The organism is Streptomyces sp. NPDC037288 (assembly GCF_055603265.1).
This window is the reverse complement of the sequence record NZ_JBVJVY010000049.1, coordinates 1-48,709: the sequence shown is the minus strand read 5'-3', so window position 1 is coordinate 48,709 and position 48,709 is coordinate 1. Positions and strand designations below refer to the sequence as shown.

The 48,709-nt window shown below is 69.0% G+C and carries 50 protein-coding genes and 4 pseudogenes; 33 read left to right on the top strand and 21 right to left on the bottom strand.

What is annotated here, in order from left to right; genetic code table 11:
* Positions 1-1,064: 1,064 nt before the first annotated feature.
* On the top strand, positions 1,065-1,469 hold the full coding sequence (locus ACZ7GZ_RS35980; RefSeq protein WP_471030941.1) for a hypothetical protein: 405 nt from the start codon (positions 1,065-1,067) through the stop codon (positions 1,467-1,469).
* 315 nt (positions 1,470-1,784) lie between these two features.
* On the opposite strand, the gene ACZ7GZ_RS35975 is transcribed toward ACZ7GZ_RS35980, so the two are convergent.
* Together ACZ7GZ_RS35975 and ACZ7GZ_RS35970 are read right to left on the bottom strand one after the other, a co-directional pair.
* On the bottom strand, positions 1,785-2,903 hold the full coding sequence (locus ACZ7GZ_RS35975; RefSeq protein WP_471030938.1) for a fatty acid desaturase family protein: 1,119 nt from the start codon (positions 2,901-2,903) through the stop codon (positions 1,785-1,787).
* A gap of 7 nt (positions 2,904-2,910) precedes the next feature.
* Positions 2,911-3,966 carry a ferredoxin reductase gene (locus ACZ7GZ_RS35970; RefSeq protein ID WP_471030936.1) on the bottom strand — a complete coding sequence of 352 codons (1,056 nt, stop codon included), beginning with the start codon at positions 3,964-3,966 and terminating at the stop codon, positions 2,911-2,913.
* An 87-nt stretch (positions 3,967-4,053) separates the two neighbouring features.
* On the opposite strand from ACZ7GZ_RS35970, the gene ACZ7GZ_RS35965 reads away from it, so the two are divergent.
* The gene (locus ACZ7GZ_RS35965; RefSeq protein ID WP_471030933.1) at positions 4,054-5,193 is read left to right on the top strand and encodes a PucR family transcriptional regulator; all 1,140 of its coding nucleotides are present in this window, start codon (positions 4,054-4,056) and stop codon (positions 5,191-5,193) included.
* Positions 5,194-5,688: 495 nt separating this feature from the next.
* Here ACZ7GZ_RS35965 and ACZ7GZ_RS35960 read toward each other — a convergent pair whose 3' ends face one another.
* On the bottom strand, positions 5,689-6,504 hold the full coding sequence (locus ACZ7GZ_RS35960; protein WP_471030931.1) for a hypothetical protein: 816 nt from the start codon (positions 6,502-6,504) through the stop codon (positions 5,689-5,691).
* 956 nt (positions 6,505-7,460) lie between these two features.
* Here ACZ7GZ_RS35960 and ACZ7GZ_RS35955 point away from each other — a divergent pair.
* Together ACZ7GZ_RS35955 and ACZ7GZ_RS35950 are read left to right on the top strand one after the other, a co-directional pair.
* Positions 7,461-8,548: pseudogene (locus ACZ7GZ_RS35955) on the top strand (IS110 family RNA-guided transposase).
* A gap of 249 nt (positions 8,549-8,797) precedes the next feature.
* Positions 8,798-9,748 (top strand): phosphotransferase family protein, encoded by a 951-nt coding sequence (locus ACZ7GZ_RS35950; RefSeq protein WP_471030929.1) that lies wholly within the window; start codon positions 8,798-8,800, stop codon positions 9,746-9,748.
* Here the strand turns inward: ACZ7GZ_RS35950 and ACZ7GZ_RS35945 are convergent.
* The 4 genes and pseudogenes from ACZ7GZ_RS35945 to ACZ7GZ_RS35930 all read right to left on the bottom strand — a co-directional run bounded on the left by ACZ7GZ_RS35945 (position 9,710) and on the right by ACZ7GZ_RS35930 (position 11,994).
* On the bottom strand, positions 9,710-10,003 hold the full coding sequence (locus ACZ7GZ_RS35945; protein ID WP_471030927.1) for a Dyp-type peroxidase domain-containing protein: 294 nt from the start codon (positions 10,001-10,003) through the stop codon (positions 9,710-9,712). The two genes, ACZ7GZ_RS35950 and ACZ7GZ_RS35945, sit on opposite strands and share 39 nt — an antisense overlap.
* 247 nt (positions 10,004-10,250) lie before the next feature.
* Positions 10,251-10,799 (bottom strand): annotated as a pseudogene (locus ACZ7GZ_RS35940) (EfeM/EfeO family lipoprotein); the annotation flags it as partial.
* A gap of 405 nt (positions 10,800-11,204) precedes the next feature.
* Positions 11,205-11,429 carry a hypothetical protein gene (locus ACZ7GZ_RS35935; protein ID WP_471030924.1) on the bottom strand — a complete coding sequence of 75 codons (225 nt, stop codon included), beginning with the start codon at positions 11,427-11,429 and terminating at the stop codon, positions 11,205-11,207.
* A 4-nt stretch (positions 11,430-11,433) separates the two neighbouring features.
* The gene (locus tag ACZ7GZ_RS35930; RefSeq protein ID WP_471030922.1) at positions 11,434-11,994 is read right to left on the bottom strand and encodes a DUF5994 family protein; all 561 of its coding nucleotides are present in this window, start codon (positions 11,992-11,994) and stop codon (positions 11,434-11,436) included.
* Between the two features lie 276 nt (positions 11,995-12,270).
* Between ACZ7GZ_RS35930 and ACZ7GZ_RS35925 the strand changes: the two genes are divergently transcribed.
* Together ACZ7GZ_RS35925 and ACZ7GZ_RS35920 are read left to right on the top strand one after the other, a co-directional pair.
* The gene (locus ACZ7GZ_RS35925) at positions 12,271-12,801 is read left to right on the top strand and encodes a DUF5994 family protein (RefSeq protein WP_471030921.1); all 531 of its coding nucleotides are present in this window, start codon (positions 12,271-12,273) and stop codon (positions 12,799-12,801) included.
* Between the two features lie 139 nt (positions 12,802-12,940).
* Complete coding sequence (locus ACZ7GZ_RS35920; protein ID WP_471030919.1) at positions 12,941-13,915, top strand: magnesium transporter CorA family protein; 975 nt, start codon at positions 12,941-12,943, stop codon at positions 13,913-13,915.
* Between the two features lie 254 nt (positions 13,916-14,169).
* Here ACZ7GZ_RS35920 and ACZ7GZ_RS35915 read toward each other — a convergent pair whose 3' ends face one another.
* Entirely contained in the window at positions 14,170-14,754 is a 585-nt protein-coding gene (locus ACZ7GZ_RS35915) for a DUF5994 family protein (RefSeq protein WP_471030917.1), read from the bottom strand.
* Between the two features lie 444 nt (positions 14,755-15,198).
* Between ACZ7GZ_RS35915 and ACZ7GZ_RS35910 the strand changes: the two genes are divergently transcribed.
* The 5 genes from ACZ7GZ_RS35910 to ACZ7GZ_RS35890 all read left to right on the top strand — a co-directional run bounded on the left by ACZ7GZ_RS35910 (position 15,199) and on the right by ACZ7GZ_RS35890 (position 18,590).
* The gene (locus ACZ7GZ_RS35910) at positions 15,199-15,495 is read left to right on the top strand and encodes a hypothetical protein (protein WP_471030915.1); all 297 of its coding nucleotides are present in this window, start codon (positions 15,199-15,201) and stop codon (positions 15,493-15,495) included.
* 208 nt (positions 15,496-15,703) lie between these two features.
* Positions 15,704-16,246 (top strand): fatty acid desaturase, encoded by a 543-nt coding sequence (locus tag ACZ7GZ_RS35905; protein WP_471030913.1) that lies wholly within the window; start codon positions 15,704-15,706, stop codon positions 16,244-16,246.
* A gap of 33 nt (positions 16,247-16,279) precedes the next feature.
* On the top strand, positions 16,280-16,717 hold the full coding sequence (locus tag ACZ7GZ_RS35900; protein ID WP_471030911.1) for a DUF5994 family protein: 438 nt from the start codon (positions 16,280-16,282) through the stop codon (positions 16,715-16,717).
* Between the two features lie 353 nt (positions 16,718-17,070).
* Positions 17,071-17,388 carry a hypothetical protein gene (locus tag ACZ7GZ_RS35895; RefSeq protein WP_471030909.1) on the top strand — a complete coding sequence of 106 codons (318 nt, stop codon included), beginning with the start codon at positions 17,071-17,073 and terminating at the stop codon, positions 17,386-17,388.
* Positions 17,389-17,609: 221 nt separating this feature from the next.
* On the top strand, positions 17,610-18,590 hold the full coding sequence (locus ACZ7GZ_RS35890) for a slipin family protein (RefSeq protein ID WP_471030908.1): 981 nt from the start codon (positions 17,610-17,612) through the stop codon (positions 18,588-18,590).
* A gap of 74 nt (positions 18,591-18,664) precedes the next feature.
* Here the strand turns inward: ACZ7GZ_RS35890 and ACZ7GZ_RS35885 are convergent, their stop codons facing one another.
* Positions 18,665-18,982, bottom strand: a complete 318-nt coding sequence (locus ACZ7GZ_RS35885) for a hypothetical protein (protein ID WP_471030905.1) — start codon at positions 18,980-18,982, stop codon at positions 18,665-18,667.
* Positions 18,983-19,547: 565 nt separating this feature from the next.
* Here ACZ7GZ_RS35885 and ACZ7GZ_RS35880 point away from each other — a divergent pair.
* From ACZ7GZ_RS35880 to ACZ7GZ_RS35865, 4 genes are all read left to right on the top strand, one after another.
* Positions 19,548-19,751, top strand: a complete 204-nt coding sequence (locus ACZ7GZ_RS35880) for a cold-shock protein (RefSeq protein ID WP_003973099.1) — start codon at positions 19,548-19,550, stop codon at positions 19,749-19,751.
* Between the two features lie 346 nt (positions 19,752-20,097).
* Complete coding sequence (locus ACZ7GZ_RS35875) at positions 20,098-21,591, top strand: DEAD/DEAH box helicase (protein ID WP_471030901.1); 1,494 nt, start codon at positions 20,098-20,100, stop codon at positions 21,589-21,591.
* 46 nt (positions 21,592-21,637) lie between these two features.
* Positions 21,638-22,042: a CBS domain-containing protein gene (locus tag ACZ7GZ_RS35870; protein WP_471030898.1), complete on the top strand. Its 405-nt coding sequence runs from the start codon at positions 21,638-21,640 to the stop codon at positions 22,040-22,042.
* Positions 22,043-22,092: 50 nt separating this feature from the next.
* On the top strand, positions 22,093-22,401 hold the full coding sequence (locus tag ACZ7GZ_RS35865) for an SCO5918 family protein (protein WP_471030896.1): 309 nt from the start codon (positions 22,093-22,095) through the stop codon (positions 22,399-22,401).
* A 98-nt stretch (positions 22,402-22,499) separates the two neighbouring features.
* Here ACZ7GZ_RS35865 and ACZ7GZ_RS35860 read toward each other — a convergent pair.
* A pseudogene (locus tag ACZ7GZ_RS35860) lies at positions 22,500-22,860 on the bottom strand (hypothetical protein).
* A gap of 949 nt (positions 22,861-23,809) precedes the next feature.
* On the opposite strand from ACZ7GZ_RS35860, the gene ACZ7GZ_RS35855 reads away from it, so the two are divergent.
* The 3 genes from ACZ7GZ_RS35855 to ACZ7GZ_RS35845 all read left to right on the top strand — a co-directional run bounded on the left by ACZ7GZ_RS35855 (position 23,810) and on the right by ACZ7GZ_RS35845 (position 25,627).
* Positions 23,810-24,148 (top strand): MerR family transcriptional regulator, encoded by a 339-nt coding sequence (locus tag ACZ7GZ_RS35855; protein WP_361994512.1) that lies wholly within the window; start codon positions 23,810-23,812, stop codon positions 24,146-24,148.
* A gap of 245 nt (positions 24,149-24,393) precedes the next feature.
* On the top strand, positions 24,394-24,597 hold the full coding sequence (locus ACZ7GZ_RS35850; RefSeq protein ID WP_030052720.1) for a cold-shock protein: 204 nt from the start codon (positions 24,394-24,396) through the stop codon (positions 24,595-24,597).
* 670 nt (positions 24,598-25,267) lie between these two features.
* Complete coding sequence (locus ACZ7GZ_RS35845) at positions 25,268-25,627, top strand: hypothetical protein (protein ID WP_471030893.1); 360 nt, start codon at positions 25,268-25,270, stop codon at positions 25,625-25,627.
* A gap of 5 nt (positions 25,628-25,632) precedes the next feature.
* Here ACZ7GZ_RS35845 and ACZ7GZ_RS35840 read toward each other — a convergent pair whose 3' ends face one another.
* Positions 25,633-26,826: a PP2C family protein-serine/threonine phosphatase gene (locus tag ACZ7GZ_RS35840; RefSeq protein ID WP_471030890.1), complete on the bottom strand. Its 1,194-nt coding sequence runs from the start codon at positions 26,824-26,826 to the stop codon at positions 25,633-25,635.
* A 295-nt stretch (positions 26,827-27,121) separates the two neighbouring features.
* On the opposite strand from ACZ7GZ_RS35840, the gene ACZ7GZ_RS35835 reads away from it, so the two are divergent.
* Positions 27,122-27,439: a hypothetical protein gene (locus ACZ7GZ_RS35835; RefSeq protein WP_471030888.1), complete on the top strand. Its 318-nt coding sequence runs from the start codon at positions 27,122-27,124 to the stop codon at positions 27,437-27,439.
* Between the two features lie 170 nt (positions 27,440-27,609).
* Here ACZ7GZ_RS35835 and ACZ7GZ_RS35830 read toward each other — a convergent pair whose 3' ends face one another.
* Positions 27,610-27,903, bottom strand: coding sequence for an ATP-binding protein (locus tag ACZ7GZ_RS35830; protein ID WP_471030887.1), 294 nt, complete (start codon positions 27,901-27,903; stop codon positions 27,610-27,612).
* Between the two features lie 267 nt (positions 27,904-28,170).
* Between ACZ7GZ_RS35830 and ACZ7GZ_RS35825 the strand changes: the two genes are divergently transcribed.
* Complete coding sequence (locus ACZ7GZ_RS35825) at positions 28,171-28,536, top strand: STAS domain-containing protein (RefSeq protein ID WP_471030885.1); 366 nt, start codon at positions 28,171-28,173, stop codon at positions 28,534-28,536.
* A 26-nt stretch (positions 28,537-28,562) separates the two neighbouring features.
* Here ACZ7GZ_RS35825 and ACZ7GZ_RS35820 read toward each other — a convergent pair whose 3' ends face one another.
* The 6 genes from ACZ7GZ_RS35820 to ACZ7GZ_RS35795 all read right to left on the bottom strand — a co-directional run bounded on the left by ACZ7GZ_RS35820 (position 28,563) and on the right by ACZ7GZ_RS35795 (position 33,679).
* Entirely contained in the window at positions 28,563-28,721 is a 159-nt protein-coding gene (locus ACZ7GZ_RS35820) for a hypothetical protein (RefSeq protein ID WP_471030883.1), read from the bottom strand.
* 482 nt (positions 28,722-29,203) lie between these two features.
* The gene (locus ACZ7GZ_RS35815) at positions 29,204-29,497 is read right to left on the bottom strand and encodes a transposase (RefSeq protein ID WP_471030881.1); all 294 of its coding nucleotides are present in this window, start codon (positions 29,495-29,497) and stop codon (positions 29,204-29,206) included.
* A gap of 110 nt (positions 29,498-29,607) precedes the next feature.
* Entirely contained in the window at positions 29,608-29,946 is a 339-nt protein-coding gene (locus tag ACZ7GZ_RS35810; RefSeq protein ID WP_471030878.1) for a DDE-type integrase/transposase/recombinase, read from the bottom strand.
* 174 nt (positions 29,947-30,120) lie between these two features.
* Positions 30,121-32,469, bottom strand: coding sequence for an ABC transporter permease (locus ACZ7GZ_RS35805; protein WP_471030875.1), 2,349 nt, complete (start codon positions 32,467-32,469; stop codon positions 30,121-30,123).
* Positions 32,466-33,158: an ABC transporter ATP-binding protein gene (locus ACZ7GZ_RS35800; RefSeq protein ID WP_453411022.1), complete on the bottom strand. Its 693-nt coding sequence runs from the start codon at positions 33,156-33,158 to the stop codon at positions 32,466-32,468. Before ACZ7GZ_RS35800 ends, ACZ7GZ_RS35805 begins: the two co-directional genes overlap by 4 nt.
* A complete protein-coding gene (locus tag ACZ7GZ_RS35795) occupies positions 33,155-33,679 on the bottom strand; it encodes a PadR family transcriptional regulator (RefSeq protein ID WP_471030874.1) in 525 nt (174 codons plus the stop codon). The genes ACZ7GZ_RS35800 and ACZ7GZ_RS35795 overlap by 4 nt, the downstream gene beginning before the upstream one ends.
* Positions 33,680-34,257: 578 nt before the next feature.
* On the opposite strand from ACZ7GZ_RS35795, the gene ACZ7GZ_RS35790 reads away from it, so the two are divergent.
* A complete protein-coding gene (locus ACZ7GZ_RS35790) occupies positions 34,258-34,470 on the top strand; it encodes a cold-shock protein (protein ID WP_453411026.1) in 213 nt (70 codons plus the stop codon).
* Positions 34,471-34,872: 402 nt separating this feature from the next.
* Positions 34,873-35,439: pseudogene (locus ACZ7GZ_RS35785) on the top strand (transposase); the annotation flags it as partial.
* 320 nt (positions 35,440-35,759) lie between these two features.
* On the opposite strand, the gene ACZ7GZ_RS35780 reads toward ACZ7GZ_RS35785, so the two are convergent.
* From ACZ7GZ_RS35780 to ACZ7GZ_RS35770, 3 genes are all read right to left on the bottom strand, one after another.
* Positions 35,760-36,029 carry a hypothetical protein gene (locus tag ACZ7GZ_RS35780; protein ID WP_471030871.1) on the bottom strand — a complete coding sequence of 90 codons (270 nt, stop codon included), beginning with the start codon at positions 36,027-36,029 and terminating at the stop codon, positions 35,760-35,762.
* Entirely contained in the window at positions 36,026-39,136 is a 3,111-nt protein-coding gene (locus ACZ7GZ_RS35775) for a type ISP restriction/modification enzyme (RefSeq protein ID WP_471030869.1), read from the bottom strand. The genes ACZ7GZ_RS35780 and ACZ7GZ_RS35775 overlap by 4 nt, the downstream gene beginning before the upstream one ends.
* A gap of 465 nt (positions 39,137-39,601) precedes the next feature.
* A complete protein-coding gene (locus ACZ7GZ_RS35770; protein WP_471030867.1) occupies positions 39,602-39,901 on the bottom strand; it encodes a hypothetical protein in 300 nt (99 codons plus the stop codon).
* An 834-nt stretch (positions 39,902-40,735) separates the two neighbouring features.
* On the opposite strand from ACZ7GZ_RS35770, the gene ACZ7GZ_RS35765 reads away from it, so the two are divergent.
* The 11 genes from ACZ7GZ_RS35765 to ACZ7GZ_RS35715 all read left to right on the top strand — a co-directional run bounded on the left by ACZ7GZ_RS35765 (position 40,736) and on the right by ACZ7GZ_RS35715 (position 48,586).
* Positions 40,736-41,101, top strand: coding sequence for a 6-pyruvoyl trahydropterin synthase family protein (locus ACZ7GZ_RS35765; protein WP_450802389.1), 366 nt, complete (start codon positions 40,736-40,738; stop codon positions 41,099-41,101).
* A gap of 99 nt (positions 41,102-41,200) precedes the next feature.
* Positions 41,201-41,872 (top strand): 7-carboxy-7-deazaguanine synthase QueE, encoded by a 672-nt coding sequence (locus ACZ7GZ_RS35760; protein ID WP_471030865.1) that lies wholly within the window; start codon positions 41,201-41,203, stop codon positions 41,870-41,872.
* 1 nt (position 41,873) lies between these two features.
* A complete protein-coding gene (gene folE, locus ACZ7GZ_RS35755; RefSeq protein ID WP_471030863.1) occupies positions 41,874-42,485 on the top strand; it encodes a GTP cyclohydrolase I in 612 nt (203 codons plus the stop codon).
* 75 nt (positions 42,486-42,560) lie between these two features.
* Positions 42,561-43,730 carry an IMP dehydrogenase gene (gene guaB, locus ACZ7GZ_RS35750; protein ID WP_471030860.1) on the top strand — a complete coding sequence of 390 codons (1,170 nt, stop codon included), beginning with the start codon at positions 42,561-42,563 and terminating at the stop codon, positions 43,728-43,730.
* Positions 43,727-45,106 carry an adenylosuccinate lyase gene (gene purB / locus ACZ7GZ_RS35745; RefSeq protein WP_471030859.1) on the top strand — a complete coding sequence of 460 codons (1,380 nt, stop codon included), beginning with the start codon at positions 43,727-43,729 and terminating at the stop codon, positions 45,104-45,106. The genes guaB and purB overlap by 4 nt, the downstream gene beginning before the upstream one ends.
* Complete coding sequence (locus ACZ7GZ_RS35740) at positions 45,103-46,158, top strand: adenylosuccinate synthetase (RefSeq protein ID WP_471030858.1); 1,056 nt, start codon at positions 45,103-45,105, stop codon at positions 46,156-46,158. The genes purB and ACZ7GZ_RS35740 overlap by 4 nt, the downstream gene beginning before the upstream one ends.
* Positions 46,155-46,682, top strand: coding sequence for a phosphoribosyltransferase (locus ACZ7GZ_RS35735; protein WP_471030856.1), 528 nt, complete (start codon positions 46,155-46,157; stop codon positions 46,680-46,682). The genes ACZ7GZ_RS35740 and ACZ7GZ_RS35735 overlap by 4 nt, the downstream gene beginning before the upstream one ends.
* Positions 46,679-47,356, top strand: a complete 678-nt coding sequence (locus ACZ7GZ_RS35730) for an HAD family hydrolase (protein ID WP_471030854.1) — start codon at positions 46,679-46,681, stop codon at positions 47,354-47,356. Before ACZ7GZ_RS35735 ends, ACZ7GZ_RS35730 begins: the two co-directional genes overlap by 4 nt.
* A complete protein-coding gene (locus ACZ7GZ_RS35725; protein WP_471030851.1) occupies positions 47,353-47,661 on the top strand; it encodes a hypothetical protein in 309 nt (102 codons plus the stop codon). The genes ACZ7GZ_RS35730 and ACZ7GZ_RS35725 overlap by 4 nt, the downstream gene beginning before the upstream one ends.
* On the top strand, positions 47,658-48,002 hold the full coding sequence (locus ACZ7GZ_RS35720; protein ID WP_471030849.1) for an SH3-like domain-containing protein: 345 nt from the start codon (positions 47,658-47,660) through the stop codon (positions 48,000-48,002). Before ACZ7GZ_RS35725 ends, ACZ7GZ_RS35720 begins: the two co-directional genes overlap by 4 nt.
* A complete protein-coding gene (locus tag ACZ7GZ_RS35715; RefSeq protein WP_471030847.1) occupies positions 47,999-48,586 on the top strand; it encodes a nitrile hydratase subunit alpha in 588 nt (195 codons plus the stop codon). Before ACZ7GZ_RS35720 ends, ACZ7GZ_RS35715 begins: the two co-directional genes overlap by 4 nt.
* Positions 48,587-48,709 lie beyond the last annotated feature (123 nt).

Genomic DNA, 48,709 nt, shown 5'->3' with positions numbered 1-48,709 from the left:
TCCGAATAGTCCTTCATCGCCATCGGCGGTCTTCTCGCTTCCTCCGGATCAAGCAGATCCAGTATCAGCGTGTCCACCACTCAGGGGGAGGCCCCGTACGCCTACGACAGCGGATCGACCTTGAGCCGCAAGCCCGATGGCTACTGGACTGCCACCTACGACCATGCCCACAGCCGTGTCAGCGGCGTGCTCGTCGTGAACAACCCAGCACCCCGGACCTGGACGAAAAACACTCCCGTTCTCTGGCAAAGCCCGGATCCTGCCTCGCTTCCTGCCCCCATCTCTTTCCTACCTGGGCCACGACGCAACTGGCTGGGATCGCAGGTCGAGCGCCAGCCCGCGATTCGCTCCGTCCACACCGCACTCGGTCTGCCGGAACGCTGGCCGACCGGCGACGCCTTCCCCCGGAGTGACCCGAGATGACGGCAGCGGCACCGTCCGTCTCGACAGCGGCACCCGGTGAGATCACCTCATACACACGGCAGCGTTCGTTGAGGGCCTCTGCGTGGACCGGGGAGGCCGCTCGACCGAGTTCCCGGAGCATCCGTCGTGCACCGGGTGGACGCCCTGATCGGCCGGCCGACGCCGTGCCGCATCCGAACGAAGTGGCCTGCGGCGCGGGCCGAAGGCTGGGAGACGGATGTGGCTAGCCTGAAAACGCGCGACCGAGGCGCCGCGGCGCCTCGCCCTGGCGGTTCGTTGCCGCCGGATCGGAGACGCCGACGACTCCCGCGCGGCCATCATCCCCCTCGATGGGACCGCCCAAGCCCTTCCAGGGTTTCGACGTCGCCGAGCTGCAACATTGCCTTCCTCACCCCCTACTGAAGGCATGCGCGGCCGCACAGACGACGGTTCGCCGACCCGCTGAGTTCACCCTCGTCGCAGTCCCACGACCGGTGGTCCTCGGCCCTTCCCGCTGAGCCGGCTGACAACGGCAACGTCTCACACTTCCGGCGCGAACGTACCGTTCCGCGAAGAAGGAGCGTTCACATTTCGCTCGAACTCCCCCGAGCTGTCATCAGCGCGCCTATCCTGCTGTCCCACCAAGGCATCACGGGGGGATCGTGTCCGACACGTTCAGGCCCAAGCCCGCGCTCAAGCGCTGTGCGGTATGCCGCCTGCCGGTGGCCAGGAAGAAGCTCGTCTTCGCCGCGGACGCACAGCCGGTGCACCGCGCCTGCCAGTCGGCCACGGACCGCTCGCCGACCCGTTCGGCGGCTCCGCCCGGTCTCACCCGGGCGCCGAAAGACATCAGCCGCGCCGAACTCCTCAAAAAGATCGAAGCGTTGCGGAAGCGCGACGCGAAAATGAAGCCGGGGGCCGCGAAGGTGCAGCCCGCCGACCGCCCCGAGCAGCCGACAGCGCCACACCGCGGCAAGCGGCCGGTCCCCCCGCCCCAGCCGTTCTACGGTGTGGAGGTGAAGTTCATCAACGGCCGGTGGGTGCAGATGCACCCTGACTCCGAATAGTGGCTGCTCGTCATGTCGGCCCGGTCCCAGGCACGGCCTGCGTCCGGGTGTCACGCGCGAACGTGAGCGTTTGAGACCAGCCATTCGTGCAGGTGGCCTGTCGGGTCTGCCCCCGGAGAAGCCTGCCGCGTTGTGACGCTCCAGCACCTCGCTGGCCGCCCCGAACACCGCAAGAGCGCTCTGACCTTTACTTTTTCCTCTCTCCGTGCCTCCTGACGTGTTTTCGATGACACATCACGTGGAGTGCGTGGCGATTCTGGAGCCTGCGGACAAGGGCGCCTGACCTCGGGTTCGTGAGCCAGGCGCTTGTACCCATCAGGCGGCGACGAGCTCCTGCTGACGGTCCGGCGTATTGACCTCGGGCTTCTTGTTCGGCAGCGAGAGCCGGAAGACCTTGCGCCACGCGGAGAACACCTGCTTGGGCAGCGATCCGGTGACGTACTCCAGCTCGTACTTCTCGAACAGCGCGCGCACCTTCACCGCGACCTCGGCGTACCGGTTGCTCGGCAGGTCCGGGAACAGGTGGTGCTCGATCTGATGCGACAGGTTGCCGGTCATGAAGTGCATGGCCCTGCTGCCGCTGATGTTCGCCGAGCCCATCATCTGGCGAAGGTACCACTGGCCGCGCGTCTCTCCCTTGATCGACCGGCGCTCGAAGACCTGTACGCCCTCGGGGAAGTGCCCGCACATGATCACGGAGTGGGACCAGATGTTGCGGACCAGGTTCGCGGTGAACGTGGCGGCGAGCGTGGGGATGAACGACGGGCCCGACAGCAGCGGGTGGATCACGTAGTCCTTGAGCACCTGCTTGCGGATCTTGCGGCCCACGGCCTTGGCCCGCGCGCGGAACTCCGGGTTCTTGCGGCGCCGCTTGTGCAGGTTCTTGCCGAGCTCCAGGTCGTACGCCGCGATGCCGTACTCGAAGAAGCAGGCGTTGATGAAGTTCCACAGCGGCTGACCGAGGTGGAACGGGTGCCACTCCTGGTCCTCGTCGACGCGCATGATGCCGTACCCGAGGTCGTTGTCCTTGCCGATCACGTTGGTGTATGTGTGGTGCAACTCGTTGTGCGAGTGCTTCCACTGGTCGGCCGGTGAGACGTGATCCCACTCCCAGGTGGTGGAGTGGATCTTCGGGTCCCGCATCCAGTCCCACTGGCCGTGCAGGACGTTGTGGCCGATCTCCATGTTGTCCATGATCTTCGCCACGGACAGACCAGCGGTGCCGAGCAGCCACGCCGGCGGGAAGATCGAGAACAGCAGCACGCCCCTGCTGACCAACTCGAGCTTGCGCTGCGCCGAGATGACCCTACGGATGTAGGCGGCGTCTTTCTCCCCGCGGCCGGCGAGCACCTTGTCGCGGATCGCGTCCAGCTCGCGGCCGAGCTCCTCGATCTGCTCCGCCGTCAGGTGGGCGGTGGGGTCGATGGCGGTCAAAGTGCTCCTACCGTTCGATGTCGCAAGGGCCCGCCGCGGCGGACACACAGGTCTGGATGAGGACGCCCGGCTCGGCCTCGGTGATCTCGCCGGTGCGCAGGTCGCGGACGGCGCCCGCCTTGAGCGGCGTGACGCAGCCGAAGCAGATGCCCATACGGCACCCGGACGGCATGAGCACGCCGACCTCCTCGCCGACGTCCAGCAACGGCGTGGCGCCGTCCGCGTCGACGGTCTTGCCGGTGGCGCTGAACGTGACCTCGCCGCCGTCGCCGGCGACGACGATTCTGGGGCGGAAGCGTTCGGTGTGCAGGCGCTCTTGGACGCCGTGCCCGCTCCAGTGCTCTTCGGCGGCGTCGAGCAGGCCCGCCGGCCCGCAAGCCCAGGTCTCGCGCTCGGCCCAGTCGGGCACGAGTTCGTCGAGACGGGCGATGTCGAGCATGCCGTCTGTGTCGGTGTGCACCTCGATGAGCCGCAGCTTCTCGGCCGCGACCAGATCGTGCAGTTCGCTGCGGAAGATCACGTCCTGCGGCCGTGGCGCGCAGTGGACCATGACGACGTCGTCGAACTCGATGTCGCGCAGCATGCCCATCACGGGCGTGATGCCGCTGCCGGCCGTCAGGTAGAGCACCTTGGCGGGCTTGGCCTGCGGCAGCACGAAGTCACCGGTCGCCTGGTCGAGCTGGATCAACGTGCCCGATTTCGCCCTGCGGACCAGGTGGTTGCTGACCTTGCCGTCCGGGATCGCCTTCACGGTGATCGTGACGCGGCCGTCCTGGCGGTTCGTCGGCGAGGTGATGGAGTAGGCACGCCACAGGCGCACCCCGTCGACGTCGACCCCGATCCGCACGTACTGACCGGCTGTGTGGCCGCGCCAGCCCCGTCCCGGCCTGATCACGACAGTCGCGGCGTCATCCGTCTCGGGGTGCACGGCCTCGATGCGCCCCCGCAGGTCAGCGCCCGCACGCAGTGGGCTGACCAGGTCTAGGTAGTCCGACGGCAGCAGCGGCGTCGTGACCATCTCCAACAGTTTCCACGCCCTGCTGCGAAGGGCTGCACTCGTCATGACTCCAGCTTGCTGCGTCTCAGGGCGTAAAGTCCTGACCGTAGGACGTGAATCTGGTGGGTGGAATTGTTCGCAGGGAATAAAAACGTGAGTCGTGTAACCCAGAGGGCCAGCGAACTGGCCCTGGATGAGACGACGGTCACCGCACTTCGGGCCGCGCTGAAGACCACCGCCGACGAGGTCGTCCAGGCGATCATCGACGAGGTCCCTCCCTACGCCAACGCCCTTTCGGGCAGCATGGGCGGCACCATCCGCCGAGCCGTTCGCACCGCCCTCGGGCACTACCTGGACCTCGCGAGCGGGAACGCCACGGGCGGCGACGGCGGTGACGCGGCCTACGAGCTGGGCCGCGGCGAGGTGCGCGACGGCCGTTCGATGGACGCCCTGCTCAGCGCCTACCGCGTCGGCGCCCGCGTGGCCTGGCGATGCCTGGCAGCGGGCGCCGTGTCCGCAGGTCTGCCCGCTGCCGAGGTCGCCAAGTTCGCCGAGCTGACCTTCGCCTACATCGACGAGCTCTCCGCCGCGAGCGCCGCGGGCCACGCCGACGAACTGGCCGCCCGGGGCAGGGCCCACGAGCGCCACCTGGAACACCTGGCCCGCGACCTCCTCGCCGGCGCGAGCCCGGACGTGCTGCTGGCCTCTGCTCAACGGGCCGGATGGCAGCCTCCGGTTACGCTGACGGCGGTCCTGCTGCCCGCCGCCCAGGCCCGGCCTGCCTACCGCGCGCTCGACCCGAGCACCCTCGTCCTCGACGATCTGCCGGACGCCACCGGTGTGCTGCTCGTCCCCGATTCCGACCGATCACATCTCTTGCGGCAGCTGACCGACCGCACCGCCGTGGTCGGCCCGGCCCGGCCATGGACTCGTGCGTCCGCCTCGTACACACGAGCCGTACGCGCGCGCTCCCTCTCCTCTGATATCCGCGACACCGAGGACCACCTGCCCGAGCTGGTGCTGAGCGCCGACGTGGACGCGTTCGCAGACCTGCGTGCCCGAGCCCTCGCACCGTTGCGCACCTTGCCTGTCGCGACCGCACGGCGGCTGGAGGAGACGTTGCGGGCGTGGCTGCTGCACCAGGGCAGGCGGGACGAGGTGGCGGCGGCGTTGTTCGTCCATCCCCAGACAGTCCGGTACCGGATGTCGCAGCTGCGGGAGCTGTTTCCGGATCTCGCATCGCCACACCGGGTCCTTGAACTGACGCTGGCGGTCGGTCTTCGGGCCAGTTGACGCGTACTTCGCCGTCCACGAACTCCCGGCGGATCCCGGCATCGTGCTCGGTGTCTACCTGGACGTCCTTGCAGCCGGGACGGTTCGGGTGAGCGACGCGATCAAGGTGCAGCAGGTCGGCTGACAGGGAGCGTTCCACCACGAGTCGCCCACCTGCCGATCCGTCAGGCCCGCGTCTCGCACGACCAGCCACACCTGGTCGCGACTGAGCGGGAGTTGGCCGAGGAGGACGCCGGTCGCGTCGAGCAGGGTGTTGGCGAAGGCTGGAGCGACCGGGTTGAAAGGGCGGACTGTCGGCCGTGACGCCCCGTTTGACTCCCTGGGCACCCACATGCATGGCGATGGGCCAGGAAATGGGATCTGACCTCGGGTTTTCCGAAGATCGCTCAGGTCGACATCTTTCCGATGACCCACCAGGTCGGTGTGCCGCGATTGAACCGGTCGCGAAGAGCCCCTGAACTGCGGTTGTGGGCGCACAATGTGCGGTGCGGGCGTTCAGTAGGTGGGACCGTAAGGGCTCCAGTGCCCGAGGAAGGGTTTCAGGTCGTCGGCTTGTGGCTTGGGAATGTCGGGCAGCCGGGGCGGTGCGTTCAATGGGTCGAGGCGTTCAACGGTGGCCGCTGCCCAGCTGATCCATTCCTCGGCTTCGGTTCTGGCCTGGCCCGGAGGCATGTCCTCGACTCGCGTGCGTACGGTGCTCACGTATTGGGTCAGTCGGGTGGCGTGTCGCCATGCCGCTTCCTGAGCTTCTAGGTGCCTGACGCGGTACGCCTCCGCGTACCGGATGCGCGCGTCTTCCATGGCGGCTTCCCAGCGGATGCGCTTCTGGCGTGCCGCTTCGGCCTCGTCCTGGCGTCTGCGTTCGGCGGCTTCGCCGCGAAGTGTGACCTCCTGTGCGATCTCGGCGAGCTGCTCTTCGAGGGCGCGGCCGGGAACGTCGGCCCATTCGCTCGCCCGGTGTGGCTGGCCGCCGCTGAGGATGATGCGGAGGCGTTCGGACGGGGTGTAGTCGAAGCGGGGGATTCTGACCCAGGAGTGCTTCTTGGCGTCGGCGAGTTCCTTCTCGGTGGCGACGTGCTCGGCCCGGTCCTGCTCCTGGAGGACGACAAACCCCACTGTCTGGCCCTGTGCGGTGATGGTGAAGTGGGGATTTGCCCTGCGGCGGCGATGAGGTGGGGGTGCGAAGCCGGTTTGCCCGGCCGAGCAGGTGTGTCCGTCGGCCTCGGCGGCGGTGATCAGGGCCTGGATGAGCCGGAGAGCGCGTCCTTGGACGGGCTTGGTCAGGCCCAGCGGCTGGCGTTCGTTCTGCATGGCCCGCACCACGGTGTGCGGCCGAGTGAGTCGGGCGGGCACGGGGACGGGGTCGAGGACGGCAAGGCGCCAGGCGGGGATGTCGACGAGCTTGATCTCGTACCCGTCGCGGCACCAGTTTCCGTACAGCTCCTTCGTCTCGGGAACCCTTCCGGACCTGCGTGCGGCGGCGACGCGGGACGGCCACTTCTCCAAGCCGGGACCGCTGCCGCTCTTGTCGATTCGGCCGCTGGCCTCCGCGAGCTCCTGTAACAGCTGCTCCGTGAGCGTCACACGAGGATGTGAGGGAGGGCTTGGCTTCCGCTCGGTGGCCGGAGTTTCCTGCGCTCTGGTGGACTTAGGTCGTGGACCGGCGGCCTGGGTCTTCCGCGGGCGTGATCCGCGGGGAGGGTACGTGCCGTGCGCCAGGTAGTGCCGACCGGCGCTTGTCAGGGCGACGCTCCACTGCCCGGCCTTCCGGGAGACCGTCACCAGGCCACGGTTCTGGAGTGCCTGGCAGGTGGTCTTGTAGGAGCTTGTGTTCCATACGCCTGCAGGGCACCCGGCTCCCACCCACTGCAACACCGACAACTGCCGCTCATTGACCCGCCGTTCCAATGGTCCGCCTTCGACTCGAAGTGACGTACGACGGCGGCATGGTGCCAGTTCCGGTGGTAGGCGACCGGTGCTTCGAGTCAATTCGCTCGAACTGGCGGGCTGACGTGGCTGGAAGCCGGTTGGGCCGAGAACCGTAGGTGGGTGCCTGTCCTACGGCGGGGTCTGACTCCTGAGATCTCTGACCGAGGTGTCCTGATCACACTGTGTCGACCGCCGGCCAGGGGACTGCGCACTGTTGGTCTCGGGCTGATGGACGTGTCTCGATAGGGGCTTGCCGGACAGGCGTCATCACGATTCTGACCGTCCGCACGGCCCGCTGCCGGCTACGGGACAAGCCGTCGGCCTGAAAGGGAACGAGCATGACCGGCACGTCCACCGCTTCGCGTCCTCGTCGGCGTCGGCCGGCGAGGGAGGTGGTCCTGGGAGTGGACACGCACCGGGATGCCCATGTGGCCGCCGTGCTCTCCCTGGTGGGGGAGGTGATCGGCACCAAGGAGTTCCCGGCCAGCGCGGCCGGCTACCGCAACCTGCTGGGGTGGGCCAGGGCGTCGGGTACGGTGCGGCGGGCCGGAGTGGAAGGGACCGGTTCCTTCGGGGCGGCCCTGTCCCGCTACCTGCTGGCCCAGGGCGTGGACGTCTTCGATGTGAACCGGTTCGACCGGGCCGACCGCCGACGGCGAGGCAAGTCCGACCCACTCGATGCTGAGAACGCGGCCCGGGCGGTGCTGAGCGGGCGGGCGCGCGCCCAGGCCAAGGCGGGCGACGGGCCGGTGGAGATCGCCCGGATGTACAAGCTGGCCAAGGACTCGGCGGTCAAGGCCCGCACCCAGGCGATCAACCAGCTCAAAGTCGTCCTCATCCGTGCCGATCCCCAGCTGAGAGAGCAACTGGCCGGGCTGGGCAATGCAGAGCTTTTCCGCACGTGCGCAGGGCTCGTCGACGACAGCCTGAACCATGAGGCCGGCGAGGGATCGGTGCTCCACGCCACCCACGTCACCCTGGGTCTCCTGGCCCGGCGCATCAGGCAGCTCAGCGAAGAGATCCAGGACCTGGAAGGCCGCCTGACCCGGCTGGTGGAATGCCACGCTCCCCAGCTGCTCGAGGCAGTGGGCATCGGTCCGGACACGGCCGTCACTTTGCTGATCACGGTGGGGGACAACCCGGAACGCCTGGGCAGTGGGCGTCCTTCGCGGCGCTGTGCGGTGTCAGCCCGGTCGAGCGTTCTTCGGGCAGTCGGCAGTACCATCGCCTCAACCGCGGCGGCGACCGGCAAGCGAACGCGGCCCTGCACCGGATCGTGCAGACCCGCCTGCGCGTCGACCCACGTACCCAGGAGTACTACGAACGCCGCAGCAAGGAGGGCAAGACGCGGCGCGAGATAGTCCGAAGCCTCAAGCGCTACGCGGCCCGGGAGGTCTTCCACCTGGTCAGACCTGTGCAGTCGTAACCCTCGTTATAGGGGCAGTCGTGGCCAGGAGACGTGTGGGGACATGCTGCTGCGGGGGTGGAGCCCCGCTTGGGTAGCCTGCGGGACCCACTCCGGATGCGAGGGCGGATTTCGGACAGCAGGCAAGGACGGCTCGCTGGCCTGGTCGCCGACATGCTGGCGTGTGCGTAACCATCCTGCTGCGCTCGTGATCGGCCCGGACAGGCTATGGAGGTGCGTCGGACAAGGGCCGCAGGATGTAGTACGCCCATGGCCGAATACCTCCAACGGCACACTGACTACTGGCTCGCGTACTTCACCAGGCGAGGTCACTCCGCCCCGCAGCCGCTGGCCGCGGGCGTCGAAGGCGCGGTCTACCGGCTCGGCGAGGGCTTGGTCGCCAAGGTGTGGAGCGGGCGGCCGCCGATCGCCCTCGACCTGATCCGCCAGGTCTACGCCGACATCGCCTGGTACTCCATGCCCTTCGCCACCCCACAGATCCTCGCCACCGAGGAACAAAACGGCGTGCTTGTCACCTACGAACGCGAGCTGCCCGGGGCGCCGCTGCGCGACGACGCCGGGAGCCCGCCCCCGGCGCGGAACTTGCCCGCGCGCGAGACTGACGCCCTGCTCACCGTGCTGCGCGGCCTGGCGTCCGTGCCGGGCTCGCCCGCGATGCAGCAGCTGACTGTCCAGGGCGACGACCGCCCGCTGTGGGACGGCCATACCCGCTTCCCCGACGCGCTCGCCGCCCTGGTCGAGCGTGCCGCCCGCCGCCACGGAGACGTTCTCGCCGCGGCGGTGCCTGGGCTGGCCACGGCGGTCGAGCGGACCGCCAAGACGTTGCGGGCCCTGCCAGCCACGCCCGTCACCGCTATCCACGGCGACCTGGTCCCGTCCAACGTCCACGTCGACGATACCGGGCTCCCAGTGGCACTCCTGGACTTCGGTTTCTTCACCACAGCTGGTGACCCAGCGTTCGAAGCGGCGGTTACGGCGGCCATCTGGGACATGTACGGCACCGACGCAGAGCACCACACGGCCGAACTCACCAGCGTGTTCGCGGCGGCACTGGGCTACGACGCAAAGGTGCTGGCCCTGTACCAAGCGGCATACGCCCTGACCACCTATGACCTGTTCAGCCCGGACCGCAGCGACGGCCACTTCCAGTGGTGCGCGGCACTACTGAACCGCAACCCAGTCACCGACTTGAGCGCCTGACCGGTCGATTACGACGGGCCTTGCGCTGTACGGAGGCAGGGTCGGGCCGAGGATGCCGTTGTCGGAGGGCGGGGCGCCGACGCCGAGATCGGCGGGGATGCCGCCGGAGGTCAGGAAGCGGGCCCGGCTGGTGAGCGTCTTCAGCAACTCCACCAACTGCGCGCGGGCTTCGGCGCTGACGGTGAAGGAGACGAAGGTCGCGGCGGCCGGCGCGGGGTTGGTGATGCCGGCCTGGTGGAGGCCGCGGAAGGGCACTTCGGCGGCGTTCTCCGTCTGCGCGGCGGCCTGTGCGATGCCACCGCCGCTCTTGCGCGAGTCCGCCGCCGGCCAGGACCGCGCCGGCTGCTCCGGCGCCGAGGGCCGTCTTCACGAAGGAGCGGCGGTCGGCGCCGGCCGGGCAGCCACCCTGCGGGGCGGGGGTTTCGGCGGACGGCATGGTTGCGTTCCCTTCGCTGCGGGCGGGGTCGTCGATGCGGTGGTGTGCGGTGGTCATCAGGCGGACTTCCCGGATCTCCAGCAGGTCCGGGACGGGGGAGAGGTCCTCCAGCAGCTGCCCGGTGGCCCCGTTGACGCGGGCGCGGGCGGTGGCGTCGAGCTGTCCGACGGGGGTCCAGTAGCTGCCATGGTGGGCGGAGTCGAGGACCTTCTGCAGCCGTGCGACGTCCGCGTCGACGGTGGCGAGGTTGGTGCCGCTGCCCTCGCCCGTGTCGCCGTTCAGCTCGAACTGCAGTGTGTTCTCGAGGACCTCGTGGGCGCGCAGCGGCAGGTCGGACGGGTCGAAGTCCTGGTGCGGGAAGGCTTTCCGCAGGCCGGCGGCGTCGGCGGCCAGTCGCTGGGCCGGCGCGGTGAGCGAGGTGGCGGGCTCGCCGTGCCACAGGCCGTACTCGATGCGGTGGAAGCCGGTGAAGTCCTTGTCGTGCACGCCGTCCGGCAGTCCGTCGGCCCTTCCGTCGATCTTCTGGTCGAAGTCCTCGAAGGTGCCGTAGGCGGTGCCGAGGGCGGCAAAGGTGCGGTGCGCGGTGAGCCAGTCGGTGCGGGTCTTGCCGAGGTGATTGCGCCCTCGTGGGGGAGCGGGGAGCCGAACTCTCGGGCGGCCGGCGCCAGCGCGTCGTTCTCGTCAGGGCCATCCTGCGCGACGCCCCGATCCTGCTGTTCGCGACCCTGCGGGTCGACGACGCCGCAGCTGCGTCATTCGTGGAGATCGGCCGAGTGGATCACTACCTTCTCCCCGTGGCATGTGCCGGTGACGCAACGGCCCCGGCGTATACACACCGGGGCCGCCCTTCCGGGTCGTTGCACGTGAGAGTGCACCGGCCCACTCACCAGGGCATGCCCAGGATCCCATTTCGGTCATATGGCAGGACATGGCCGTCATGCGGCCAGCCGCAGCCCTGAGCCGGTGGGTGTGACGGCCGCCGCCCCACACCCACCCCTGGCTGGAAGCAGGTCTGCGTCATCAGCGGCTCCCCTCTCGAGGCTCACGGCGTGTGGCGTCGGCAGGAGGGCCCTTCGGCACGGCGGCACGTGGGCTCTTACGAGTCCGCCGACGGATTCCCGGTAGGGCATCGCTGTAGCGGAACGCCCCGATCCTTTCGGCGTGCTGCGCGTTGAGCCGGTGGATCAGGAACATGCCCGCGATGATCACGAAGAGGATCACGGCGACGGTGACGGCCGTCTCCACGTCTTCACCTCCTCAGGGCGGAGGTGAAGATCCCGATCGCGGCTCCTGCCCTCGAAGCGGCTCCGCCGTCGGTCTCCCATTCCTCTTCCCGGCTCTGAGCATCTGTCGAGTCGTGGCTGATGGCCTCATCGGCCATCAGACCGCTGGCGGTGCGGACACCTCTCGGGACGGTTGCCGCTGCCATCAGCCGGGCGGCGGCGGCCGGGTCCGTCTCCGGAGGGATCACCAGCAGGTCCAGGCGGCCCACCGTGTAGGACAGGAGGATCACCTTGTTCGGGTCCTGCTCGGCGGCGAACCAGCCGACACGCACCGTGTGCCCCGTGACGGGGACCTTGCGCGGGATGACGGGCCAGTGGGTCGGGTTCACGGTGACGTGGGTGATCCGGCCCCAGCACGCGTCCAGCGCGTCTGTCAGCGTGGGGATCTCGCGCAGAAGATCACGGGAGCGGGGCCACCAGGCACCGTCCAGGAGACCTGGAGCCGAGCCGGTCGGGGCCAGAGACAGCCGGGCCGGCACCGACAGCAGGCGCTCTTGAACGATCGTGGGTTCGATGGTCGCGGTCATGACGCGGACCTGTCCCCGAGCCTCCTCTCGGAGGCCGGCGTTGTTGCTCGCCGAGAACAACACCGACATGGCGGCCGGTGTGCGAAGTACTCCCGGTGCTTTCACTCTACGCCGCTGCGGAGGTCCCGGGACGTGCGCGTGAGCAGGCATTTCACCGATAGGCAACGAGGCCCGGAACCGTCGGCGCAGCTGCTGCGGCGGGTCACGGCTTACGGTGAGAGGACGAGGTCCCGCGTTCGGCGGCGGCACCGTTTCCCGCAGACAGGCGGACACACCATGAACGAATCCGATACCCCTCGCGCTCCCGGTCTTCTGCCGGACGCGATCCATCGGGCCGCGAAACCCGGGACGGTCCTCCTGCGGCTGGAGACGACACGATCCCGGGAAGGCAACCTCGACGGTGCGTGGTGGCCGCGTTCCCGCGACATCGGTGCTGAGCTGCCCGACCTCGTCCACGCGCTGACCGTGCACCTCGGCCCCATCACGCGCGTCGGCCTGGACGCCACCGCTTGGGATGAACTTCCCACGCGCCTGGTGATCGGCGACCAGGTCGTCCGCATCGACTCCTTTCCGGTGGGTGACGACACGGTCCTGATCACTCGGGGCGACCAGGACCACTTCTCCCTTCTCGTGGTCCCGCCGCACGCGACAGTCGAGGCCGCCCGTGCCGCGATGGCCAGGGCTGTCCGGGCCGCCAACGTCACCGAGGCCGCACAGATCCTCATCGACACCGGCACCCATCAGGCATACACGGTCCCCGTGGAGGGCCCTCGGAGCGCCGAGGAACGCCACGTGCCCAAGGAATGACTTCTGGAGCTCCGGGCGCCCGTAGGGCTGTACGTGCCGGGCGGTGCCTTCAAGGCGATCGAGGCGGTGCCGCCCGTCGGAGTGGATGCCCGGCAGTGGTGTCCGCCGAAGCTCCGCCGATGCCGTTAGGGTGCGCGACATGGCCCGTACCCGGCTGTACCGCGACGGTTCCCTGGTTGAGGAGGACTTCCCGGTCCGGGACATCTCCCGGCATCTGGCGGACCCTTCTGCGACCGTCTGGTTGGACCTGTACCGCCCGGACCGCGCCGAGTTCACGGCGGTCGGCGAGGAACTCGGTCTGCACGAGCTGGCCCTCGAGGACGCGCTGCACGAGGGGCAGCGGGCGAAACTCGACAACTACCGCACCCATCACTTCCTCAGCGTCTACGCGGTCGCCGTCGACCCGGACAGTGCGGGACTGACGATGAGCGAGCTCGCGGTCATCCTCACGCCGCAAGCGCTGATCACGGTCCGCAAGGACGCCGCGTTCGCCCTCGACGAGCTGGTCGCCCGCTGGGACCGCACCCCGGCTCTGACAGCGCACGGGGTGGCCTTTCTGCTCCACGGTCTGCTCGACCATGTCGTCGACGGGCACTTCGCCGCGGTACGGCAACTCGACGAACGTATCGAGGAACTGGACGCTCTGCTCTTCGCCGAAGGCGGCCGGCAGATCCAGACCGTACAGCGTCAGTCGTACGTCCTGCGGAAATCACTGGTCCGGCTCCGCCGCGTGGTCCTGCCCATGCGGGAGGTCGTCAACGCCCTCATGCGCCCGGACCTCGACATCGTCGATGATTCCTTGCTGCCGTACTACCGAGATGTGTACGACCACGTGCTGCGTGCCGGCGAGTGGACGGAGTCGCTGCGGGATCTGGTGGCCTCGGTGATGGAGACCAACTTGTCCGTGCAGGCGAACCGGGTGAATCTGATCATGAAGAAGGTGACGAGCTGGGCCGCGATCATCGCCGTGCCCACGGCGATCACTGGCTTCTACGGACAGAACCTTCCCTACCCCGGCTTCGCACACCAGTCGGGTTTCATCGTTTCCAGCGCCGTCATCGTCGTCGTCTCACTGACTCTGTACTTCGCTTTCAAGCACTGGGACTGGCTCTGACCACACGCTCCTGCGCGCCCGTCGGCAGACGGGCCTTGGGAGCCGGTTCCAGAAACCGGCTCCAAAACAGCTCCCAGGACTTCGGGCTGTGTGCCAGTGACGCAGGACACCCCGCCACGGGTGCCGACGAACAAGGCGCCACCATGCCGGCCCAGTTCCTCGGAGCGGCCCAACGGGTAGCGGCTGCGGCCCCGTCGCTCTCTTCGTCGTTCACGTGCAGCGGCCGACCGTCGTGAAGAAGGCGTTCATGACGGCTATCTCACATGCCGGCTGACGTCACCGGCCTTTGCCGGTACCGCTGCGGGCGTCACGCAGGTACCGCCCTCGTACCCCCAAGCCTCGTCCGGATCGAGTGGTCGGTCGGCCGGGGAGACTGCGCGCCCGGCTCGATCCGCGGCGATGAGTGCGCTCGCGGTCAGCGGCGGGCCGTCGTAGTCGGATGCGGCCGCCATCAGGCGGGCCGCCGACTGCGCCCCGGTCTCGGGTGGGATGACGAGCAGATCCCAGCGTCCGGTGCCGTAGGAGAGCAGCAGCAGCTTGTGCGGGTCGATCTCCGGCGTGAACCAGCCGACCTTCACGACATGGCCGTTGACGGGCACCTTGCGCGGGATGACCGGCCAGTGCTCGGGGTTGACGGCGATACGGGTGATGCGGCCCCAGACGGGGTCCAGCGCGTCGGTCAGTGCGGGTAGTTCGCGCAGCAGGTCGCGCGAGCGCGGCCACCAGGCGCCGTCCAGGAGTCCACGGGAGGGGCCGTCCGTCTTCAGTACGAGGCGGGCGGGAGGGGGGTCTGCGACGGGTGCGGTCCGCGGCAGGGTTGCTTCGAAGGTTGCGGTCATGATGCGGGCCCGTCTCCGGGCCGCCCCTGGGGTTACGGCCCGGGTTTCATCTCTCGCCGAGAACGCTCCGGCGTGGAAGCCAGCGTGCGAAATGCCCTCGGTGTCTCCACCCTACTCCTTCCGCCGCCCACCTCCGTCGTCGCAGCCGGTCTGTCAGCGGGACTCCCCGGGCTGCCATACGGCAGACGGCCAACGGTGCGGCTGGCTTCGGAGTCACGTCGTCGTCCCGGGAGCTGTTCATGATCGACCGACCCGTCATCCCGTCATCGGGCGCCGGCCGGTGGCTTCGGTGGTCATCGCGCCACTTCGGAAGTGCCGGAGCGGCTGTCCCGAGCAGGAGTAGGCTGAAAACGTCGAGGGCACGTCGTATGCCGGTGTCCGGACCGGTCTCGTCCTCGTCGCAAGAGAGTTGTTGGCCGCTCAGGTCGGGCCAGGTTCCGCCCTATGACATCCGAAGCCCCGCACCGCCCACCCCGTCCCGAGGCCGAGCACGAGCCGAGCGGGCAGGGCCGGGTGGAGGTCCGCCTGGTCTCCGCGGACCCCGAAGCGGCCCGACGCGTCGCGGACGCGCTCCGGCTGCTGTTCGCCGGCGATGAACAGCGCAGCTATCCCGGCCCCTCGGGAACCGGGACGCGGCTGCACCTCACAGTGGACGCCTCGCGTGCCGCCGGTCCGCTCGGCTCCTGGCTCGACTCGAGCAGACCGGCCGCCGATCGCACCCACCAGGGCGAGACCGCCTGACGGCCCCGCCGCCCACTCTCCACGTCCTCACCAGCCCAAGCCCCTGTAGCTCCCGTATCCACCGTCCGTGCGACTCGCATCCGCTCAGCGATGCCGTTACGCACCCACGTCGAAGCGGCGCAGCCCAAGACCCCGGCCGCACTGTCGTCACCGAGCTCTCCGTATCGCCACGGCACATCTGTATCCGGCCAGTTGCGGGGACTTGGGGATGCCCACGTCGGCTGGTTGTTCCGCAACGACCGCACGTCCGCGACGCTCCCCCACACTCGGCTTCGCTCGCGCGGGGGCCCCCATCGCTCCCGATCTGCTGGCCGACCGTGACATCCGGGCCGTGTCCCGGGCCATCCCGGCCCTGTGTGTGCTCACCCTCGCTCTGCCCTTCGCCGTGGGGTGCCTGATCGGCGGCAGCTGGGTGTCCGCCCTGACCGCCCTGCTGTGGGCGGAACTTGTCCGCATCGCCCTGCTCCGCCACGTGACGTGGAGCGTGAACTCTCTCTGCCATGTGATCGGTGAGCGCCCGTTCCGTACCCGTCGTCCCGACCGCGCCACCAACCTGTGGCCCGTGGTCCTGATCTCGTTCGGCGGGAGCTGGCACAACCCGCACCACGCCGACCCCACTTGCGCCCGGCACGGCGTCGACCGCGGCCAGCTCGATCCGTCCGCCGCCTTGATCCGCTTCTTCGAATGCCTCGGTTGGGTCAGGGACGTGCGCTGGCCCACCCCGGACCGTATCGCCGCCCGCCGCGTGTGAATCCGAGCGACCGCATCCCCTTAAGGAGTTTCCATGACACTCGACCCACCGCCCCCGCTCTCCTCGACGTCCGCCGTCCGCCTGCGCCTGGTGTCCCAGCCGGCACAGGGCCACATGGCCCGGCGCATCGACGGCGCCTGGTGGCCCCAGTCGCCCGATCTGGCGTCCGAACTGCCCGGGCTGCTGGACGTCCTGCCGCACGCCTGGGGACAGGTCGCCAGCGTCCTCGTGGATGAGGCCGTATGGTCGCCGTTCCCCGGCCGGCTGCTCGTCGCCAACCAGCTCGTACGCCTGCGCCGGACGACCACCCAGCGCTCCCCGTCCACCGTCTGCCTGCTGGCGCCCGGCCGCGGCCGGTGGGACCTGCTGGTGGTGCCGCCCGCCGCCACGGACGCGGAGGCCGGGCGGCTTATGGAGAGTATGGCCGCCGTCGTGCAGGACAGAGTGGGCTTGGAAGTCGCAGTCCGTTGACGGTGGCCTTCGGACCACCCCCGGGTCCGCACTCTGGGTACGGGCCTGGGGTGTTGTCACCGGACCCGGCTGGGGAGGCTCCACGTGCCCGGCCCTGGACCGGCCGCGCTACCCGGACGGGGGTCCGCTCGGACCGTCGAGGAGTACGCTGGTGTTACCGAGGGTATTTCGTGCACCGGCTTCCAGTCGCTGTCACTTTCGGCGATTTGATCACGCCGGGCCGGTTCCGGTCGGCCCGGAGCAGGGTTCGCGTCATGACTGCGACCGTTTCCCCCACGCCTATCCTCGGAAGTACGCCCTGCTCTACGTCACTCCGGATCTCTTGCGCTCCCCTGGGTTCCTCGCCGACGGCCGTGCCCGACCCGCTGTCGGGGCTGATCACCGGGGGCCTGCTGATCCGCGAGCACCGGCCCGCCGTCCCGGCTGGGCCCTTCGGTGGGCAGGTGCAGCCGACCCCGGTCTCGGCCCTCTGGCTGATGGCCGCCGGCAGAGACTGCCTGCGCACCTCGCACGTGAACCGGTTGATGGCGGAGGCGGCGTTCCTGCGCACGATGTCGGAGACCGACTCGGCCGTTCAGGCGGCCTGGGACTCCGAGGAAGACCACGAAGTCCGCGATCCCGCGGCGCGCCCGCAGATCCCGGCCGTTTCCGCTCCGCCGACGGCGAGGTGAGGGTCGTGCGCACTCCAGCGGCCACCAGGGCCACAGCCGGCGGAGCCCGGACCGGCGTACCGCAGAGCGCTCCCGGCTGAGCCGGGCCGACACACCAGAGCCTCAGCAGCAGCCCGGGACCCCGGCCGCACCTCAGACGACAGGCCGGGGTCCTCCCGCGCCATGTGCTTCCCGGACCGCTCGGGTCCGGGACCGTCATCGACGTAAGGAAAGTGAGAACCATGGGTGTTCTGATCACCGTGCTGGTGGTGTGCGCCGTGGCCGGGTTCGTCCTGCTCGCCCTGAGCGTGCGCAACGTCCAGCAGTACGAGAAGGGCGTGGTGTTCCGTTTCGGGCGGCTGCTGCCGGACATCCGCGGGCCGGGCCTGCGTGTCATCCGGCCGATCGGGGACCGGATGCGGAAGGTGTCCGTGCAGACCGAGGTCCTCGGCATCCCGCCACAGGGGTCCATCACCGCCGACAACGTGACGCTCACCGTCGACGCGGTCGTCTACTTCAAGGTCATTGACCCCGTCAAGGCCCTGGTGAACGTGCGCAACTATCCTGCCGCCGTCTCCCAGATCGCCCAGACGTCGCTGCGCTCGGTCATCGGGAGGGCTGACCTGGACACGCTGCTCTCCGACCGTGACCACATCAACGCGGAACTCAAGAAGGTGATGGACGCCCCCACCGAGGAGCCCTGGGGGCTGCGCATCGAGCGCGTCGAGATCAAGGACATCGCCCTTCCGGAGTCCATGATGCGCTCCATGTCCAAGCAGGCCGAAGCCGAGCGGGAACGCCGCGCGCGGGTCATCGCGGCCGACGGAGAGTTCCAGGCGTCCCAGCGGCTGACCGACGCCGCCGCGACGATGGCCGACACCCCCGGAGCACTCCAACTGCGGCTGCTGCAGACCGTGGTGGACGTCTCCGCCGAGAAGAACAGCACCCTCGTAATGCCGTTCCCCGTGGAGATGCTCCGCTTCTTCGATCACCAGAGCAGGGAAACCGACGGCGAGTCCGCCGGACGTCGCATGCACCGGACCACCAGGCGCCCCGCGCTGTCCACCAGCGCCGTGATCCCCGAGCCCGCCATCCCCGCACCGGCCCTCACACCGTCGGTCTCCCTACCCGGAGAGCGGGCCGGCAGCCGTGCGGAGGTGGCCCGGGAGCGGCGGGACAACTGGCCGACGCGGCGGGACGCCGAGGAATCACTGAGCGGTTGACCGTTCCGGGCTGCCCGGGGTGACGTGATCGTCTCGGTGCGGATGGTGCCGCTGACGGCCCTGGTGACAGCGTGTCACCGGGGTCGCAGCGGTCCGGGGTGGCTGAAGCGGCCGGCACGCCGTTGGATGCGATGCCGGAGGGTGCGGTGGCGTACCGGTGGAAGCGCGGCCTGTGCGTCGGCCCGGGTGTGGAAGACATGCTTGGCGCCCTCGATCAGTACCAGGTACAGCACGACCATCAGGGCCAGGGCGAGGACGAGTCCGAGCGGCAGGGACCGGAAGCCGAGTGGTCCCGCGAGCGGAGACTTCGGCAGCGCGACACGGACGGCGACGACACCGATGGCGCTGACCAGCAGGGGGTGGCTGGGCCGGCTGCGTGTCGAACGGGACACCCGTCCCCGGGTAGAGCGCCTGCCGGGCAGCCTCTCGGCGTCCTGCTTCCGTGAAGCCCAGCCTCGCCTCTTGATCGCCCAAACGATCGGGATTCCGCGTCCTTCGAAGTGGCCGCTGCTTTCGCCGCAGGCGGAGCGGTGCCGCAGTCGGTTCGGCCCCTCACCATGTCGATACGATGCTGGACCCCTTCCGAGCGGCGTCCTATGGGAAGCCGCATACGTCGTCGCGCCCCTGAGAGCCCCGGTGTGGCAACTCTTCCTGAGACGTCACACTCCGAGTGAATCAATATCTGCGCCCGGGGGATCAGATTTTGGCAGACTGCACAGTGGGAGTTTTTGTCGCGAAGAGCAGAGTGGCATATTCCAACACCCACGGGCCGTTCCGGCGTGCTACTGTCGATCCAAGTTGCAGTTGTGGTTCCCAAGACTTCAAGTGCCCCCACCAGCCTTCTGCCGGTCGGGAGCACTTCTGTATTTCCGGTCATTTCCGGGCGGGATAATCATCGCGGCGACACGGCGTCTGCGCAGTGCGGACGCCGATGCACTGCCCCAAAGGAGATATGACATGGCTGCTGGTACCGTGAAGTGGTTCAACGCGGAAAAGGGCTTCGGCTTCATCGAGCAGGACGGTGGCGGCGCCGACGTGTTCGCCCACTACTCGAACATTGCCGCGCAGGGCTTCCGTGAGCTGCTCGAGGGCCAGAAGGTGAACTTCGACATCGCGCAGGGCCAGAAGGGCCCGACGGCCGAGAACATCGTTCCGGCCTGACGCTCACGCGCAATCCGTAGCTGGGGCCCGCATCCTTCGGGGTGCGGGCCCCAGCTGCACGCGTATCCCGCAGCGGTTTTCACCGGCGGGAGGCCCCGGAGGAATCCGCAGTACCACTACAAGCGGTTTCTCCCTCAGGTGCGGAGACGCATCCCGAAGCGCTGCCCCGCATCCGGCGCCCGGATCGCAAGGTCCCCATCGCTTCACCCAGTTCCGCACCTGTGCCCACGGATGATTCCGCCGGCCAGATCTGCTTTCTTTTGCCACCGGTCCATACTTGTAATTCTCCATGCCATTCATCGCGGCGGGAATTCCTTGATATGTGCCACATCGAGGAAGGTTCCGCATGAACCGCACGTACACGAACGACCGCCCCGCCCGCACCCGTGACGGCCGTGCCGACGCCGGAAGGGGCGGCAGCGGCTACGGCTCGCAGGCACCGCGTCGTACCGGCGCCCCCGTCCGCTCCGGCGGTTACGGCCGTCGGCCCGCCGCCGTGCAAGGTGAGTTCGCGCTGCCCAGGACGATCACCCCCGCACTGCCCGCTGTCGAGGGCTTCGCCGATCTCGACATGCCCGAGCAACTGCTGGCCGAACTCGGCAGGCAGGGGGTGACCGCACCGTTCCCGATCCAGGGAGCGACGCTGCCGAACTCCCTGGCGGGACGTGACGTCCTGGGCCGCGGGCGCACCGGTTCCGGCAAGACCCTCGCCTTCGGCCTCGCCCTGCTCGCCCGCACCGCCGGACAGCGTGCCGAGCCCCGCCAGCCGCTGGGACTGATCCTCGTACCCACGCGTGAGCTGGCACAGCAGGTGACTGACGCGCTGACCCCGTACGCCCGCTCCGTGCGGCTGCGGCTGGCCACGGTGGTGGGCGGCATGTCGATCGGCCGGCAGGCCAGCGCGCTACGCGGCGGAGCCGAGGTCGTCGTCGCGACCCCGGGCCGGCTCAAGGACCTCATCGACCGCGGCGAATGCCGGCTGAACCACGTCGGCATCACCGTGCTGGACGAGGCGGACCAGATGGCCGACATGGGCTTCATGCCCCAGGTCACCGCGCTGCTCGACCAGGTGCGCCCGGAGGGGCAGCGCATGCTGTTCTCCGCCACCCTCGACCGCAACGTCGACCTGCTGGTGCGCCGCTACCTGACCGACCCCGTCGTGCATTCGGTCGACCCGTCGGCCGGTGCGGTCACGACGATGGAGCACCACGTCCTGCACGTCCACGGCGCCGACAAACATGCCGCCACGACCGAGATCGCCGCCCGCGACGGCCGCGTGATCATGTTCCTGGACACCAAGCACGCCGTCGACCGGCTGACCCAGGACCTGCTCAACAGCGGGGTGCGGGCCGCCGCGCTGCACGGCGGCAAGTCGCAGCCCCAGCGGACCCGCACGCTGGCACAGTTCAAGACGGGGCACGTCACCGTGCTGGTGGCGACCAACGTCGCGGCGCGCGGCATCCACGTCGACAACCTCGACCTGGTCGTCAACGTCGACCCGCCGACCGACCACAAGGACTACCTGCACCGCGGCGGACGCACCGCCCGGGCCGGGGAGTCCGGCAGCGTCGTCACCCTCGTCACGCCGAGCCAGCGCCGCGGCATGATGCGCCTCATGTCGGACGCGGGGATCAGGCCGCAGACGACCCAGGTCCGCTCGGGCGACGAGGCCCTGAGCCGGATCACCGGAGCTCAGACCCCGTCCGGCATCCCGGTCGTCATCACCGCACCGGTGGTCGAGCGTCCCAAGCGCAGCGCCACCTCCCGAGGCCGCCGCCGCCCCGCCTCGGCGACCAGGCGCACCCCCGTACGCCAGTCCGGCTTCGGCGCGGTGGCCTAGAACTTTCGTGATCAGGAAGCCGGCCCGTCTCTGCAGGAGGTCCTCTTTGACGCTGGTTCAGACGCAGCCCCGCCCGGCGGACGTCGACCCCGCGCACAGGACGGCGGTGGATGTCATGGACGCGGCCGGACCGCAGGTCTGTGACGACATGAGCGTCGAGGTGGCGCTGGCCGTCATGGCCGCCGCCCGCACAAGCCGGCTGGTCGTCTGCGACCAGGACGGCCAGTGCACCGGCCTGGTCACCCGTACCGAACTCGCCGCCGTCCGTGACAGCTCCGACTACACGGACCGTGTCCGCCTGCGCGACATCCTCGGCGACCACGGATCGTCCACCTCACCCGTGACCACGATGGCCGAAGCCGAGCACGCGATGCGCACCCGGCGGCTCGGTGTCCTGCCGGTGGTCGACGAGCAAGGCAGCGGCCTGGGCATCCTCGCCCTCTCCCGCTGAAACACCTCGCCCCTGGTCGGACCGTTCTTCCCCTCTCCCTGTGAGGCCACATGCGCTGCGTCATCGCCCGCTTCCCCTTCGAGCTCACCAAGGGCGGAGTACTGGAATCCATGAAGGGCATCAAGCCCGAACCGGTCACCGGCGAATCGGTGATCATCGGCCGCCGCCACTACCCCCTCAAGCAAGTCGGCCAAGTCATCACCCGCCAGGACCGCCGTGACTTCAGCGCCGCCGAAGTCCTGCGGGCCATGACTCAGCTCGGCTTCACCTGCCGCGCCGTTCCCAAGACAGCGCCCCCGGGCATTCTCAGCCCGATGCAGCACGCCTCCGCGATGCTTGGCACCCCCGTCACGGTCTGACGGGTAAACAGACACGAGCCGTCGCCTGACCAGCAGCATGGGCCCGACCGGTACGCCGGTCGGGCCCACAGCGTGCAGCGGGTTCCCGTCGCCGTCGCTCAGGTGCCGGAACAGCTGAAGTCGCCCACGGTCCAGGCGCTGACTTCCTCGATCGCAACCCGGTATCGCCCACCCCGTCTCGGGACTCCCAGGGTGCCCTGCGGGATCCGGGCGACATGGAAGTGCAGACGCGCGGGCGGCCCGTCCTTGCTTCGCGGGGGAGCCGAAGACGGCGGTGAATTCGTCCAAGCGGGCGAAATCCGTCAGTACATCCGACCCCCTCTGCCTTCACATGGCCGCGAGAGTCAATCGACCGGTGATGACAGCGCCATCGGTGACCACGGTCAGGGACTCCGATCGCTCTGGTCGCACTCCACCCGTGGCGCCGACGTCAGCGAGCAACTCGTCAGGCTGCGACATGAGGCGGACCATGTTTGTCGGCCATCCGGCTGCTTGACCGCTGACGCTACGGGCATGGAAGGCGCTCATTCCGGGATCGTCGAGTGCGACGCGGGACCCTCCTGCCACGCCTCCTGCCACGCTTCGGCCGACCTGCGGGGCGTCCGTCCAGGCCGGTGGAGTTCTCCACGAGACGCAGTGTCGGCCGGCGCCCGCCGACAGTAGCAGCGGCCGAGTCGGCGACGTCACACTCAGCCCGACGTGCCTGCGCGGCGGGGGATCCCTGAGCGCCGGACTGAGCCTCGGAGCTGCTTGAACCAGCCATGGACCGGTCGAGGCGGATCACCTTGTCTTCGAGCGCACGGAAATCTATGTCAGTCAGAGTAGACTTTGTGGTGTCGGTCGGGTTATGTTTCTCTCGTAGCCGAGATCGAGCGAGGCCCGGCAGAGATGAACTGCCGGGCAGCAGTACCGCGGTTGCAGTACCCGTAAGTGCAAGTTCGCAGTACCCAGCAGTGAAGTCAGTGAGCAGTACCCCGGTGAAGGCGTCGGCTGCGGGCGCGCGCACCGGTAGGTTCGGCAGTGGGTTCCAACCCAGAGCAGACGCAGGACGGGCGACGGGGCCGACTGCCGAAGAGTGGCGCTGTTTGAGGCCAGCAGCAGTTCGCAGTACCAGCAGTTCGCAGTTTCCGTTAGTGAGTAGTTACTCAAGAGGGAAGAACGGAGGAGCCGAGCGCCATCAGGATCGCCCGGGCAGAAGTCTTGGCCCCGGGTACCGCAGGACATCGATAGTGAGGTGGTCTCCGGTCAGGCAACCGCGATCCCCGCGCCCCCGACAGCTTCTCGGTCGGGTCTGCGGAAACAGAGGGCCGGTGCAGTATCAGGGCCCGCAGATGGTGTAGTAGTTCCTTCGGGGCCCTGGTGCCAGTACGGCGCCAGGGCCCCTCCACGCGTTCCACAGAGAGGTGCAATGACAGCAGACGACACGTTCGGCCGTCTCGATGACGACGATTACCCCGCCTACACCATGGGCCGGGCCGCCGAGATGCTCGGCACCACCCAGGGCTTCCTGCGCGCAATCGGGGACGCCCGCCTCATCACCCCGCTGCGCTCCGCGGGCGGCCACCGCCGCTACTCCCGCTACCAGCTGCGCATCGCCGCGCGCGCCCGGGAACTCGTCGACCACGGGACTCCCATCGAGGCCGCCTGCCGCATCGTCATCCTCGAGGACCAGCTCGAGGAAGCCCAGCGCCTCAACGCCGAATACCGCCGCGCCACCGAATCGGCGAACCCGACCGCAGCAGCGTGAGACGAGCGTGCCCGTCAGCGTCGACGGGCACCGCACCCACGACCGGTGTGCGGTGTGATCGTTGTTTCCTATGGTGACGCGGTGTGTGGGCGTGTAGCGTCTGCGTCAGCTGTCGTGGTTCGGAATTCCCTCTTGCTCACGCCTCTGGTGTGAGCGTTTTGCTGTGCTGTGCCGCAGGGACCAGGGCGATCACCTCCGTCTGCCACATGGAGTGGGAGATGTTCATCGACTGGAAGGCATCAGACATGGCAACGGGAACTGTGAAGTGGTTCAACGCCGAGAAGGGCTTCGGCTTCATCGCCCAGGACGGCGGCGGCCCGGATGTCTTCGCGCACTACTCCGCGATCAACTCCACCGGCTTCCGTGAGCTCCAGGAGGGCCAGGCCGTGACGTTCGACGTCACCCAGGGCCAGAAGGGTCCGCAGGCCGAGAACATCAACCTGGCCTGACCCCGCAGACCTGCCCGAGAGATCGGGCACGCCGCGTCCAGGTGGCCGCCGCCTCTGCGTACCCTGCCACCCACCCAGACGAAGGCCCCTGCTCTCGTGTTGGGCCGGCAAGATCAGGGGCCGCGCAGCAATGGCTGCGCGGCCCCTGATCTGTGGAGGCCGAGAGCCGGTGCGACTTCGGCCCGGGACTTCCTGACCTCAGTCGCTGCAGCGTCGTCGGGCACGGGAGCCGCATGTCCTGCGTGGCTGCCGTGCAGCTCCAAGGAGCCGGCGCTCCGACGCTCGTCCAGGCGTCGAGGAAGGCTTCCCGACCCGCCGGGTCGTCCGACCTGCGGTCTGCGTGTGCAGGACGCGCCAGGCGGTGAGCTCGAGATCTCGGGGCCACAGTCCCCCGTTGACCTGTGACTTGAGGTCGGGCAGTTGGTCGGACTCGACGAGGGCCTGACCGATCACCTTCCCGGCCGCGACGCGCTGGGGGTGGGGACGTCTCATCGACGGCCGAGAGGACCTGCCGGGCCAGGGCGGTTGCCTCTCCTGCCAGTGAACGCAGCACCAGCGCCTTGATGTTGCCGGGCAGCGGGTACGCGGGGCCCGACGACCCGCACAGGTCTGACCGGAAGCGTTCCCTTGCCTTGGTGGGGGGAGGCAGCGCGGCCAGCAGCCCGAGGAGATGGCCGGTGACCGCGTAGCCGTCGCTGTGGTCAGCTGCGACCACCGCGATTGCGGCGACACGCTCGACATCGAGCCGGCCGGCCTCAAGATGCTGAGTCAGGCCCAACTCGTGTTCCAACTGGTCTGTGAGGGCGGTGGATACGCGGGGGCGGACCTCAGGAAGTATCGGCGATCCCTGTGCGCAGGCGAGCGGAGATGCCCGTTCGGAAAAGACCTGGACCTCTCGGGCGAGGTTCTCCTGGCTCAGAGCGCCGTCGGTGTGCAGGGGCTCGCCGGCCAGAAGCCGGGCCATGGCCTCGCGGAGCTCGGCGGCACTCGTGGCGGAGACCGGCATCACGGGGTGACTCCTGCGTGCTGAAGAGCTCATCGCTGCGGGTCGGGTCTGGTTTTGGCCGGCTGGCTGCGATTGCTGTGCCAGTCCAGTATTAGGACCGTGGCGTCGTCCTTGAGGTTGCCGTGGCAGGCGTCGAGCACCGCGGCGGTCAGGGTCCGGACGGCTTCTCGCGGGTGTAGGGCGCGGGTGTCGTGAACGACCGAGGCCAGGTCGACGGCCGCGGCACCGCGCTCCTGCATGCCGTCGGTGAGCAGGACCAGGCGGTCCCCGGGACGCAAGTGCAGTTCCTGTAGGCGGTAGGGGGCGGGTGCCGCCACACCGAAGGGAAGGTTGACGGCGAGTTCCACCTCTTCGACGGCGTTGTCACGCAGCAGCAGGGGCCGGGGGTGGCCGGCGTTGACCAGTTCGCACAGGCCCGTTTCGAGGTCGACGCACAGCAGCTGTCCGGTGGCCAGGCCGCGGCTGTGGCTCAGCAGGGCCTGCTGGGCGTGGTCGGCCTGCTTGAGGGCGTCACAGCCGCTGCGGCGTGCCCGGCGCAGTGCGCCGACCAGGAGGGTGGCCAGCAGCGCGGAGTTCGTGTCGTGGCCCATGGCGTCGGTGATCGACAGGTGCAGGGTGTCGCGGTCGAGGGTGTAGTCGTAGGTGTCGCCACCGATGTCGTCGGCCGGGACCAGCCCGGCGGCCAGAGTGAACTGGGCCGCCTCGCAGCAGGGGGCCGAGGGCAGGAGCTGGTGCTGGATCTCCGCGGCCAGGCTGGTCTCAGTGGTGCGCCGGCCCAGGTGGTACAGGTCGGTGAAGCGCCCGTCCGTGACGATGATGTAGGCAAGCGCGTGGGCCGCGTCGCGGACCTGTCGCAGCACGGTGTCGTCGGCGCACTGCAGGGTCACCTCCAGGAGGCCGATGCAGTCGCCGCGGTTGGTGACCGGCGTGATGACACGCCGTCCGCCCTGGCCGTCCGGCTCCACATGCTGGCGCTGGCTCTGCAGAACGCTGTCGTAGACGCTGCCCTGCAGGTCGATCGGCTCGCCAGGGTCGGCAGGCTCATCGCCGGCCGCGGCGAGGCGTACCAGCCGCTGGCCGATGAGGTCGACGAACAGGAAGGACACGGCCTCGGCACCGAACCGCTTCCGCAGGTCGTGTGCCACCACGTCGACGGACTCACCGGGCGGGGCCGCTTCCGCAGCGGCCAGCAACTCGCCCAGTTCCAGATCTCCACCCTTCACAGCAACCTCCTGTCGGCTGCCGCATCTTCTTCCCCGAGCCTGCGCAACCTCACATATTCTGCCCATTTTGCCTGGTCAGGGCGGCATTCCAGATCGGTGCGAGCCGTCCCGCCTCCGTCAGGCGGCGTTCGTGGGCGATCGTGCGTGCGGGCCACCCGTGGCTCACCCGCCGGTTGCCGTCGTCCGGGGTTTACCGCGTCCGCCCGCCGTCCGGACAGGCGCCTCTGCAGGCCGGTGGCATGATCGTGCTTCTCGTGGGCAGGCGACCGGCGTGTCGTGCGCCCCGGCTGAACTTGTGTCCCAGGTGAGCTCTTGCCTGGTCCAGGCCGGCTTTCAGCTGCAGGGCGACGCGGACAGTGGGATTCCGGGGCTGCGGGTGACCGAGGTGTCTGCGGGCGCGCTGGTCAGCTGGACGGCCTCGGACGGGTTCACCGCGCTCGCCCGTGACCAGGCAGGCCGTGCAGCAAGCAACGACAGCATGCGAGTGATCGTGCAGACCGCAGTAGCAGGGCTGCTGATCCAGCTCGGACACACCGTCACCGAAACGCATGATGGCTGTGGCTTGGTGGTGCTCGCCGAAGCGGTCCTGCCACGGGGCGGCGAGGGCAGCTAGGCACAGGCCCGCCTCACGCACTGGGCGCCGACAGTGTGCGTATGCGGGGCAAAGTCGGCGTCGCTCGCGACGCGGTCAGCCGGCGGCGCCACCCCGCACGCCGGCACCGTGCTCACCCGACCGCTCCCCGCCGAACTCGCCCCTGCAGCGCCCCCCTTCACGGCAGATCGTCAGGGAAGGCGGTGAGGCCGAATCTCCAGTCCGTGCTGCCCGACTCTGCCCGCATCGGCGGCCCGCGCCACTGGCAGGACGGGATCGCTGTCCCACACGACCACTTCCACGACGGCGCCAATGATGCGCAGTTCCATTAGCACGGGGCCAGGGGCGTACTTGCGGGCGTTGGTGACGAGCTCGCTGACCACAAGTTGGGTCAGGTCCATAGCACGAGCGGACACCGGCAGGCCGTGCTCCGCCTGGACACGGGTGAGGAAGTCCACCGCCCGGTTGCGTGCCTCAGCGATCACGTGCCCGTCACCGTCCAGGGCGACGGTGTCCTTGTATCTGAGGGGCGTCCGGCATCACGCTGCCCTCGTCCTCGGGGACTGATTCAGCCGGGTCCACCCTTGTTCCCCCTTCACACGTCCTGCGCGTACCCGGGCACTATGCCTCACATGCCCCGTGCGAACCGCATAACGGGCCGCACGTGTGTTCGACGTAGCATCGATGCAGGCTACTGGCGTGTTATCGCACGGGGGCCTTGAGTCCCATCAGCGAGCGCAGCCGAGGAAAAAGTGACAGACACTCACAGAGCAGCCCGGCCCGGCCAGCTGTCGGTCGACCACACCACCGCCGACGGCATCCGGGTGGTCACCATGCACGGCGAGATCGACCACGCCGTCAAGGACATGCTCAGCGAGGCCCTCCTGTCCTACGACGGCGCGGCGCCCCTGCGGACCGTGGTGGACCTCAGCGGCGTGACCTTCATGGACTCCAGCGGCATCAACGTCTTGGTCGCCGCCCACCAGGCCGCGAGTGACCATCAGGGATGGCTGCGTATCGCCGGCGCCCAGGAATCGGTGCTACGGCTCCTTGAGATCGTCGGCCTGGACGAGGTCATCGGCTGCCATCCCACCGTCGACCAGGCCCTGACCGCCTGACCCGCGCCGTGCCCGGCCACCGCGTCCTATCCGGCTTCCGCGCCTGGGGCGTCCCGCCGGCGTGAGCGCCGCTGCACGGCCGCGTACAGCTCCTGCCCCACCGGTTCCGGCAGCGGCTGCCCCAGCGCCCAGGCGATCACCGTCTCGGCCACCGTGTGCAGCTTGGTATTGGTTTGCTGGGACACCTCACGCAGTACCTCGAACCCGACGGCCGGCGCGAGCGGTGGCTCGCGGTGAGGACACCGATGGCCTGGTCCACCGTCGCGTGGGAATCGACGGCGTGCCGCAACTGCGCGTTCTCCTGCTCCAGGCGGGCGATCGCGGCGCCGTCAGGTATGCCGTCAAGCGAGGACCGCGGCACGCGAGAGGTCGTCATCACTGGTCTCCATACAGGGGCCAAAAACTTCCTGTACGCCTGCCCTCTACCGGAACGTCAAGACACCCTCAGTACGGCAGCGAAAATCACACGCGTGGGATGGGGCTCTCACGCTGACCAGCCGTTGTCGGGGGTGGGCCCGATACGCCTCGGCCATCTCGGCATCGGTGACGGGCTTGTCCAGCCACCGATAGCAGGGCTGGCGGGCCAGCCCGAGCACCCGGCACGTCACCGCCACCGGCACCCGGTAAGGGGCAGCGGCGGCGGCCAGCTCGCGGACGAGCGGGCACATCATTTTGCCGGCAGGTTCGCCTGCGACAGGTACGCCGCAGCCCTCCTGAGTACCTCGTTCTCCTGCTCCAGCAACCGGATCTGTTTGCGGGCTTTCCGCAGCTCGGCCGACTCACCCGAGGCCGTTGCGGGCCTGGTGCCCTCGTCGGTTTCGGCGCGGCGCAGCCACTTCGACAACGTGATCGGATGGATGCCGAAGTCGGCGGCGATCTGTTCCAGCGTGACGCCGGGCTCGCGGTTGCGCGCAACCCGTACGACGTCCTCGTGGAACTCCTTCGGATACGGCTTGGGCACTGCGACATCCCTCCAGGCCGCCTCTCAGCAAGCCAGGTCAGGTGTCACCGAACCCTGCAGCAGTCCCGATTGAGCTTGTTCCGCTTTGACGGACACCATCGGTGTGGTGGTCAGGCTGCGAGTGCGGTCTCGTATTCGGCGGGACTGCGGTAGCCGAGGCTGCTGTGCAGACGGTGCAAGTTGTACCAGCACTGTTCGGTGCGGCCGACCGACACCAGCATGCCCAACTGGTCTGCCGACGCGGCGAATTGCCGGCTGGTGTACTGACAGCCACGATCCGAGTGAAAGATCACCGGCCGGGTGGGACGGCGCTTCCGGCAGGCGGCCGCGAGGGCATCGGCGACCAGATCGGTCCGCAGGTGGTCGGCCGTCGCCCAGCCGACCACACGACGGGAGGCGATGTCGATGACGGTGGCCATATAGAGCCAGCCCTCCGTCCGAAGTCTCAAGCGCTAGGCGGCCCGGGAGGTCTTCCACCTGGTCAGACCTGTGCAGTCGTAACCCTCGTTATAGGGGCAGTGTGATGCCCCGAACGGTCTGGCTGACGCGCGACCGGGCTTGCCTGCGTGCAGGGGTGGGCTCCTCCCGGCAGGAGGAGCCCACTTCGGGGGATGTGTGAGGGGTTATTCCGTGCGCAGGCCATCCGGGCGCATCATCCGCAGCAGCGGCGGCAGACTGAGCAGCGTGACCACGCCGACCACGGCCGCGCCCACGCCGGTCATGGTCAGGACGCTCGCCCAGTCCATGGCCACCGGTGTACGGGTCATCTTCAGCAGCACCGAGCCGAGGGTGATACCCACCGTTGTGGCCAGTACGAGGCCGAGTCCGACCGGGAGGGCCGTCTGCCACAGCACCGACAGGCTCAGCGTGCGGCGCCGGGTGCCGAAGGCGACCAGCGCGGAGAGCAGCTTCCTGCGCTCGCGCAGCTGCTCCAGCTGGGAGACCAGCAGACTCGCGCCGATCAGTGCCAGCACGAAGGCGGAGCCGACGAACAGGCCGGTGCGGATGGAGGCGTACTTGACGTCCTCCTGGGTCGCCGACCAGCTGTAGGTGCGTGCCAGGGGGTCGATCCGGGCGACGACGTTGCGTATGTACTCCCGTGAGTCCGGCACCGACGGGTCCAGACGCAGGTAGACCCCGTCCGAGGACAACGCGGGCGCGGCCTTGGCGGGCAGGGCGGCGGGGGTGACCAGCAGACCGTTGGAGTCCTGCAATGAGTCCTTGCGTGCGTCCACCACCCGCACGTTCGCCGGAACGGTCCACGGCACCTCGATGCCGGGTTCGGTGGCGTCGTCGTACGACGGGTCGATGTAGAGCTGCCGACCGGGCTTCACCACGGCGATTTCGTCGGCGTTGCTGGGGGAGGCGTAGTGGCTCCTCGTTCGCGTGATGAACGCGTCGCCGTCCTTGCAGGAGGGCAGCGTGGCGAGTTCACGCAGGGCGGTGCAGTTACCCACGGTCAGGCCGTTGGTGTTCTTCGGGTTGCGACGCGCGTCCCCGTACTCCGAGATGGCCAGGGCCACTGCGGCCCGTGCCCCCTTGGTGCCGGTGAACTCGCGCTCGACACCGGACAGCGGCTTGCGGTCGCTGAAGGCGACCTGCATCTGGACCCGGCCGGGGTCCTTGCCGGTGGACTTGGTGTACTGGCTCTGCGTTCCCGTGAACAGCATCTGGAGGGCGATGGCTCCGGCCACGGCGACGGCGATGCCGTTGACCATGCGTGCGGCGGTTCCGCTGCTCAGCTGCAGCCGTCGTACCGCGAGCTGCCAGGAAAGCGCGCCCTTGCCGAGGCGGACGACGACCGCCTCCACGACCCAGGGGAGCAGCGCGGTGATGCCGATCAGCAGCAGCAGCACGCCGCCGATGACGAGGTACTGGTTGAAGTCGCCGTTCTTGCGGCCCTTGCCGATCATCGGGTAGAGCATCGCGAGGCCGGCCAGCGGCGGCAGCAGCCGCCACCACAGCCGGCGGCGGCGCTGCTTGGCCGCGCGCACGACGCCAAGCGGTTCCACCACCACGCCGCGCATCGCGAGCAGCGTGACGAGTACGGCGGCGACCGGGATCGCCACCGCGACCAGCGCGGCGAGCGCGGGTGAGGGATCGAGGTAACTGGGCCAGACGCTCACGCCCAGCATCTCGGTGGAGCCCAGCGTCTGACGGCCGAGGAGGAAGAAGCCGGTGCCGATGACCAGGCCGAGCAGGGCTCCGGCGAGTGCTTCGCCCGCCGCGATCCGCCGGGTCATGTGGCTGTCCGAGCCGACCAGGCGCAGCGCGGCCAGCCGGCGGTCGCGGCGCTCGCCGCCGAAGCGGACGGCGGCGGCGATGAACACGGCGACCGGGGTCAGCAGCACCACGAACACGACCAGGATCATGAGCAGCAGCACCGGGTCGGTCTTCTCGGATGTCGTGTCCGGCTTGCCATACTCGGTCAGCCGGTGCACCGGGGAGAAGTCCGTGAGTTTCAGCCCCGAGGCGCCCGCGTAGTAAGCCAGTTCGTGGGAGCCGATGAGTCCGCTCTCGCCGATCGTGCCGGTGATCTTGTAGGGCAGCCGCTCCCGCAGCAGCTTGGCGCCGTCCGAGGCGAGCAGGTCCTTGAGCGCGGGGGAGACCACCATCTCGCCCTTGCCCGGGAAGCTGTCGACCCCCGGGGGCAGCGGCGCCCGCTTGCCCTCGGGCTCGACGAGCCGGCCGCGGACGTCGTCGTCGTGCCAGGTGGTGTCGGTGTCGGCGATCAGGAAGGTGTTGTCGGCCTTCGGCGGGGCCTTTTCGGAGTACGTGTTGTCGAAGCGGGCCTCCTCCACCTTATGGCGGGCAGCGAACACGTTGGGCAGGGCGGTGCACAACAGGAGCAGTGCCACGCCGAGGCCGACGCCGACGGCGGTGAGCGTCATCCGGACCCAGCCCTCGCGTCCGCCGGTGACGGCGAAGCGGGCCCCCATGACCAGGTCTCTGGCCCACTGACGAAGACTCATACGGCGCGCTCCATGTCGCGGGACTTGCCGTCGCGTACGACGATCTCGCGGTCGGAGTAGGCGGCCACGCGTGTCTCGTGGGTGACGAGGACGACGGCGGCGTTGGTGGAGCGGGCCGCTTCGGTCAGCAGTTCCATCACGCGTTCGCCGTTGAAGGAGTCGAGCGCGCCGGTGGGTTCGTCGGCGAACAGCAGGCGCGGTCCGGTGACCAGCGCGCGGGCCACAGCGACGCGCTGGCCCTGGCCGCCGGAGACCTCGCCGGGACGCTTGGCCTTGAGGTCGTCGACCTCCAGGCGCTCCATCCAGCCGAGCGCGGTCCGCTCGGCGTCCTTGCGGGGCGTGCCGTTCAGCCGCAGCGGCAGGGCGACGTTCTCCACACAGGTCAGCTCGGGCACCAGCTGACCGAACTGGAACACGAACCCGAACTCGGAGCGGCGCAGCGCGCTGCGCTGGGCATCGCTCATCTTCGTCAGTTCACGCCCGTCGTAGGTGATCGACCCGGAGTCGGGCGGCACGATCCCCGCGAGGCAGTGCAGCAGCGTGGACTTGCCGGACCCGGAGGGGCCCATGATGGCGACGACCTCGCCAGGGTGTATGGAGAACTCGGCGCCGTCCAGCGCGTGGGTCGGGCCGTACGCCTTGCGCAGGTCGTACGCGGTGAGCAGGGAACCGGGGGGAGAAGTCGTCATCGGGTCACAGCCTCACGGAGTTTGTCGAGTCGGGCGGCGGTCAGTTCCAGCCAGCGCAGGTCGGCTTCCAGGTGGAACAGGGCGTGGTCGCAGATCAGCTGGTCCGCGAGGTCGCCCTTGCGCTTGCGGTCGGTCAGGATGCGCATGCTGCGCAGGTGCTCGGCGCGCTGGGTGTCGAGGATGAGGGAGGCGTCGCGGTGGGTGAGGAGGGCGAGGACGACCTTGGTGTAGAGGGTCGACTGCAGGTACTCCTCGGGCTTCTCCGGGGTGACGAGCCATCGGTCGACGTCGGTGATGCCCGCGTCGGTGATGGCGTACCGCTTGCGCTCGGGCCCGCCGCCCGCCTCGATCCCGTCGACCTCGACGAGACCGTTCTTCAGCAGCCGGGACATCGTGGAGTAGACCTGGCCGTAGTGCAGCGGCCGGTCGTGACCGAACTTCTCGTCGAAGGCCCGCTTGAGGTCGTAGCCGTGGCGCGGGCCGGACTCCAGGAGCCCCAAAAGAGTGTGACCGATGGACATGAGCTGCACTCTACACACCATGTATACGCAGTGTGTATACATGGTGTGTATACGCCGAGTGTGCAGGTCGTGGCGGGGTGTACGACAGTGCAGGTGAGGGAGCCGGGAACTCCGATCGTCACGGTTCGGAAACAGACGGACGCCGGCGCCGCGGCAATGGTCGTGGGTCGGCGGGCTGTACCTGCTTGCTTGCTGCGGTCGGCGGCCGGTGTTCGGCTGTGCAGGTGAAGGGCGGGATTTCGGTGGGTAGCAGTGGCTGCGAAAGGAACAGTAGGCCAGGACGACGGTCACGGCCCGAGCGTCCGCGCAGGCAGGCCGCACCCGCCCAGGTGGCTGTCCGCCTTCCTCGCCCGGGAGGCAGCCAGGTGGGAACGCCTCTCCCAGCGGCGTGCCTCGTACCGGGGCGCTGATCCGGGAATTCGCCGGGCGCTGATGTTCGATGCCATCGAACGCCGGCCACGCGAGTTCGTGGCGCTGAAGAGTGATCTCCTTGGTCGTAGCCGTTTCACCAAAGCCGTGATGGAGGCAAGGGTGGTGTGCTTGGAAGTGATGCCCACCTCGGAGAGATCGGCGGAAGCGTGAGCAACCGACAGACTGGCACTGTGAAGTGGTTCAACGATGAGAAGGGGTTCGGCTTCATCACTCCCCAGGGTGGGGGAGACGACCTGTTCGTCCACTTCAAGGCTATCGAGAGTGATGGCTTCAAAGCCCTCAAGGAGGGGCAGACTGTGTCTTTCATCGCCGAGAAGGGGCAGAAGGGCATGCAGGCTGCGCAGGTCCGCCCCGAGTAGCCTCCCCACCCTGTGCGCGCCTGCGAATTCCACGTTCTTCTCAGGTGCGCACGCACCCCGTAATGGGCGGAGCCCGCGTGCCTCCTCGCCGCCGCCCGCCCCGCGGGCACAACAGTCGCTCCGGCCGGTCGTCCGCGACCGGGTCGCGCCCGACTTCGCCGTGCGGATCGTCCACGTGGGCAACCAGCGTCAGTTCACGGTGGCACCCGCACCCGCCTCCCGGGGCCCTGGTCGGCGAGTTCCCGTGAGGCGAATGCGGCAGTACACCGGCTGCCGCGCGGAGGACCCGCCGACCTGCGCGGCGGGGGCTGCGTCGAGGAAGTCGCGCGCGAACGCGGGGAGGTCTCCGACGCGGGCTGGTCGGCCGATGAGGTGCTGGCCTACCTGGACCTGCACCAAGAGCCGGCCGGATGCGTACGACTGTTCAAACTCGCCAAGTACTCCGCGGTCAAGGCCCGCACCCAGGCGATCAACCCGCTCAAGGCCGTCCTGGTCGTAGCCGATCCCGCTCTGCAGGAACGATTGTCCAGCCTGGGCAACCGCGAGCTGAAACAGCGCCTGACCCGGCTCGTCGAACGCCATGCCCCACAGTTGCTGACACCGGTGGGCATCGGACCGGACAGCGCCGTCACCTTGCTGATCACCATGGGAGACAATCCCGAGCGGCTGGGCACCGAGGCGTCCTTCGCCGCTCTGTGCGCAGTCAGTCCCATCGAGTACTCGTCGGGCCGGCGCAACTCGCGCCGGCTCAACCACGGCGGCGACCGGCAGGCCAACGCCGCTCTGCACCGGATCGTGCAGACCCGCCTGCGCTTCGACCCGCGTACCCGGGACTACTGCGAACGCCGCATCAAGGAGCGCAGGACGCGACGCGAAATCGTCCGATGCCTCGAACGCTACGTCGCCCGGGAGGTCTTTCACCTGATCCGGCCCACATTCTCACACCCCCTGTCATGGGGGCTGTCGTGAGAGATGAGAGGGTCTGACGGGTGAGCGAGACACACGCCGCACCCAGGAAGGCAAGACTCGACCCGAAATCATCCGATGCCTCAAGCGATATGCCGCCCACGAGGTGTTCAGCCTGGTCAGACCGGTTTCCCGCGCCCCCGCGTTATAGGGGCGTGTGATCGCTCGTGACAGGTGAGGATTCCCGTCGGATCGCTCCGGTGGGGGTCCTGCGTAGACGGGGACCTGATACAACGACGCCCTGCTGGCTTGCTGCGGCGGGGCGTCGTCGTGCAAATATTCCGTTGATGTTGCGGGCGTCAGGTACTCAGGCCGGACGGGTGTCAGTCCGAGAAGTCGAGGCTCTCCTGACCAGGGCCGGGGGCGCGTCGAGACTTCCGCGGCGGTTTCGGTTCCTTGGTTGCGTAGGCAGGTACGGGCAGGATGCCCTCGCCCCGTAGGTCGTCGGTGCTGATGAGCGGGCCGCTGCTCACTGCGTCCAGCAGCCGGGCCTGTCGGGGTTCGAGGGCTACGAGGAGCCCGAGCGCGTTGATGAGGTCAAGCAGGTCAACGGTCCACCGGGCAGGCCAGGTCGGGGGCAGGATGTCGTTCAACGGGGTCTTCGTTCCACGTCTGGCTTGCGCTTGCGGAAGCTGAACCACTTGCGGATCACCTGCACCCCGCCGATCCGATAGTCCCAGACTTCCGGCGCCACCGGACGTATGCAGCCCGTGCCCACCGTGAGGGTTCGCGTGGACGCGTCGTAAGAGATGTCCGCAGGTAACCCGTCGTCCTCTCCGATCACGACGACGCATTCCGGTTGTTCCTCCGGGGGAAGCCTCGGGGACGAGCCGGGTGAACTGTCGTGGTGGGAGGCGAAGCGCTGGCCGTACGTGTGGATCCACACCGTGCGCCTGCCCACTTCCACGAGCTCCGCCCATAGAGCCGGGTCGCGTGTTACAGGGATACGGACACCGCGCTCGGCGAGGTTCGCGGCGAAGCGGCGGGTGTAGCCGCTGTGGCCGGCTGTTCCCGCGATGTACGCGAAGAGGTCCTCGGCGGTGACCGTCACGCCGTGCGTCTTGGTGAGAAGACGCAGCAGGCCAGGGGTGACGTTTGGCTCAGCCTGGTGGGGGTGGCGGTAGAGAGGGGCGACACGGCCGCCTTCGGTGCCTTTGAAGTGGTGCATGTCGGGCAGCAGGGCAGTAAAAGTCACTGCCGGCCCCGGACGGCCTGATTCCGTGTGGAGTTCGGACAGGTAGATCTGACGCTGGTCGTTGTGGGCGAACCACAAGGCCGGTCGCGGAAAGTCGATCACTCGTCTGTCCGCGATGATGTACTGCCTGTCGAAGGTCATCCGGCCGTAGGGAACAGTGACCGGCAACGTCTCCTTCTCCCCGGCAAGGCTGTCCCTTTCCTGCTGGCCGGGCAGTGGTGGTTCCGGCTTGTCCGGACGGCGGTCTCTGGTTGTTTTCAGCAGTGCGGCCTTGTCCTCCGCTGGGGCTTGGACGAGTCTGCGCCACCGGCTCTCCAGGACGTCCCGGCTGGGTGAGACGGGCCAGCTGCGGTTGTTCTTGTTGCCGGAGCTCGTCCAGGGCAGTAGGGCGTCCACCGGTGGCATTGCCGACCACTCGGAGTCGGACAGGACGTGAAAAGGCGCGGTCCACTGTGTGGGGCAGAGTTGCCAGGAGGTCCCGTCGCGATGACCGTCGAGGCCAAGCCCTTCCAGCCAGTTGAACTTCTCCTCGCGTGTGCCCGCGGGGACGTCGAGTCGCCAGACCCGCGCCGGTGTACCCGCGTCCGGGGCGCCATGGCGGACGAAGACGGCGATGCAGATCTCCCGCTTAACATCCTGGAAGACACGGGTGCGCGTGTCGGAGTAGGCGCCCTCGGGGGAGAGACCGATGATCCAGCCCTCGTCGGCGGCCTCGCGCAGGTAGTGGCGCATGCCGGCCGATCCCTCGCTGTCCAGGTATCCGGAGTTGGTGATGAGGGCGACGATCCCGCTGGGGGCCTTCGGCGCTCCCGAGGCGGTCAGCTGGTCGAAGACCTTCCAGGTGGACCAGGCCCAGAAGTAGACGTAGAGGTTGTCGAGGGCGTATCCGACGCGTCCGTTGTCCTCTGGGTGGAAGCGGGCGAGGATCGGGCCCTGGTCGTTCGGGTTGCCCTCGGTGACCCAGCGTCCGACGCCCGACTGTCTCGCACCTCGCAGGTAGGGCGGATTGCCGATGACCACCATGACCTTCTCGTCCGCCTTGATCTTGTTCGCCATTCGGCGGTGGCGGGCGATCGCCTCGTACATGAAGCCCAGGTGGTGCTCGACGGCGGGATCGTCGAGTGTGTCGGCCACCAGAAGTCTCGGCGGGCGGCGCGTGATGTCGGCGTCGTGGGACCGGAAGGCGTGGTGCACACGGAGTTCGGCGACGGCGTACGGCCCGGTCTGTTTCTCCAGCCCGACCAGCCGGTCGGAGAGTTCCCGCAGAAGCCCGGACTTGAGCGTGCTGCCGTACTTCAGTGCCAGGGACTTGGCGACGTGGTCGATGATGTTGATGAGGAAGGTCCCGGTGCCCATGGCCGGATCGACGACGGTGACGTCCTCGCTTCCGTAGCCGTCCTCCTGGCCGAGCCGGTCGCGCAGCACCTCGTTGGTGAAGCCGACCATGAACCGGACGACCTCGCCGGGGGTGTAGTACGTACCCGTCCGCCGTCGCAGTTCCGGGTCGTAGGCGCTCAGAAAGCCCTCGTACAGGTGGAGGTAGGCGTCTCCGGTCTCGTCCTTGAACATCTCGGGGTCGACGGCCGATATGACGTCGATCAGCGGGTCGATGATGCCCCGCAGGTCGTCGAGGGCGTCGTCCGTCAGCACCGCCAGCGCCTTGCCCATCAAGGAATGCCGCTTGCCCAGTCGGATCGCGACCTCGGGGAGCGTGAGCCTGCCCAGATCAATGTGCTCCAGGCAAGCCAGCAGCATGGCAAACGTCAGCGTCTGACTGTATTGGTCCGCGAACTCCTCCGGGCGAGCATCGGGAAAGAGCAGGTCCTTCCAGTTGCCGGCCAGGATCGAGAACGCAGCGTCAGCCTCCCCGTGCTCCTCTCGGGTGAGACGCTCGGTGACCTCGTCACGCAGCAGGGCGCAGATTCCCGCGATGCGCTTGACCAGTTCGTTGATGCTGTCGTGCACAATGGGCGCTGGCAGGAAGAAATGCGTGAGGGCACGCTCGAACGCGGTGTCCGCGACGACGAGTTGCCGGCTACCGGAATAAAGTTCCCCCACCAGGATTCCGGTCGGGCCGACCTGTACGCCGAAACGGTAGACCGCCCACTGGTATCCGTCGGTGTACAGCACATTGTGGAGTGCCTTGATCTTCTCCCACTGCTTGCGGTCGCGGCTCTTCACCGACCACTTCTCCGGATCGGCCCCCGAGCCCGGCTGCTTCAGCTCGACGTGCCCTATGGTCCTGCCGCCGCAGGCGATGGCGTAGTCGGGCCGGATCCCGAGTTCCTTGATGCGACTCTGACCGTGGACGATGAGCTTGAGGCGTTGCCGTGAGGCCATGCCGCGCAGCAGATGCTCCACCGGCACGGTCAGGCTGTCCTCCCTACTGCTGACCGCCCCTGCCGGACCTTGCAGCTTGGCCCTGACCTCCTTGCCGAACTGGGCAACGAGGTCCGCGACCGATCCGGTCGTGCCCTTTCCCGCCCAGACGTCCCCTCTTGCCATCGGCCCCCCAAGGTTGCACCCACGCCGACGATCAGACCCATACAGAATGCCCATGACATCTCAAGCAGCAAACACCAGTGGATGTAGGTTGATTGGTGACAAGCCGCCAAAGCTCGGCGTACGGACGTGGGTTGGAGAGTGAGCCGGGAGTGCGTCCCGGGCGTGCGTCAACGTGCGGAGCGCAATCGGTGGACGGTACGGCGATCTTGCAGGCACGCTGGGGCGATCGCGGGGGCAACTTGCGTGCGTCAAACGAAGCCATCATGGCTGCGGGGCTCCTGGTATGTCCCCGCTGCTGCTCTCGGAGATCGACCACGTCGCCACCCGCGAGCTGAGCCGTGCAGCGGCGCTCAGCGCGGTCGACGACATCCGACATTGCGTGCGACGAGGCCGTGCCGTTCTGTCTGATATCACGGATGATCATCTGAGTGCCACCCAGTCGGTGCGCGCGCCCGCTATCGCGGCTCAGGGGCCGTAGGGGCTCCAGTGCCCGAGGAAGGGCCTGAGGTCGTCGGCTCGTGGTTCGGGGATGTCGGGCAGTCGGGGCGGTGTGTGCAATGGGTCGAGGCGTTCGACGGTGGATGCTGCCCAGCTGATCCATGCTTCGGCTTCGGTTCTGGTCTGCCCCGGTGGCATGGCCTCGACTCGCGTGCGTACCGCGCTCACGTACTCCGTAAGTCCGGTGGCGTGGCGCCATGCCGATTCCTGCGCTTCAAAGCGTCTGAAGCGGTACGCCTCGGCGTACCGGATGCGCGCGTCTTCCATGGCGGCTTCCCAGCGGATGCGCTTCTGGCGTGCGGCTTCGATCTCGTCGAGACGTCTGCGTTCGGCGGCTTCGCCGCGGCGGGTGACCTCCTGTGCGATCTCGGCGAGCTGCTCTTCGTGGGCGCGGCCGGGGGCGTCGGCCCATTCGCTCGCCCGGTGTGGCTGGCCGCCGCTGAGGACAAAGCGGAGGCGTTCGGATGGGGTGTAGTCGAAGCGGGGGATCCCCTGACCCAGGAGTGCTTCTTGGCGTCGGCGAGTTCCTTCTCGGTGGCAACGTGCTCGGTCCGGTCCTGCTCCTGGAGGACGAGAAACCCCACGGGCTGGCCCTGTGCCGTGATGGTGAAGTGAGGATGTGCCCTGCGGCGGCGATGAGACGGGGGCGCGAACGAGCGAGCTGACGTGGCTGCAAGCCGGATAGACGGAGAACGGTAGGTGGGTGCTGTCCTGCGGCGGGGTCTGACGACGGCCGGACCACCGGGGGCGACCCCCCCGGCGCCCCACGCCATGGACGGAAAGCAGGGCGCGGCATCCGTCGGGGCCCGGCTTCCGCAGCCACCACCATCCAGCGCGCCCGTCTCGAGCGTGCCGCGGCCAGGACCAGCGCCTGCATACCCGGGAAGCCGCCCAGCAGGCCCAACTGGCCAGTCTCGCAGCCCAGCAGGCCGACCGGGAAACATACCTCAGCCCACCGAGGTGGTCTGTACCCCGGCCGCACCGCTGGTATCTCGGTGACCTTCGGTGTCCTCTCTCGGTGCCCGGCGGCGTCGTCTCACGGTGGGTGCCGTGATGCTCCAGAACCACGCCGTCCACACCATATGAGGCGGGAGGTACGACATGACATTTCGCATCAGCAAGCAATTCCGCTTCTCGGCCAGCCACCGGCTGGAGGGGCTTCCCGCGGAGCACCCGTGCGGGCGGTTGCACGGCCACAACTACGTGGTGGAGCTGGAGTTGTCCGCTGCCGGTGACGCCTTGGACCCGACCGGTTTCGTAAGGGACTACGGGGATCTCGCCGAGTTCAGCAAGTGGCTGGACAAGGCCTTCGACCACCGGCACCTCAACGACGTACTGGAGGGCGCAAACCCGACCGCGGAGCACCTTTCGCGGTGGCTGTACGAACGGTGGGTGCCCCGGTACCCCGAGCTGAGCTGCGTGCGGATCAGTGAGACGGACAAGACGTGGGCGGAGTACCGGCCGTGACCGGCTCGCGCGGCGCCGCGGACCGCCGGACGGAGGGAGGTGGTGCCGAGGCGGAGCCGAAGCTCGTGGTCAACGAGATCTTCGGCCCCACCTGAGACCGTGCAGGGAGAGGGTCCTTCCGCTGGTCAGCGCTGTGCATTCGTACGGCTGGGGGGCTGCAACCTGGCATGCCGCTGGTGCGACACCCCCTACACCTGGGACTGGACCGGAAGCAGCGACGCCGGGCGGGCGTACAAGCCCAGCGAGGAACTGCATCCCATGCCCTGGCAGGAGGTGTTCGACCGGCTGAGCGCCTACCGGGTGCCGCTGATCGTCGTCTCCGGCGGGGAGCCGCTGAGCCAGCAGACGAGACTGCTGCCGCTGCTGCGCGCGCTGACCGACAGCGGTCACCGTATCGAGATCGAGAGCAACGGAACGGTGGTGCCCCGGCCCGAACTGATCGCCACCGGCGTGCGGTTCAACATTTCGCCCAAGCTGGCCCACTCCGGCGACCCGGAGGAACGCCGGCTCGTGCCCGAGGCGCTGGCAGCGCTGGCGGCGGTGCCCGGTACCGCTTTCAAGTTCGTGTGCCGGACCGTCCAGGACCTCGACGAGGTGGCCGCCGTCGTGGCGCGCCACGGCACCACTCCGGTCTGGATCATGCCCGAGGGGCAGCGACCCGACGACCTGAACCGCCACCTGGCGGCGCTCACCGACGAGGTCATGGCCCGTGGCTGGAACTTGACGACCCGAATGCATGTCGCGCTGTGGGGCGACAGGAGAGGCGTGTGACGTGAAGCAGATTGCCGACGGAGACATCGAGGAAGCCGAAGGACTCGAGGACAAGGCCGGGCAGGGCACCGATCCGTTGGAGGAGGTGGCCCGCCGGCTGCTGGTCGAGATCGGCGAGGACCCCGACCGGGACGGCCTGAAGGACACCCCGGCTCGTTTCGCCCGCTGGTGGCGTGAGTTCACACGCTACGACCCGGGAAAGATCGGCTCGCTGTTTCCGCTGGAGTGCACCGGAGAGGCCGTGGTGGTCTCCGGCATCCAGGTGTGGTCGCTCTGCGAACACCACCTCCTGCCGTTCTCCTGCACGGTCACCGTCGCCTACCTGCCGCAGAGCAAGATCCTGGGCCTGTCGAAGTTCGCCCGGATCGCGCACCGGCACGCCCACCGGCTCCAGGTGCAGGAGCGTCTCGTGCGCGAGATAGCCGATGAGATCACCGAGGTGACCGGGTCGGACGACGTGGCTGTGCTGGCTCGGGGCGAGCACCTGTGCATGAGCATGCGGGGGATCCGCACACCGGCGCTCATGACGTCCACGGCCTTCCACGGCATCTTCAAGGAGTACGGCCCCGCCCGCAGCGAAGTGATGGCCGCTGCCTTCCCCGGTGGCCGGTGAGCCGGCGCTCGCCGTCCACCGCCAGCCGGCCGCGTCCCACCCCGTCCCCTTCCCGCGACACAGGAGAAGTTCCGTATGCCCAAACGTGAGATCCGCACAGGGCTCAGCCTGGACGACGTCCTGCTGGTGCCGCAGCGCACCTCGGTGGCCAGCCGCTCGATGACCCGGCTGGACACCAAGCTGTGCGCCGGCATCGAACTGGGCATACCGGTGCTGTCTGCCAACACCCCGTGGTGCACGGGAGCCCGTATGGCCGAGGCGATGGCCCGCCAGGGCGGTCTCGGGGTCGTGCACCGCATGCAGACGGCCGAGGACCAGGCCGCCGAGGTCGCCGCGGTGAAGGCCGCGCCGGTGGGCCGGGCCGGCGACACGCCCGCGGACACGGGCCCGCGACCGGCCGTCGACGCGCAAGGACGGCTACTGGCGGGCGCCGCGGTCGGCGTGATCGACGATTACCTCGAGCGCGCCGAACGGCTCGTCGCGGCAGGTGCCGACGTACTGGTCACCGACGTGGCACACGGCCACGCCGACTACGTGATCAAGGCCGTGGCGGAACTGCGCGCCCGTTTCCCCCGTACGTCCCTGATCGCGGGCAACGTGGCGACCGCCGCCGCCACCCGGGACCTGATCGACGCCGGCGCGAACGCGGTGAAGGTCGGCATAGGCCCCGGAGGCATCTGCACCACACGCATCGTCGCGGGCAGCGGGGTGCCGCAGCTCACCGCGGTCCTCGACTGCGCCGAGGAGGCCGCCCGCAGCGGAGTCCCGGTGATCGCCGACGGCGGCATCAAGACGCCCGGCGACCTGGTCAAGGCGCTCGCCGCCGGCGCCCACACGGCGATGCTGGGCAGCGCCCTGGCCGGTGCCGACGAGAGCGCGGCCCGCCTGGTCGAGCACGACGGACGCAAGAGCAAGGTCAGCACGGGCTTCGTCACCTTCGGGATGCGCCTGACACTCAAGCGGGCCCGCGGCGGGCAGGTCAGCCGCGAGGAACTCGAGGCGTACACCCCCGAGGGCGTCGAGGCGACCTTCGCCTACAGCGGAAGCCTCGCCACAACCCTGCGCCCCTTCCTCGGGGGGCTGCGCTCGGGCATGAGCTACAGCGGCGCGCACGACCTGGCCACACTGCACGAGCGGGCCGAGTTCGTCCGGATCACCCCGGCGGGGCTCGCCGAGAGCCGGCCCCACGCCCTGCAGCGTGCCGAACAGCTGCCGCTGGACTACTCGGCGGAGGCCGCCGGATGACCTCTGTACTGAATACCGGCCGCTACGGCAGCGCGCAGATGCGCGCGTTGTTCACCGACCCGGCGCGGTACCTGCTTTTCGTACGGGTCTGGGGCGCCCTCGCGGAGGTCCAAGGCAGGCACGGGCTCATCCCCCGGGAAGCCGCGCAGCACATCGCGCAGCGGGCCCAGGCGCACGTGCCCGACCAGGCCGCCATCGCACGGATCGAGCAGACCAGCAACCACGAACTCTTCGCGGTGATGCAGGCGTTCGCACAGACCTGCGGCCCGCACGGCAGATACGTGCACTACGGCGTCACCAGCAGCGACATCCTCGACACCGCGCTGGCCCTGCAGACGGACAGCACGATCGGCCTGCAGCGCACTCGGCTGACCCGGCTGATGACGGTCCTGCGGGAGCGGATGGACGCCGACGGCGATCAGGTGATGATCGGCCGAACTCACGGCCAGCACGCCCAGCCGGTGACCTTCGGCGGCAAACTGGCCGTGTTCCTCGATCAGTTGACGCGCTGCCTGGTCCGGCTGGACGAGCTGCGTGAGCGCGCCGTGATGGGCAAGGTGTCCGGCGCGGTGGGCACGCATGCCGGGTTCGGCCCGCTCGGCCCGCAGGTGGAGCGTGATGTGTTGCGTCAACTGCGGCTTCCCGAACCGCAGATCTGCGGCCAGGCGGTGGCCAGGGACCGGATCGCGGAGTTCGTCTGCTGGGCCGCGCTCACCGCGGCATGCCTGGAGAACCTGGCCACCGAGATCCGCAACCTCCAGCGGACCGAGATCGGCGAGGTCGCCGAAGCCTTCGCCGAGGGCGACCAGATCGGCAGCTCGGCCATGCCCCACAAACGCAATCCGGTCCGCTGCGAACGCGTCTGCAGCCTGGCCCGGCTCCTGCGCTCCCTGGTGGGGCCGGCTCTGGAGAATGTGACGACCTGGCACGAACGGGACCTCGCCAACTCGGCCAACGAGCGCTTCACCCTGCCCCAGGCGGGCGTCTTACTGGACGAGATGCTCACCGTCATGACCGCGGTCGTCGGCGATCTGCGGGTCAGGCCCGAGCGGATGGCGGCGAACCTGGCCCTGTCCCGCAACGCCCACGTCAGCGAGGCCGTGCTGCTCACCCTGGTCGAGCGCGGCCAGGACCGGCTGACCGGCTACCGGGCGCTGCAGCGGGCCAGCGCCGTCGCCGCGAGCGAGGGACGCGACCTGCTGGAGGTCCTGGCGGACGATCCGGCCGTCACCGCCCGGGTGCCGGCCGCCGAACTGGCGGCGCTGGCCACGGCGCCACCGGGCGTGGGAGCGAGCGCGGCCCTGGCCCAGGACGCGGTGCGACGGGCGGAGCGGGCCCTGGCCGCCTCCCCCTCGGCGGAAGGACGGGCGGCATGACCCGTACAACACGACAGACCGGCACGACACGCCCCCGCTGCACGATCGTGGTCGGCGGCCAATGGGGCGACGAGGCCAAGGGAAAGATCTCCAGCTACCTGGCCCTGCGGGACGATCCCGCCGTCGCGGTCCGCGCCGGCCTCGGCCCGGGCGCCGGGCACACCGTGGTCCACGAGGGGCGCACTCTGCGGCTGAGGCAGGTGCCCAGCGCCGTGGTCAACCCGCGCACCCGGCTGCTGCTCGGCGCCGGCGTGCTGATCCGCCCGGAGGTGCTGCTGCGCGAGATCGAGGAGACCGGCGTGACGCACCGGATCGGCGTCGACTACCGCGCCACCGTGATCGAACCCGAACACATAGCCGTCGAACAGGCCGACACCGGGCTGCGGGAGACCGTACGCAGCACCGGCAGCGGTCATGGCCCCGCGCTCGCCGGACGGGCCATGCGCGCCGCACGTCGCGCGCAGGACATACCCGAGCTCGGCCCCTACCTCGTCGACACCGCGGCCGAGGCCAACCGGGCCGTCGACACCGGCGAGGGGGTCCTGGTGGAAGGAACGAACGGCTTCGGCCTGTCTGTCCTGTACGGCACCTATCCCTACACCGTCGGCAAGGACTCGACGGCGAGCACGGCCGCCGCCGACGCAGGGCTCGGCCCGCTCGCCGTCGACGAGGTCGTCCTCGTCCTGCGGGCTCACCCCACCCGGGTGGGAGCCGGCCCCTTCCCCACCGAGATCGACCCCTGCGAGGCGGAACGGCTGGGCATCGTGGAGTACGGCACGGTGACCGGGCGACGGCGCCGCGTCGGCGGCTTCGACATGGATCAGGCCAGGGAGGCCGTCCGCATCAACCGGCCGTCCAGGATCGCCCTGACCTTCCTCGATCATGTGGCGCCGAAGGTCCTCGGCCAAAGCAGCGGCGAACTGCCGGAGGCGGCGGCCGCGTTCGTCAAACGGATGGAGGAAGGACTGGAACGCCCGGTTGACCTGATCGGCACCGGGCCGGGCAGCGACCACCTCATCGACCGCTGGATCCCGACCGGAGGCACACAGTGAACGCCGTTCCCACATGGCGACGCCAGAAGCTGCTCACCATCGGGTGGGCCGAGGCGGGCCGGATGATCGACGCCCTGGCCCGGGACATCCGCGCCGACGGCTTCGCGCCCACGGTCCTCGCGGGCATCGCCCGCAGCGGCCTGCCGGCCGCCGTCGCGCTGTCCAACCTGCTGGACGTCACCGACTTCCGCATCCTCGGCATTCCCCGCAACACCACCAACAGCCGCTACAGCGAGCGCGGCGAGGCCGTCCTCGACTACGTCGTACCGCAACGGCCCCTGACCGGCGAGCGGGTGCTGATCGTGGACGACATCATGGGTGACGGCGGCACCATGGCCCTCGCCCGGCAGACCGTCCTCGACCAGGGCGCGGCCGGGGTTCGCTCCTGCGTCCTGGTCCGCAACGTCGGCTCCCGAGGCCGGCCGGACTTCCACGCCGCCGAGGTCGACGACTGGACGGTCTTCCCCTGGGAACTCCCGCCCGCCGAGGGAGAGACGACCGGCACCCTGGAAGGCCCGCGGTGACCGCCACCACCGTCGTCCTCGACCGCGACGGCACACTGCTGGACTTCTACGAGATGTTTCACCGCTTCATCCTCGACCTGCACCGTGAGCAGGGAGCACCGCCTCCCGGCCGTGAGGAGATCCTGAGCCATTCCTACTGGACGGCGATCACCAGTGGCCGGCTGCACATCGGACGCGTACGCGTGCGGGACAGGGTGGACGACGTGATACGCCGCTACATGCCGCACGGCACCCTGTATGAGGGCGCCGTGCCCGCCCTGGTCGCGCTGAAGGCGGCCCGGGTGCGCCTGGCGCTGGTGAGTTCGTGGATCGGCACGCCTCAGACGCGGGCACTGCTGCGCGCCCACGGGGTGGCCGACTGCTTCGGGCCCGTCCTGACACGCGACGACCTGCCCGTGTCCCCCTCACCGGTGTCCGACACCCAGGCCAAGCTGACGCTGGCGCGCCGTGCTCTGGACCGTCTCGGGCACCGAACCGGCGACCGGCTGTTCGTGGTCGGCGACACTCCGGACGACGTGGCACTCGGCCGACGACTGGGCGCCGTCGTGGTCGGGGTGCGCACCGGCAACGGCCGCATGCTGCCGGACACCCCTGAGGAAGGCCCCGACATTCTGCTGCCCTCCGTCGCCGGACTCGCCGAACTGGTCCTCGTCACACCGCGGGAGGCCTCATGAGCCGCCCCAACGACGTCGGCGGCGCCGAGGGGTTCGGCGCGCTCACCGACGCTCTTCCCCTGGACCAGCCGATCCTGGAGGCGTACGGCCCCGACGGCCGCACCGCGTGGGGTACCGACTGGCAGGCCCGGGTGTGGGCCCTGGTCATCGCCCTCGGCCTGAACGGCGTCTGCTCGGCCAGCGAACTGCGCGACGCCGAGGAACGGGCTGATCCGGCCGAGTTCCTGGCGTCCTCCTACTACGAGCGGGTGGTCGCCGGGATCGAACGGCTGCTGCGCGAGCGCGGACTCCTGGGGGACGTATGACAGCAGGAGGTGTTCCCGGTAGGCCCCCGGCCTTCCGCGTCGGCCAGCACGTCCGGGTACGCAGCGCGGACCCCGCCCACCACACCCGGGCACCCCGCTACGTCCGCGGTCACATCGGCCTGGTACGCGTCGTGCAGGACGCCTGCGAACTGCCCGACGACATCGCCCGAGGCCGCACCCCCGCGGCCCGACTGCCCGTGTACACGGTCGCCTTCGCCGCCCACGGCCTGTGGTGCGTACCCCCGTCCCGGGCCGGCGACGAGGTGCTGTGCGATCTGTGGGAGTGCTATCTGGACATGGCCGCCCCAGGAGATGGAACCGACCAGGAGGAGACCCGGTGAACGCAGCGCACACCGACCTGCCCATCGCTGCCCGGGTCCGGCGCCTGGAGGCCCGGCTGGTCGCCCGCGGGTTGGTGACGGACGAGCAACTGGACGCCATTCTGGAACAGCACCTGTACCGGGCCACTCCGTTCAACGGTGCCAGGCTGGTGGCCCGGGCCTGGACGGACCCTGACTTTCGTACCCTGTTGCTCGACGACGCGGAACAGGCACTGCGACAGGAAGGTCTGGGTGGCCTGCTGGCGCCCGACGAGCACCTGCGGGTGGTGGAGAACACGGCCGAGGTCCACAACGTCGTGGTGTGCACGCTGTGTTCGTGCTACCCGCTGCTTCTTCTGGGCCCCTCGCCGAGTTGGTACCGCAGCGATGCCTACCGCTCCCGGGTCGTACGCGATCCGCGCGGCGTACTGGCCGAGTTCGGCTTCCGTCCGCCGGACAACGTGACCATCCGGGTGTGGGACGCCACTGCGGAGGCCCGGTACATGGTGCTGCCACGTCGCCCGGACGGCACCCAGCACCTGGACGAGGAGGCGCTGCGTGCCCTCATCACCCGCTCCGGCCTCATCGGTACCGCTCCCGTGTAACCGTGCGGCGCACGGGGCGAAGAAGTGCGGTGGGGGGGGGGGGGGGGGGGGGGGGGGGGGGGGGGGGGGGGGGGGGGGGGGGGGGGGGGGGGGGGGGGGGGGGGGGGGGGGGGGGGGGGGGGG

Bases quoted from the DNA above. Each gene is read 5' to 3' on its own strand.
- ACZ7GZ_RS35970 (WP_471030936.1), bottom strand. From the start codon at position 3,966: ATGACGAGTGCAGCCCTTCGCAGCAGGGCGTGGAAACTGTTGGAGATG.
- ACZ7GZ_RS35960 (WP_471030931.1), bottom strand. From the start codon at position 6,504: ATGCAGAACGAACGCCAGCCGCTGGGCCTGACCAAGCCCGTCCAAGGA.
- ACZ7GZ_RS35950 (WP_471030929.1), top strand. From the start codon at position 8,798: ATGGCCGAATACCTCCAACGGCACACTGACTACTGGCTCGCGTACTTC.
- ACZ7GZ_RS35930 (WP_471030922.1), bottom strand. From the start codon at position 11,994: ATGACCGCGACCATCGAACCCACGATCGTTCAAGAGCGCCTGCTGTCG.
- ACZ7GZ_RS35925 (WP_471030921.1), top strand. From the start codon at position 12,271: ATGAACGAATCCGATACCCCTCGCGCTCCCGGTCTTCTGCCGGACGCG.
- ACZ7GZ_RS35920 (WP_471030919.1), top strand. From the start codon at position 12,941: ATGGCCCGTACCCGGCTGTACCGCGACGGTTCCCTGGTTGAGGAGGAC.
- ACZ7GZ_RS35915 (WP_471030917.1), bottom strand. From the start codon at position 14,754: ATGACCGCAACCTTCGAAGCAACCCTGCCGCGGACCGCACCCGTCGCA.
- ACZ7GZ_RS35910 (WP_471030915.1), top strand. From the start codon at position 15,199: ATGACATCCGAAGCCCCGCACCGCCCACCCCGTCCCGAGGCCGAGCAC.
- ACZ7GZ_RS35905 (WP_471030913.1), top strand. From the start codon at position 15,704: ATGCCCACGTCGGCTGGTTGTTCCGCAACGACCGCACGTCCGCGACGC.
- ACZ7GZ_RS35900 (WP_471030911.1), top strand. From the start codon at position 16,280: ATGACACTCGACCCACCGCCCCCGCTCTCCTCGACGTCCGCCGTCCGC.
- ACZ7GZ_RS35890 (WP_471030908.1), top strand. From the start codon at position 17,610: ATGGGTGTTCTGATCACCGTGCTGGTGGTGTGCGCCGTGGCCGGGTTC.
- ACZ7GZ_RS35880 (WP_003973099.1), top strand. From the start codon at position 19,548: ATGGCTGCTGGTACCGTGAAGTGGTTCAACGCGGAAAAGGGCTTCGGC.
- ACZ7GZ_RS35875 (WP_471030901.1), top strand. From the start codon at position 20,098: ATGAACCGCACGTACACGAACGACCGCCCCGCCCGCACCCGTGACGGC.
- ACZ7GZ_RS35865 (WP_471030896.1), top strand. From the start codon at position 22,093: ATGCGCTGCGTCATCGCCCGCTTCCCCTTCGAGCTCACCAAGGGCGGA.
- ACZ7GZ_RS35855 (WP_361994512.1), top strand. From the start codon at position 23,810: ATGACAGCAGACGACACGTTCGGCCGTCTCGATGACGACGATTACCCC.
- ACZ7GZ_RS35850 (WP_030052720.1), top strand. From the start codon at position 24,394: ATGGCAACGGGAACTGTGAAGTGGTTCAACGCCGAGAAGGGCTTCGGC.
- ACZ7GZ_RS35845 (WP_471030893.1), top strand. From the start codon at position 25,268: ATGGCCGGTGACCGCGTAGCCGTCGCTGTGGTCAGCTGCGACCACCGC.
- ACZ7GZ_RS35805 (WP_471030875.1), bottom strand. From the start codon at position 32,469: ATGAGTCTTCGTCAGTGGGCCAGAGACCTGGTCATGGGGGCCCGCTTC.
- ACZ7GZ_RS35800 (WP_453411022.1), bottom strand. From the start codon at position 33,158: ATGACGACTTCTCCCCCCGGTTCCCTGCTCACCGCGTACGACCTGCGC.
- ACZ7GZ_RS35795 (WP_471030874.1), bottom strand. From the start codon at position 33,679: ATGTCCATCGGTCACACTCTTTTGGGGCTCCTGGAGTCCGGCCCGCGC.
- ACZ7GZ_RS35775 (WP_471030869.1), bottom strand. From the start codon at position 39,136: ATGGCAAGAGGGGACGTCTGGGCGGGAAAGGGCACGACCGGATCGGTC.
- ACZ7GZ_RS35770 (WP_471030867.1), bottom strand. From the start codon at position 39,901: ATGGAAGACGCGCGCATCCGGTACGCCGAGGCGTACCGCTTCAGACGC.
- ACZ7GZ_RS35765 (WP_450802389.1), top strand. From the start codon at position 40,736: ATGACATTTCGCATCAGCAAGCAATTCCGCTTCTCGGCCAGCCACCGG.
- guaB (WP_471030860.1), top strand. From the start codon at position 42,561: ATGCCCAAACGTGAGATCCGCACAGGGCTCAGCCTGGACGACGTCCTG.
- purB (WP_471030859.1), top strand. From the start codon at position 43,727: ATGACCTCTGTACTGAATACCGGCCGCTACGGCAGCGCGCAGATGCGC.
- ACZ7GZ_RS35740 (WP_471030858.1), top strand. From the start codon at position 45,103: ATGACCCGTACAACACGACAGACCGGCACGACACGCCCCCGCTGCACG.
- ACZ7GZ_RS35725 (WP_471030851.1), top strand. From the start codon at position 47,353: ATGAGCCGCCCCAACGACGTCGGCGGCGCCGAGGGGTTCGGCGCGCTC.
- ACZ7GZ_RS35720 (WP_471030849.1), top strand. From the start codon at position 47,658: ATGACAGCAGGAGGTGTTCCCGGTAGGCCCCCGGCCTTCCGCGTCGGC.